The 54,788-nt window shown below is 66.6% G+C and carries 57 protein-coding genes (2 of these 57 cut by a window edge); 25 read left to right on the top strand and 32 right to left on the bottom strand.

What is annotated here, in order from left to right; translation table 11 throughout:
* From IAG39_RS24820 to rpiB, 4 genes are all read right to left on the bottom strand, one after another.
* Positions 1–816, bottom strand: the 5' portion of a protein-coding gene (locus IAG39_RS24820) for a type IV toxin-antitoxin system AbiEi family antitoxin (RefSeq protein WP_223283225.1). It extends 249 nt beyond the left edge of the window; only the first 816 of its 1,065 coding nucleotides appear in the window; it begins with the start codon at positions 814–816; the stop codon falls past the left edge of the window.
* A 175-nt stretch (positions 817–991) separates the two neighbouring features.
* Positions 992–1,459 carry a hypothetical protein gene (locus IAG39_RS24815; RefSeq protein WP_118931788.1) on the bottom strand — a complete coding sequence of 156 codons (468 nt, stop codon included), beginning with the start codon at positions 1,457–1,459 and terminating at the stop codon, positions 992–994.
* A 14-nt stretch (positions 1,460–1,473) separates the two neighbouring features.
* Entirely contained in the window at positions 1,474–2,349 is an 876-nt protein-coding gene (locus IAG39_RS24810; RefSeq protein WP_118931789.1) for a leucine-rich repeat domain-containing protein, read from the bottom strand.
* A 27-nt stretch (positions 2,350–2,376) separates the two neighbouring features.
* Positions 2,377–2,805 (bottom strand): ribose 5-phosphate isomerase B, encoded by a 429-nt coding sequence (gene rpiB, locus IAG39_RS24805; RefSeq protein WP_118931790.1) that lies wholly within the window; start codon positions 2,803–2,805, stop codon positions 2,377–2,379.
* Between the two features lie 136 nt (positions 2,806–2,941).
* On the opposite strand from rpiB, the gene IAG39_RS24800 reads away from it, so the two are divergent.
* From IAG39_RS24800 to IAG39_RS24785, 4 genes are all read left to right on the top strand, one after another.
* Positions 2,942–3,523, top strand: a complete 582-nt coding sequence (locus IAG39_RS24800) for a CGNR zinc finger domain-containing protein (protein WP_118931791.1) — start codon at positions 2,942–2,944, stop codon at positions 3,521–3,523.
* A 191-nt stretch (positions 3,524–3,714) separates the two neighbouring features.
* Positions 3,715–4,587: an alpha/beta fold hydrolase gene (locus IAG39_RS24795; RefSeq protein ID WP_118931792.1), complete on the top strand. Its 873-nt coding sequence runs from the start codon at positions 3,715–3,717 to the stop codon at positions 4,585–4,587.
* A 132-nt stretch (positions 4,588–4,719) separates the two neighbouring features.
* Positions 4,720–5,661 (top strand): sensor domain-containing diguanylate cyclase, encoded by a 942-nt coding sequence (locus IAG39_RS24790; RefSeq protein WP_059375169.1) that lies wholly within the window; start codon positions 4,720–4,722, stop codon positions 5,659–5,661.
* Positions 5,662–5,741: 80 nt separating this feature from the next.
* Positions 5,742–6,185, top strand: a complete 444-nt coding sequence (locus IAG39_RS24785) for a DUF695 domain-containing protein (protein ID WP_118931793.1) — start codon at positions 5,742–5,744, stop codon at positions 6,183–6,185.
* A gap of 31 nt (positions 6,186–6,216) precedes the next feature.
* Here the strand turns inward: IAG39_RS24785 and IAG39_RS24780 are convergent, their stop codons facing one another.
* Positions 6,217–7,077 carry a DMT family transporter gene (locus IAG39_RS24780; RefSeq protein ID WP_118931794.1) on the bottom strand — a complete coding sequence of 287 codons (861 nt, stop codon included), beginning with the start codon at positions 7,075–7,077 and terminating at the stop codon, positions 6,217–6,219.
* 118 nt (positions 7,078–7,195) lie between these two features.
* On the opposite strand from IAG39_RS24780, the gene IAG39_RS24775 reads away from it, so the two are divergent.
* Positions 7,196–8,581, top strand: coding sequence for a PLP-dependent aminotransferase family protein (locus IAG39_RS24775; RefSeq protein ID WP_118931795.1), 1,386 nt, complete (start codon positions 7,196–7,198; stop codon positions 8,579–8,581).
* Between the two features lie 88 nt (positions 8,582–8,669).
* Here IAG39_RS24775 and IAG39_RS24770 read toward each other — a convergent pair whose 3' ends face one another.
* Positions 8,670–8,993 carry a hypothetical protein gene (locus IAG39_RS24770; RefSeq protein WP_059375158.1) on the bottom strand — a complete coding sequence of 108 codons (324 nt, stop codon included), beginning with the start codon at positions 8,991–8,993 and terminating at the stop codon, positions 8,670–8,672.
* 542 nt (positions 8,994–9,535) lie between these two features.
* Between IAG39_RS24770 and IAG39_RS24765 the strand changes: the two genes are divergently transcribed.
* Together IAG39_RS24765 and IAG39_RS24760 are read left to right on the top strand one after the other, a co-directional pair.
* A complete protein-coding gene (locus tag IAG39_RS24765; RefSeq protein WP_118931796.1) occupies positions 9,536–10,591 on the top strand; it encodes a hypothetical protein in 1,056 nt (351 codons plus the stop codon).
* A gap of 67 nt (positions 10,592–10,658) precedes the next feature.
* The gene (locus IAG39_RS24760) at positions 10,659–11,087 is read left to right on the top strand and encodes a VOC family protein (RefSeq protein ID WP_059375152.1); all 429 of its coding nucleotides are present in this window, start codon (positions 10,659–10,661) and stop codon (positions 11,085–11,087) included.
* Between the two features lie 19 nt (positions 11,088–11,106).
* On the opposite strand, the gene IAG39_RS24755 is transcribed toward IAG39_RS24760, so the two are convergent.
* From IAG39_RS24755 to IAG39_RS24715, 9 genes are all read right to left on the bottom strand, one after another.
* Positions 11,107–11,811: an ABC transporter ATP-binding protein gene (locus IAG39_RS24755; protein ID WP_059375149.1), complete on the bottom strand. Its 705-nt coding sequence runs from the start codon at positions 11,809–11,811 to the stop codon at positions 11,107–11,109.
* Positions 11,811–12,527 carry an ABC transporter ATP-binding protein gene (locus tag IAG39_RS24750; RefSeq protein WP_059375147.1) on the bottom strand — a complete coding sequence of 239 codons (717 nt, stop codon included), beginning with the start codon at positions 12,525–12,527 and terminating at the stop codon, positions 11,811–11,813. Before IAG39_RS24750 ends, IAG39_RS24755 begins: the two co-directional genes overlap by 1 nt.
* Positions 12,524–13,537: a branched-chain amino acid ABC transporter permease gene (locus IAG39_RS24745; protein WP_059375144.1), complete on the bottom strand. Its 1,014-nt coding sequence runs from the start codon at positions 13,535–13,537 to the stop codon at positions 12,524–12,526. The genes IAG39_RS24750 and IAG39_RS24745 overlap by 4 nt, the downstream gene beginning before the upstream one ends.
* A complete protein-coding gene (locus IAG39_RS24740) occupies positions 13,537–14,418 on the bottom strand; it encodes a branched-chain amino acid ABC transporter permease (RefSeq protein WP_059375141.1) in 882 nt (293 codons plus the stop codon). Before IAG39_RS24740 ends, IAG39_RS24745 begins: the two co-directional genes overlap by 1 nt.
* A 69-nt stretch (positions 14,419–14,487) precedes the next feature.
* Positions 14,488–15,747 carry an ABC transporter substrate-binding protein gene (locus IAG39_RS24735; protein ID WP_059375137.1) on the bottom strand — a complete coding sequence of 420 codons (1,260 nt, stop codon included), beginning with the start codon at positions 15,745–15,747 and terminating at the stop codon, positions 14,488–14,490.
* Positions 15,748–15,796: 49 nt separating this feature from the next.
* Positions 15,797–17,026 carry a serine hydrolase domain-containing protein gene (locus IAG39_RS24730; RefSeq protein WP_118931799.1) on the bottom strand — a complete coding sequence of 410 codons (1,230 nt, stop codon included), beginning with the start codon at positions 17,024–17,026 and terminating at the stop codon, positions 15,797–15,799.
* 1 nt (position 17,027) lies between these two features.
* Positions 17,028–17,957 (bottom strand): phytanoyl-CoA dioxygenase family protein, encoded by a 930-nt coding sequence (locus IAG39_RS24725; protein ID WP_059375132.1) that lies wholly within the window; start codon positions 17,955–17,957, stop codon positions 17,028–17,030.
* Between the two features lie 22 nt (positions 17,958–17,979).
* The gene (locus tag IAG39_RS24720) at positions 17,980–19,512 is read right to left on the bottom strand and encodes a class I adenylate-forming enzyme family protein (protein ID WP_165867784.1); all 1,533 of its coding nucleotides are present in this window, start codon (positions 19,510–19,512) and stop codon (positions 17,980–17,982) included.
* Positions 19,509–20,357 carry a phytanoyl-CoA dioxygenase family protein gene (locus tag IAG39_RS24715; protein WP_118931801.1) on the bottom strand — a complete coding sequence of 283 codons (849 nt, stop codon included), beginning with the start codon at positions 20,355–20,357 and terminating at the stop codon, positions 19,509–19,511. The genes IAG39_RS24720 and IAG39_RS24715 overlap by 4 nt, the downstream gene beginning before the upstream one ends.
* 164 nt (positions 20,358–20,521) lie before the next feature.
* On the opposite strand from IAG39_RS24715, the gene IAG39_RS24710 reads away from it, so the two are divergent.
* The gene (locus IAG39_RS24710) at positions 20,522–21,487 is read left to right on the top strand and encodes a helix-turn-helix domain-containing protein (protein ID WP_059375126.1); all 966 of its coding nucleotides are present in this window, start codon (positions 20,522–20,524) and stop codon (positions 21,485–21,487) included.
* Between the two features lie 7 nt (positions 21,488–21,494).
* On the opposite strand, the gene IAG39_RS24705 is transcribed toward IAG39_RS24710, so the two are convergent.
* The 5 genes from IAG39_RS24705 to IAG39_RS24685 all read right to left on the bottom strand — a co-directional run bounded on the left by IAG39_RS24705 (position 21,495) and on the right by IAG39_RS24685 (position 26,699).
* Positions 21,495–21,815 (bottom strand): DUF4148 domain-containing protein, encoded by a 321-nt coding sequence (locus tag IAG39_RS24705; protein ID WP_059375125.1) that lies wholly within the window; start codon positions 21,813–21,815, stop codon positions 21,495–21,497.
* A 299-nt stretch (positions 21,816–22,114) separates the two neighbouring features.
* Positions 22,115–23,200 carry a helix-turn-helix transcriptional regulator gene (locus IAG39_RS24700; RefSeq protein WP_118931802.1) on the bottom strand — a complete coding sequence of 362 codons (1,086 nt, stop codon included), beginning with the start codon at positions 23,198–23,200 and terminating at the stop codon, positions 22,115–22,117.
* 284 nt (positions 23,201–23,484) lie between these two features.
* Complete coding sequence (locus IAG39_RS24695; protein ID WP_118931803.1) at positions 23,485–24,576, bottom strand: ABC transporter substrate-binding protein; 1,092 nt, start codon at positions 24,574–24,576, stop codon at positions 23,485–23,487.
* The gene (locus IAG39_RS24690; RefSeq protein WP_223283226.1) at positions 24,566–26,035 is read right to left on the bottom strand and encodes a sensor histidine kinase; all 1,470 of its coding nucleotides are present in this window, start codon (positions 26,033–26,035) and stop codon (positions 24,566–24,568) included. The genes IAG39_RS24695 and IAG39_RS24690 overlap by 11 nt, the downstream gene beginning before the upstream one ends.
* Positions 25,992–26,699 carry a response regulator transcription factor gene (locus tag IAG39_RS24685; RefSeq protein WP_118931804.1) on the bottom strand — a complete coding sequence of 236 codons (708 nt, stop codon included), beginning with the start codon at positions 26,697–26,699 and terminating at the stop codon, positions 25,992–25,994. Before IAG39_RS24685 ends, IAG39_RS24690 begins: the two co-directional genes overlap by 44 nt.
* Before the next feature lie 245 nt (positions 26,700–26,944).
* Between IAG39_RS24685 and IAG39_RS24680 the strand changes: the two genes are divergently transcribed.
* On the top strand, positions 26,945–28,285 hold the full coding sequence (locus tag IAG39_RS24680) for a CitMHS family transporter (protein ID WP_059375112.1): 1,341 nt from the start codon (positions 26,945–26,947) through the stop codon (positions 28,283–28,285).
* Between the two features lie 38 nt (positions 28,286–28,323).
* Entirely contained in the window at positions 28,324–29,064 is a 741-nt protein-coding gene (locus IAG39_RS24675; protein WP_054450373.1) for an SDR family oxidoreductase, read from the top strand.
* Between the two features lie 27 nt (positions 29,065–29,091).
* Here IAG39_RS24675 and IAG39_RS24670 read toward each other — a convergent pair whose 3' ends face one another.
* From IAG39_RS24670 to IAG39_RS24655, 4 genes are all read right to left on the bottom strand, one after another.
* Positions 29,092–29,451 carry a helix-turn-helix domain-containing protein gene (locus IAG39_RS24670; protein ID WP_059375110.1) on the bottom strand — a complete coding sequence of 120 codons (360 nt, stop codon included), beginning with the start codon at positions 29,449–29,451 and terminating at the stop codon, positions 29,092–29,094.
* A 20-nt stretch (positions 29,452–29,471) separates the two neighbouring features.
* Positions 29,472–29,726, bottom strand: a complete 255-nt coding sequence (locus tag IAG39_RS24665; RefSeq protein ID WP_059375107.1) for a type II toxin-antitoxin system RelE family toxin — start codon at positions 29,724–29,726, stop codon at positions 29,472–29,474.
* Between the two features lie 164 nt (positions 29,727–29,890).
* The gene (locus IAG39_RS24660; protein ID WP_118931805.1) at positions 29,891–30,856 is read right to left on the bottom strand and encodes a tripartite tricarboxylate transporter substrate binding protein; all 966 of its coding nucleotides are present in this window, start codon (positions 30,854–30,856) and stop codon (positions 29,891–29,893) included.
* 41 nt (positions 30,857–30,897) lie between these two features.
* Positions 30,898–32,229 carry an arylsulfatase gene (locus IAG39_RS24655; protein ID WP_118931806.1) on the bottom strand — a complete coding sequence of 444 codons (1,332 nt, stop codon included), beginning with the start codon at positions 32,227–32,229 and terminating at the stop codon, positions 30,898–30,900.
* Positions 32,230–32,337: 108 nt separating this feature from the next.
* On the opposite strand from IAG39_RS24655, the gene IAG39_RS24650 reads away from it, so the two are divergent.
* Positions 32,338–33,222 carry a LysR family transcriptional regulator gene (locus IAG39_RS24650; protein WP_223283227.1) on the top strand — a complete coding sequence of 295 codons (885 nt, stop codon included), beginning with the start codon at positions 32,338–32,340 and terminating at the stop codon, positions 33,220–33,222.
* 30 nt (positions 33,223–33,252) lie between these two features.
* Here IAG39_RS24650 and IAG39_RS24645 read toward each other — a convergent pair whose 3' ends face one another.
* The 6 genes from IAG39_RS24645 to IAG39_RS24620 all read right to left on the bottom strand — a co-directional run bounded on the left by IAG39_RS24645 (position 33,253) and on the right by IAG39_RS24620 (position 38,322).
* Positions 33,253–33,852, bottom strand: coding sequence for a LysE family translocator (locus IAG39_RS24645; protein ID WP_118931807.1), 600 nt, complete (start codon positions 33,850–33,852; stop codon positions 33,253–33,255).
* A 96-nt stretch (positions 33,853–33,948) separates the two neighbouring features.
* Positions 33,949–34,743 (bottom strand): SDR family NAD(P)-dependent oxidoreductase, encoded by a 795-nt coding sequence (locus IAG39_RS24640; RefSeq protein WP_118931808.1) that lies wholly within the window; start codon positions 34,741–34,743, stop codon positions 33,949–33,951.
* Positions 34,743–35,537, bottom strand: coding sequence for an ABC transporter permease (locus IAG39_RS24635; RefSeq protein WP_059375092.1), 795 nt, complete (start codon positions 35,535–35,537; stop codon positions 34,743–34,745). The genes IAG39_RS24640 and IAG39_RS24635 overlap by 1 nt, the downstream gene beginning before the upstream one ends.
* Positions 35,525–36,334, bottom strand: coding sequence for an ABC transporter permease (locus tag IAG39_RS24630; RefSeq protein ID WP_059375089.1), 810 nt, complete (start codon positions 36,332–36,334; stop codon positions 35,525–35,527). The genes IAG39_RS24635 and IAG39_RS24630 overlap by 13 nt, the downstream gene beginning before the upstream one ends.
* A complete protein-coding gene (locus IAG39_RS24625) occupies positions 36,327–37,250 on the bottom strand; it encodes an NAD(P)-dependent oxidoreductase (RefSeq protein WP_118931809.1) in 924 nt (307 codons plus the stop codon). The genes IAG39_RS24630 and IAG39_RS24625 overlap by 8 nt, the downstream gene beginning before the upstream one ends.
* A gap of 19 nt (positions 37,251–37,269) precedes the next feature.
* The gene (locus IAG39_RS24620) at positions 37,270–38,322 is read right to left on the bottom strand and encodes a substrate-binding domain-containing protein (protein ID WP_118931810.1); all 1,053 of its coding nucleotides are present in this window, start codon (positions 38,320–38,322) and stop codon (positions 37,270–37,272) included.
* A gap of 222 nt (positions 38,323–38,544) precedes the next feature.
* On the opposite strand from IAG39_RS24620, the gene IAG39_RS24615 reads away from it, so the two are divergent.
* The 11 genes from IAG39_RS24615 (at position 38,545) to IAG39_RS24565 (ending at position 50,572) form a co-directional block, all read left to right on the top strand.
* On the top strand, positions 38,545–39,597 hold the full coding sequence (locus tag IAG39_RS24615) for an ABC transporter substrate-binding protein (RefSeq protein ID WP_059375080.1): 1,053 nt from the start codon (positions 38,545–38,547) through the stop codon (positions 39,595–39,597).
* Between the two features lie 30 nt (positions 39,598–39,627).
* Positions 39,628–40,941, top strand: a complete 1,314-nt coding sequence (hisD, locus tag IAG39_RS24610) for a histidinol dehydrogenase (RefSeq protein WP_118931811.1) — start codon at positions 39,628–39,630, stop codon at positions 40,939–40,941.
* 7 nt (positions 40,942–40,948) lie between these two features.
* Positions 40,949–41,722 carry an SDR family NAD(P)-dependent oxidoreductase gene (locus IAG39_RS24605; protein ID WP_059375074.1) on the top strand — a complete coding sequence of 258 codons (774 nt, stop codon included), beginning with the start codon at positions 40,949–40,951 and terminating at the stop codon, positions 41,720–41,722.
* 24 nt (positions 41,723–41,746) lie between these two features.
* A complete protein-coding gene (locus tag IAG39_RS24600; RefSeq protein ID WP_118931812.1) occupies positions 41,747–42,736 on the top strand; it encodes an alcohol dehydrogenase catalytic domain-containing protein in 990 nt (329 codons plus the stop codon).
* 1 nt (position 42,737) lies between these two features.
* Positions 42,738–43,628, top strand: a complete 891-nt coding sequence (locus IAG39_RS24595; RefSeq protein ID WP_223283228.1) for an ABC transporter permease — start codon at positions 42,738–42,740, stop codon at positions 43,626–43,628.
* Positions 43,616–44,434 carry an ABC transporter permease gene (locus tag IAG39_RS24590; protein WP_118931813.1) on the top strand — a complete coding sequence of 273 codons (819 nt, stop codon included), beginning with the start codon at positions 43,616–43,618 and terminating at the stop codon, positions 44,432–44,434. Before IAG39_RS24595 ends, IAG39_RS24590 begins: the two co-directional genes overlap by 13 nt.
* Before the next feature lie 69 nt (positions 44,435–44,503).
* Complete coding sequence (locus tag IAG39_RS24585; protein ID WP_118931814.1) at positions 44,504–45,586, top strand: ABC transporter substrate-binding protein; 1,083 nt, start codon at positions 44,504–44,506, stop codon at positions 45,584–45,586.
* Between the two features lie 36 nt (positions 45,587–45,622).
* A complete protein-coding gene (locus tag IAG39_RS24580; protein ID WP_054450398.1) occupies positions 45,623–46,441 on the top strand; it encodes an ABC transporter ATP-binding protein in 819 nt (272 codons plus the stop codon).
* Positions 46,442–46,453: 12 nt separating this feature from the next.
* The gene (locus IAG39_RS24575; RefSeq protein WP_118931815.1) at positions 46,454–48,682 is read left to right on the top strand and encodes a thiamine pyrophosphate-dependent enzyme; all 2,229 of its coding nucleotides are present in this window, start codon (positions 46,454–46,456) and stop codon (positions 48,680–48,682) included.
* Between the two features lie 23 nt (positions 48,683–48,705).
* A complete protein-coding gene (locus IAG39_RS24570; RefSeq protein WP_059375061.1) occupies positions 48,706–49,158 on the top strand; it encodes a VOC family protein in 453 nt (150 codons plus the stop codon).
* A gap of 58 nt (positions 49,159–49,216) precedes the next feature.
* On the top strand, positions 49,217–50,572 hold the full coding sequence (locus IAG39_RS24565; protein WP_187523934.1) for an alpha/beta fold hydrolase: 1,356 nt from the start codon (positions 49,217–49,219) through the stop codon (positions 50,570–50,572).
* 48 nt (positions 50,573–50,620) lie between these two features.
* On the opposite strand, the gene norR is transcribed toward IAG39_RS24565, so the two are convergent.
* The gene (norR, locus tag IAG39_RS24560) at positions 50,621–52,144 is read right to left on the bottom strand and encodes a nitric oxide reductase transcriptional regulator NorR (protein ID WP_118931900.1); all 1,524 of its coding nucleotides are present in this window, start codon (positions 52,142–52,144) and stop codon (positions 50,621–50,623) included.
* Positions 52,145–52,296: 152 nt separating this feature from the next.
* Between norR and ytfE the strand changes: the two genes are divergently transcribed.
* Positions 52,297–52,977 carry an iron-sulfur cluster repair protein YtfE gene (gene ytfE, locus IAG39_RS24555; RefSeq protein WP_059375052.1) on the top strand — a complete coding sequence of 227 codons (681 nt, stop codon included), beginning with the start codon at positions 52,297–52,299 and terminating at the stop codon, positions 52,975–52,977.
* Between the two features lie 25 nt (positions 52,978–53,002).
* Here the strand turns inward: ytfE and IAG39_RS24550 are convergent, their stop codons facing one another.
* Positions 53,003–53,311: a DUF1272 domain-containing protein gene (locus tag IAG39_RS24550; protein ID WP_059375050.1), complete on the bottom strand. Its 309-nt coding sequence runs from the start codon at positions 53,309–53,311 to the stop codon at positions 53,003–53,005.
* 172 nt (positions 53,312–53,483) lie between these two features.
* On the opposite strand from IAG39_RS24550, the gene IAG39_RS24545 reads away from it, so the two are divergent.
* Together IAG39_RS24545 and IAG39_RS24540 are read left to right on the top strand one after the other, a co-directional pair.
* Positions 53,484–54,401 carry a DUF808 domain-containing protein gene (locus IAG39_RS24545; protein WP_118931899.1) on the top strand — a complete coding sequence of 306 codons (918 nt, stop codon included), beginning with the start codon at positions 53,484–53,486 and terminating at the stop codon, positions 54,399–54,401.
* A 202-nt stretch (positions 54,402–54,603) separates the two neighbouring features.
* Positions 54,604–54,788, top strand: partial view of an alpha/beta hydrolase gene (locus IAG39_RS24540; protein WP_118931907.1) — the 5' portion only. 685 nt of this gene lie beyond the right edge of the window; only the first 185 of its 870 coding nucleotides appear in the window; it begins with the start codon at positions 54,604–54,606; the stop codon falls past the right edge of the window.

The following is a 54,788-nucleotide window of genomic DNA, read 5'->3' as shown; positions in this document are numbered from 1 at the left end:
ATAGTGTGTGCCAGTCCGTAGGAACGGCGCCAGCCAGCGGGCTGCAGTGAACGAAGCACGTGCGACCTGGCCTGGCGCGCCGGGAGGCCCGTCGTGCAGCGCCGCATCGAACGCCGTACCGTGCAAAGTGGTATAGAAAGTCAGCCGTTGACCGGCCGGAGATTCGTAGGCCTCACGCCAGGCGTCTACCAGCGCATCGGGCCTGGATAGGAGCATTCCCTCAGGGCTCAGCTTGGCCCATTCGCGATCCAGCAGGTTATTGCGCACATTGCTGACGTGCCCCAGGCTGATGTCAGCGGCTTGCGCCAGTTCGGCAACCCGCCAAGCGCGAGAGGACTCGCGCAGCATGACTTTGAGTGCCTGGACTGATTTCGGCTTGAACAGCGACCGCAGTCCTCGCCGTTCTATCACCGGCTTCTTGGCTACTTGCCGTGAGATAAAGATGGTAGCGAAGGCTAGCCTGGCGTTCCCTTCGAAATCGAGGTGCGCGACGCCGAACTCCCGGCACAACTCCTGAACCTGTGGTGACAGATAAGGCGCGATCAAGATGGGCGTAACGTGATCGGACTGCCGCGCCACGTATTCACGCAACGAAAGTACGGCCAAGCGCGCGTGCCGCGGTTGTCCGCTGGGCAGTACCGCCGCGACCAGCTTGTGCCGGTTGCCGAATGTCGTCAGTTGGGCGGCGAGCTCGATTGCTGAGCTTGGATTCCGCGGGGCGAGCGTGATCTCCAGGCTCTCGACCGCGGGTATTTCCTCCAACAGCGATCGGAGGGCACTCGCAGCTTGATCATCGATTTTCACTGGATTTGGCATTTTCATCGCCTGCTAAAAATAGCATTTCCAGTGAAAGTGTCAATGGTGGTTTCACTGAAATATTAATTTTCAGCGTAGGTTGAAATAAGCGAAATCAATGAAACGCGGTCCGCGTTCTACGGTTCGCCCTTGCTTCGACTTGTAGGGTGTAGTGTTGGCCGGTCGGGGCAGCCCATCAGCCCAATAGCGCAGCCGCCTCGCCATCCGCAAGCATCTGCTCGAACAGGTCGCCAAGACTGCTGGCCACCTCGCTGACTGCCTCGAACTCCGGCTCGACGCCATGCACGACCCGCCCCGAGATCCGGTCGATCGCGAGAAATTCATAATCGCCGTCCACGCTCATGAAGATCGGCACATGGCGCGCCCAGAAGGCCTCGACGGCGTGCCGGTCGGCGTCGCTGATGGCGGCTTCGAGGCTGATGTCGCGAAAGGTGTCCCGCCCAAAGGCGCTGTCGGCGGTTCCGGCATAGTCGGCCGCGCTCAGGAACCAGCGCGTGTCGTCCGCGCTGCTCAGCTGCGTGTACAAGGACAGGAACGCCGCGTGTTCCGAGGAGTCAGCCGGTGTAGCTACGGGCGCCGCGCGGTGTACCGTCCAGCCGCGCGCGGCAAGCAAGCTCAGGAAACGTTCGTGCAAGTTGCTCATCAGGCTTGTCTTGGTTATCGCGTTGCCGCGATGTGCGCGCGCCGCAAGCGCGCGTTCAAGGTTTGCGCCAACTCGCCCAATCCCACATCGCCGCAGCCGACCAGCGTCAGCTCCTGCAATCGGGTCAGCGTGTCCAGCACGCCGATGTCCGCAATCCGCTTGCAGTACTGAATGTCCAGCCGTTCCAGGCTTGCAAGGGCGCTGATCGGACCTATCTTCTCCAGCGCACCCAGGTTCTTCAGGCGCAAGGAGCGCAATCCTGTCAGTTGCTCGATGCCGGACAGCGTCTTCAAGCCACGGCCCGCCAGCAAGCCCAGCGCCAACAGCGGCAGTCCCGCGATGCGATCGAATACCGACGAATCGAACGGCACGTTCCAAAGGTTCAGCTCCTTGAGCGGCAGGCTCAAGGCGCGGTCCAGCAGCATGCCGCGCCGGTCCGGAACCATGGACAAGGAAATCAATGCCGGAAAGTCTTCCGGCTCGAACCGCAACGTTGCGTCTACTGTCAGCGCCTCCAGCCTGGGCAGCGGGCCGGCTTTCCAGGTGTACGTGCCGGGTTCGGGATGGATGGAAAGATGGCGCAGGCTGGCTGGGAGCATGTCTGCGCGCAATCCGGTCAGAACGCTGCCCGCGACCGCGCCTGGGCCGATGGACAGGTGCGCCAGCGCCGGCAGCCGGGCGAGGAGTTCGGGCAGCTCGTGCAGCGGGTCGCCCTGAGGCGCCCATAGATGCACGTCTTCGATCGAGGCCAGGACGGCCTCTTGCGGCGGGGCATCGTAGAGCACGATGCGTTCATCCGCGCCTGCGAATTGCGAGCGCTGGCGGCTGTGCATGAAGCGCCAGGTCTGGTCGCGGGCTGGCCGCGGGATCGAAAATGGGATGATGGACATGTGGCGTTCCGGCAGGCCGTTAGGAGCTCAGCCCGCCTCGCTCAGCATGTCGATGCGGCGCTGATGACGCGAGCCATCGAAGGGCGTGTCAAGGAAAGCGCTGACGCATTCGCGCGCCACCTCGATTCCTATGATTCTGCTTCCAAGCGCCAACACGTTCGCATCATTGTGCTGACGGCTCAGGCGCGCCATGGTGGCATTCGTGCACAAGGCGGCTCTTGCGGCGGGGAAACGATTGACGGCAATCGAAATGCCTATGCCCGAGCCGCAAATCACGACGCCCTTCCGGACCTTTCCGTCCGTGATTGCCCGCCCCATGGCAAAGCCAAAAGCGGGGTAGTCGACCGAGTCTTCGCTGTGGGTTCCGAGGTCAAGCCAATCCACGTTTTCGAAGGCCTTCTTCAGCTTTTCCTTGAGCTCGTAGCCGGCGTGGTCGGAGGCAATGGCGATTTGCATGCTTTCTCTCTCATGTGGGGACTCGGGATTGCCGAGCGCGATTGTAGTCCGCGAAAGCGTGACGCCGCGCGCCGCACGATTCTTCCGTAACTTGATAGTCGCAAACTAAGTGGTTACATTCAAGACGGAGAACGTTATGACCGCCACTACCCCCACGCCCGAATTCCGCCTGCTGGGCGATCATGCGGCGTTAGACCTGATCAACACCGTCGAGCAGTCCGACGACGGCCCTCGCGACCGCCTGCAATCGGACGACGATGTGCGGTCCTGGCTGGACGCCTTGGGCTTTGCGCCCGCCCAGCGCAAGACGCCCAAGGGCCTGCTCGAATCCGCGCGGACATTGCGCGAGACGGTGCGTGCGTTGGTTGCCCAGAGAAAGGCCGGATTGCCGCTCAAGCTCAGCGCGCTCAACCGGGCGCTCGCCGCCGGCGGCAGCCATCTCGAGGTTGCCGTGGTGGCGGGCGCGCCCAGCCTGGCCCGTCGGTACGAAGCGGCCACGCCTGACCAATGGCTGCTTCCCGCCGCGGAGGCGGCCGCGGACTTGCTCGTGCACGGGGACTTCGAGCTGGTGCGCAAATGCGAAAGCCCGCTCTGTTCCCTCTGGTTCTACGACCGCACGCGATCTCATCGCCGCAGGTGGTGCAGCATGTCGCTTTGCGGCAACCGCCACAAGGTGGCGGCCTTTCGCCAGAGGGAAGCCCAGGACGCGGCTTCCTGAGCGCTTGCTTGCCCATTCATCCGGCCGCCCTGGCCGGATTTTTTTTGAACGAACCGCTCCGTGTCATAGCTTTGAACTATTTAGGTAACCGTTAAATATTAGTTTGACGGGTTACTTAAAAGGCGCAAGAATGGCTCGCACAGCCTGCCGGAATTCGGCTGCTGATCCAGTTCCTGACTACGGAGACCGTCATGTCCAGTACCCCTGAAAGCCGGATCCAAACGCGTCGCGTGCAAGCCGACGGCCTGAATTTTTTCTATCGCGCAGCGGGCAATCCCGATGCGCCCGTGCTGCTGCTACTGCACGGTTTTCCCAGTTCCTCGCATCAATTCCGCAACCTGATCCCGATTCTGGCCACGCGCTTTCAAGTGATCGCGCCGGACCTGCCCGGCTTCGGTTTCACGGAAGTGCCCGAGGAGCGCGGTTACCGCTACACGTTTGACGACCTGGCCGCGTCGCTCGGCGCATTCGTCGATGCGCTGGGCCTCAAGCGCTATGCGATGTATGTTTTCGACTATGGCGCGCCCGTCGGGCTGCGCCTGGCGCTAGCCCACCCCGAGCGGGTCACCGGCCTGGTTTCGCAGAACGGCAATGCCTATCTCGAAGGCCTGGGCGATGCCTGGGCGCCGGTTCGCGCTTATTGGGCGGAGCCAACCGCCGCCAACCGCCAGGTCATTGCGGATGCCGTGCTGAACCTAGAGGGTACGAAGTGGCAGTACGTGCATGGCGTAGCCAATCCGGACGACGTGGCTCCGGAAAGCTACACGCTCGATGCCGCCTTGCTCGAGCGGCCGGGCAACAAGGAAATCCAGCTCGATCTGTTCCTGGACTACGCCAACAACCTGAAGCGGTATCCGGATTTCCAGGCCTTTTTCCGCGCGGCGAAGATCCCGACGCTGGCGATCTGGGGGCGCCACGATCCGTTCTTCATTCCGCCTGGCGCCGAGGCGTTCAAGCGGGACAATCCGGACGCGCAGGTCGAGCTGCTGGATACCGGGCATTTTGCGCTCGAGACCCATGCGGAGTACATCGGGAGCCGGATTATCGAGGTGTTGGCGCCTTGAGGGATCCTGGAATCGGCCGCCGAACGCGGCCGATTCATGGCGCGCTTCTTTTGGCGCTCACCGAGCACCCCGCCGCAGCTGATGGATTCAGGCTACAGTGACCCGTTCATTTGGATCGAGGATGGATAGGGTATGTCGAGCGAAAGCCCGCTTCTTGATGACAACGCGGTGTATAGGACCTTGCTTGAGTCGACCAAGGCAATTCCCTGGAAGATCGATTGGGCCACGAAGCAGTTCGCCTATATCGGCCCGCAGATTGAAACGTTGTTGGGCTGGAAGGCCGACAGCTGGGTGAGCGTGGAGGACTGGGCCATGCGCATGCACCCGGAGGATCGGGACTATGTGGTGAATTTTTGCGTCACCCAATCCCAGGCCGGCGTCGACCATGAGGCGGACTACCGGGCGCTGACCAAGGAAAACGGCTACGTGTGGATCCGCGACGTTGTGCACGTGGTGCGCAACGACAGGGGCGAGGTCGAAGCGCTGATCGGTTTCATGTTCGACATCACCGAACGCAAGAAGACCGAGGAAAAGCTGCTGACCTTGCAGAAGGAGCTGGAGGCGCTGTCCTTCAAGGACGGTTTGACGAACATTGCCAACCGGCGTCGCTTCGATAGTGGTTTCGAATTGGAGTGGGAGCGCGCGCGCAGCGAACGTCAGCCGCTGTCCATGCTGTTGTTCGACGTTGATTTCTTCAAGCAGTACAACGATCTGTATGGCCACACCCAGGGCGACCAATGTCTGGTGGATATCGCCCAGACCCTGAGTCTGGCGCTGGATGGGCCTCGCGATCTGGTTGCGCGCTACGGGGGCGAAGAGTTTGTCGTGCTGCTGCCGGAAGCCGACGCCGAGGTGGCGCGAAAAGTCGCTGAGCGCTGCCAGCGCTTGCTCCAGAAAAAGGCTATCGTGCACGCGCTGTCACCGCATGGCAGGCGCGTCACCGTCAGCATTGGCGCCGGAACGGTGGTGCCAGACGGGAAGATAGACCGCGCTGGCTTCATCGAAGCCGTCGACCAGCAGCTATATGCGGCCAAGAAAAATGGGCGGGACCGCATTGAGCATATGCAGTTGTAGCGCTGGGTCGCGCGCGCAAGGTTTTCTCAGTAACAAGCGCTGAACCTCCCGGGTTCGGCGTCTACACAGGAATTGATTTAATGAGCAGTATTTTTCCAGGCGATCTGTGGGCAGTGGGTGAAGCGCAGATCGAGGGCTTGACGGTCATCGTTCGTTTTCGCACCGGGCTGCCATCGGCGCCTGACCGTCAGATCAATGAAAACCTGGTCATCATCTCGTGGCCGTACCAGGGCATCGAGTCCGGCATGCCCAGTGACGAAGACAAGCAGAGCCACAATAGCTTTGAAGAGGCTATCGAAAAAGGCTTTGAGAACTCCGATATCGGGGTGCAGGTGGCTTGCCTGACCGGGAATCACCACAAAGAATGGCGTTACTACACGCGGGACGTCGAAGCCTTTCTGGATGCGTTCAATGCATGCCTGGCGGGGCATCCGGTCTATCCCATACAACTGCGCATGTACAAGGATCCCGATTGGAATGCCTTGGCGGAATTGCAGCCCCAGGGTTCAGACCAGCTTCATTGATAGGGCTTGGGTGGCGCTTGCGCGCCACGTGCTACGCATACCGCTTGGCGCCCGCCACGCAAATCACCGCCGCCAGCGTCACGACCAGCATCGTCCAGCTGACCTGCTCATGCAGCAGCACGGCAGCCAATCCCAGCCCCATGAACGGCTGGAACAGCTGCAACTGCCCCACCGCCGCAATCCCGCCCTGCGCCAGCCCGCGGTACCAGAACACGAACCCGATGAGCATGCTGAACAGCGACACGTAGGCGAGACCTATCCACGCCGGCGCGCCAACGTGTTCGAACGTGGCCGGCATGGTCAGTAGCGCGATGGGCAGCATGAGGGGCAGGGACAGTACCAGCGCCCAGCTGATGACCTGCCAGCCGCCCAGCTTGCGGGAGAGCTTGGCGCCTTCGGCGTAGCCCAGGCCGCAGACGATGATGGAGGCGAGCATGAGCAGGTCGCCGGTGGGCGAGGCTTGCAGGCCGCCCCAGGCGGCGTAGCCCGCGACGCAGGCGGCGCCGACGATGGAGAACATCCAGAACGGCGGTCGCGGGCGTTCGCCGCCGCGTATCACTGCGAAGATCGCGGTGCTGAGCGGCAGCAGTCCCAGGAAGACGATGGAGTGGGCCGAGGTGACGTGCTGCAGGGCCAGCGCCGTCAGCAGGGGGAAGCCGACCACCACGCCCAGCGCGGTCAGCGCCAGGGAGGGGAGGTCGGACAGGGACGGCCGGCGTTGGCGCAGCAGCATCAGCAGGGCCAGGCCCAAAAGGCCCGCGATGGCGGCTCGCGCGCAGGTCAGGAAAATGGGATCCAGGTCCGCCACGGCGACCCGGGTTGCGGGCAAGGAGCCCGCGAAGATCACCACACCGATAAAACCGTTCACCCAGCCGCTGGTGGCCTTTTGCATCTGAAGCTCCTTGATAGCGGGCTTCAGTACAGCACGGCAGTTGTCCTCAGTCCACGCACAATCCAGTACAATTTCAAGGAACTGTTGTGTATAAAAAGCCAGTACGGCGGAGATTTCCATGGCGCGTGGCGGCACCCTAATCAAGCAGGTCATGGGCGAGATCCAGGGGCGGATTGCGGCGCGCACGGCCTTGCCTGGCGCCCGGCTGCCTTCGGTAAGAGTGCAGGCCAAGACGCTGGACGTGTCGGTGTCCACGGTGGTGGAAGCCTACGAGCGGCTGGCGGCCGAGGGCGTGCTGGTGTCGCGTCCCGGCTCCGGCTTTTATGTGGCCGGGCAGGTGGCACCGCTGACGCTGACCGAGATGGGACCAAAGCTGGACCGGGAGGTCGATCCGCTGTGGGTTTCGCGCCAGTCGCTGGCGGCGGACGCGGACAGCTTGCGGCCGGGTTGCGGATGGCTGCCGGTCAGCTGGATGTATGAAGACGGGTTGCGGCGCGCCATGCGCGGCATGGCGCGGGCCGAAACCGCGGAACTGACCGAGTATGGAACGCCGTTGGGCCATGCGCCTTTGAGGCAGTTATTGGCGCGGCGCATGGCGGGCATGGGGATAGAGGCCGGGCCCGAGCAGATCATGCTGACCGATTCGGGAACGCAGTCCATCGACCTGATCCTGCGCTTCCTGCTGGAGCCTGGGGACACGGTGCTGGTGGACGATCCCTGCTATTTCAACTTCCATGCGCTGCTGAAGGCGCATCGCGTCAAGGCGGTGGGAGTGCCGTACACGCCGAACGGGCCGGACCTCGGAGCGTTCGAAGCGGCGCTGCGCGAGCATTCCCCGCGGCTCTACATCACGAACTCCGGCATACACAATCCGACGGGGGCGACCTTGTCGCCCCTGGTTGCGCACCGTCTGTTGAAGCTGGCGGACGATTCCGAGCTGGTGATCGTCGAAGACGATATCTTCGCGGATTTCGAGAACACGCCCGCGCCGCGGCTGGCCGCGTTCGATGGGCTGTCGCGGGTCATACATATCGGCAGCTTCTCGAAGACGGTGTCGGCGTCGGTGCGCTGCGGCTACATCGCGGTGCAGTCCGACTGGGTGGAAAGCCTGACCGACCTGAAAGTCGCCACGACTTTTGGCAGCAGCCGGCTGGCGGCCGACGTCATTTTCAGAACCTTGACGGGCAGCGGCTACCGTCGGCATATGGAGTTGACCCGGCTGCGTCTGGCGCAGCAGATGGACAAGACCGCCGCCAAGCTGCAGAAGCTTGGCATCAAGCCCTGGTTGACGCCCCGGGCGGGCATGTTTCTGTGGTGCCGCCTGCCCGAAGGCAAGGACGCGGCTACCGTGGCCCGCCTGTGCCTGAAGGAAGGGGTGTTGGTGGCGCCGGGGAATGCGTTCAGCCAGTCGCTGGCAGCTGGGGATTTCCTGCGGTTCAACGTTGCGCAGTCCACGGACGAGCGGATATTCACGGTGCTGGCCAAGGCCTTGAACGCCGCTTGATGCGTCCTGTCTATCCCGGTTTGCCGCGCGCCACGGGGGGCTACGCAATCCAGCGGCGCGCGGGCCGCCGGATCGTGCGTACTTGCGACTACAAGTAGGCGAGGGTGATGATGTAGCCCTGGGCATCTTTCTGCCCGGTCTGTCGCGCCTTGAGGGACACGGGTTGCACGTCGACCTGCACGCGGCTGGCGTTTACCCCGTAGCGGTAGGCCGGCTTGCCGGCGGCGCGGGCGCGTTCAGCGTCGCATTCCACGCGCACGGCGACCCGTTTGGGTTGAATCTGCGGCGTGCATGATGCCGCCTCGACGATGGCCCCGTGGAAATAGATGGTTCCATCCGCGGCGTGGGCGGCGGGCAGGACACTGGACGCACACAGCAAAAGCAGGGAAAGGCGATATTGGAGCTTGGACATGACAGCAACTCCTTGCGACTGGAAACGGAGGGGATGGCTATGTCTGTCTTCACTTCTTTAACGGCAGCCGGCGGCGAAAGTTAATCGCAATCCGTTTTCGGGCCGTGTTCGCTTGGGCGAGCCCATGTATGGCTTGCTGCTGCAGCGCGGGCGCGTCCGTCCGCAGGGCGATATGCGGCCGTGGCGGAACGTTCGCGGCTGGACTGCGTCTTGTGAGGAGAGGGGCGGCTCGCTACGCGAATGCCGGGAGGATTATGGGCGGCATCGTGGGCTCCTTTGATCGCGCCTTGCGGAGCGCGGTGATGGTCAGGGACCAGGAACGGACTGTCGGCCAAGATGAAATGCGTGATTTCATTGTCGCAGGTCGCGGGGAAAAATCAATACCTGGCGCTCGATGCACATGCGATCACTATCTTCCGGATTCTGGCGACGGGGTGTTTCGCCCCGTCTTGAAAGCTTGCTGCAGACGCGTCCGGCGCAGCTTCAGTAAACTCCGGGCTGCCGCGCGGCGTCCACCGCCGCTTTCATGTTCGCTCATCTCCATGACTGCTTCCGACACGACATTCGCCGCCGCGCTTCGTACTCCCGTCACCACCGCCGACGATCTGGACCCGCTGGATCAGTTCTTCCAGCGCCCCGAGGTCAGCGCCTTTCTTGCCAGGGCCCGCGAACCTGGGCAGGCCGACGCCAGTCTGCGGACCTGTGCCGATCTGCTGCCGACGCTGCATCCCGGTCGCGCCGCCGCGTTGGCCTTGATGTGCGGCTCGCTGGTGGAGGACGGCGCCGATCCGGCGGTGCTCTTTGCCGTCCTGCAAGACTTGCTGCGGCAGTGGCTGCGCACCCTGAGTCCGTATTGCGCGCAGGAGGTCGAGGATGACGACGATGAGGTGGAGGAGACCGACCGACAGGCCTGGCAGGACGCCAGGTCGCGCATGGCCGACGTACCCGAAGACCGGCGCTGGGAGGTGGAGGCCTTGCACCAGGCGGCGGACCTACTGGTGCTGCCGATGATGACCATGGTCCTGCGCGATCGCCGCAATCACGCCGCCCTGGTGTCCGACGCGGAATTGATGGCGCTGCTGCATCCCATGGCCACCAGCAACGACAGCCTGCCCTTCGAGAATCTGCATTATCTGTGGCTGGCCTCGCAGCTGGGTTACGAGGATGAACTGGTGGTGCTGCTGCCGGCTTCCATGACGGGTTTCATTGCCAGGGCGCATGCCGTGAACAACAACTTCCACGCATTCACGTTGCTGCAGATCATCATCGGCGAGCATGCGCAGGCGCTGGGCGTGAAGCGCGAGATCGCGCCGCGCGAACCGGATCAGGACGGCGATACCGCTGATTTCCAATGGCTGCAGGCCGACGCCTATGCCAATGGCGCGCTGATCGACGCCATGCGCTACGCGTGGGGCGAGGCGGCGCTGCGCCACAACGCCTCACGCCGCGGCAGACGCGTGCTGATCGCGCTGGAAACGGACGAAGGCATGAAACGCAATTGGTCCGGGTTCAACGGCGCCATGCACGAGGCGCAGCAGCCGTCCATGACATTCACGCGCTATCTCACGCGTGACGAGGTGGCTTCGTACCTGGCTTGAGCCGGCGCGGACGGGGCCGCATGCCGAAAGGTATAGTCAAAGGCTCCCCATCCAACAGGAGCGCCACATGCAGACCAATGAAATCCATCGCGGCCGGCTGATCGACCACATCCAGCTGGTGGTGCGGGACCTGGCGGCCAGCCAGCGGTTTTATCAAGCGGTTTTCGATGCGTTGAAGGTACCGATGGGCGGCACGGGCGACGGCTATTTCTGGGCCGACGAACTGTTCGTGTCCACGCCCGACAGCAAGGCCGCGGCGGGGCAACTGACCGGACGCCATCATCTTGCGTTCCAGGCGCAGGATCAGGCCATGGTCGATGCCTTCTACAAGGCGGCGCTGGCCCATGGCGGCAAGGACAACGGCGCGCCGGGTTTCCGGGACTACCACCCGGGGTATTACGGCGCCTTCGTGCTGGATCCGGATGGCAACAACATCGAGGCCGTGTTCCACGGCGAGGCGCGGCGCAGCGCGCCCTCGGTCAAAGTGACGTTCTGAGCCGCGCGCCGTCCCGTGGTCACACCCCCAGGTAGGCGCGGCGCAGCCCTTCATCGGCCAGGAGCTCGGCGCCGGGCCCTGACATGACGATCTCGCCGTGTTCCAGCACATAGCCGCGCGCGGCCATGCTGAGCGAGCGGTGCACGTCCTGCTCCACCAGCAGAATGGTGATGCCGCGCGCGTTGATGAGCGGCAGCTTGTCGAAGATGTCCTTGACCATGATGGGTGCCAGTCCGATGGACGGCTCGTCCAGCAGCAGGAGCTTGGGCGAGGTCATCAGCGCGCGGCCGATGGCCAGCATCTGCTGCTCGCCGCCGCTGAACGAGCGGGCGAGCTGGCGGCGGCGTTCTCGCAGACGCGGGAACAACTGGTAGACCCAGTCCAGGTTGTCGCGGCTGCGGCGCTTGTCGCGCAACACGTCGGCGCCGACCAGCAGATTGTCCTCGACGTCCATGTGGCCGAACAGGCGGCGGCCTTCCATGACCTGGGCCATGCCCAGGCGGGCCACCAGGTGCGCGGGCAGGCCGCTGATGCGCTCGCCCAGGAAGCGGACCTCGCCGGCCAGCGCGGGCAGGGAGCCCATGACGGTGCGGATCAGCGTGCTCTTGCCGGCGCCGTTGGCGCCAACCAGGCTGACGATCTCGCCTTCGCCCACGTGCAGGTCCACGCCGCGCAGCACCTGTACGTCGCCGTAGCCGGCGTCCAATTGGCGGATTTCGAGCATCAGGCGGCCTCCCCGAGATAGGCGCGCACCACCTGTGGATCGCGGGCGACCTGCTGCGGCAGGCCGTCGGCGATCTTGCGCCCCTGCTGGATGACGACGATGCGGTCGGATAGTTGCATGATGGCTTTCATATTGTGTTCGATCACCAGGACGCTGATGCCGTCGCCGCGCAACGACAGGATCAGCGCCACCATTTCCTCGGTCTCCACCGGCGTCAGGCCCGCCATCACTTCGTCCAGCAGTAGCAGACGAGGCTGGGTAGCCAGGGCCTTTGCGACTTCCAGGCGCTTGCGGCCAGACAGGGTGAGGGTGCGTGCGATTTGGTGCTCGCGTCCGGCCAGGCCGACGCGGGCCAGCACGGCTTGGGCGATTTCCTCGGCCTGGGCTGGCGCGCGGTGGCGCAGGAAGGCGCCGATCATGGCGTTCTCCAGCACCGTCATGTCGCCGAATGGCTTTACGATCTGGAACGTGCGTGCGAGTCCAGCGGCGCAGATGCGCGCCGGGTCCTGGCCGTTGATGCGGGCGCCGTTGAAGCGGATGTCGCCGCTGCTGGGCGGCACGAAGCCGGAGGCCATGGCGAACAGCGTGGTCTTGCCGGCGCCGTTGGGACCGATCAGGCCGACGATCTCGTCGGCGCCGACGGCGAAGCTGACCTCGTCGGAGGCTCGTACGCCGCCGAAATTGCGGCTGACATTATGGAATTCGAGCAGGTTCATCGCGTGCTTCCCATTGCGGGGCCGGCCGCCTTGGCAGGCGCGCCGGCGGCGCGCACAGGCGCTTTGGCGCGGCGGGACAGTATCGCCATCAGTCCTCGCGGCTCCCAGCGGATAACGATCATCAGCAAGAGGCCATACAGCATCATGTCGGCTCCCACCATGCCCCCGGTCAGCGAGCGCGCCAGTTCTTCGCCAGGCAACAACAGCAGCGCGCCCAGCACCGGCCCCCAGAGCGTGCCGCGTCCGCCGATGATGCAGACCACGGCAATGACGACGCTGAGATTGGCGCCGAACACCTTGTCCGGGCTGATGTAGAGCACGAACTGTGCATAGAAGGTGCCGCCCAGTGCCGTCATGGCCGCGCTCAGCATGGCCGCGGTGAGCTTGTAGCGGCGCACGGGCACGCCCAGCGCCATTGCCGCGTCCTGGTCGTTGCGCACGGCCGTCAGGCAGTAGCCGAAACGGCTGCGCAGCACGTGGCGGTTGATCAGCAACGCGGCGATGGTAAAGGCCAGCGCCACAATGTAGTAATAGGCCTTGCCGGTATGCTGGAAGTACAGCGGCGCGTCGCGCAGCAAAGTAACCTCCATGCCGCGCGGCCCGCCCAGCAGGGTATCGGCGTTTTCCACCAGGGTCTTGAGCACCATGCATGAGGCGATCGTGGCCAGCGCGAAGTAGGCGCCGCGCAATTGCAGGCAGGACAACCCCACGATCAGCGCCGCTCCCATGGCCACGGCGGCGCCGGCCCACATGCCTAGCCAGGGGCTGATGCCCAGGTTCACGAACAGCCAGGTCGAGGTATAGGCGCCCAGCCCGAAGTACGCGGCATGGCCCAGCGAGAGCTGGCCGGCAATGCCGCCCAGGATGTTCCACGACAGCGCCAGATAGGCGTACAGCAGCGTCATGGCGCCTACCGACAGCAGGTATTGGTTGCCGCTGGCCAGCGGCAGCAGCGCCAACAGGCCCAGCGCGGCGATGCCGGCGGCCGAAGTCTTTGTGGTCTTGGCCATTATTCGTTCTCCACGCCGAACAGCCCGCTGGGCCGGAAATACATGGTGGCGAGAAACAGCAGGAAGATGAGCGCCTCGGCGTAAGTGATGGGAATCAGCTGGCTGCCGACCGATTCCAGCACGCCGACCAGGATGCCGCCCCAGAACGCGCCGGCCACCGAACCGATGCCGCCCAGCACGACGATGACGAAGGCGCGCAGGCCGAAGATGTCGCCGACGAAGGGGTTGACCGGATAGAGCGGCAGCAGCAGCGCACCGGCCGCGCCCAGCACCAGCAGGCCGATGGCGAACGACAGCCGGTAGACGCGGGCGCTGTCTATGCCCAACACGCTGGCGGCTTCGCGGTCCTGACCGGTGGCGCGGATGGCGCGGCCGGTGCGCGTGTGACGCAGGAACAGCACCAGGGCTGCCGTGATCAGGCAGGCGAAGAACAGGCCGGCGATCTGCGGATAGGTAAAGATCAGGTCGCCGGGCATCCAGACCTCGTTGGCCCAGGGCGCGTCGATGGTGCGGCTGTCGGGACCGGCCAGCGCCAGAAAGGCGTTGTCCAGGAAGATCCACAGGCCGGTGGTGAAGATCAGCACGCCGATCGGCTCGCGCGAGTTTTCCTTGCGGTAGATGCCGTCGAGCAGCCAGCGCTGGCAGGCATAGCCGACGACGAACAGCGCCGCCGCCGTGAGCGGCATGGCGGCCAGCGGGTGCAGGCCGAAATGGCTGGTGAGCGCGAAGCAGACGTACATGGACATCATCAGAAAGGCGCCGTGGGCGAAATTGATGATCTTCATGACGCCGAACTGCAGGCTGAGGCCTAGCGCGATCAGGCCGTAGACGGCACCGCTGGCGATACCGCCCAACAGCGCCTGGAGTAGGGTATTGGTCAAGGGGAAGCTCCTAGCGATAACGGGGCGCCAGCGCCACGCGCGGGGCGTGGCGCGGCGGCGCCGGGTCGGTCAGGGCTGGGCGGCGGGCCAGACCATCTTGTAGGACTTGGAAGCCAGGTTTTCCGGCCACACGGTGCGGTACTGGCCGTCGGGCGTGATCTGCTGCATGACGTAGCGCTTCTCGGGGTTCTGGCCCTTGGCGTCGATCACGATGTCATAGCCCACCAGCTTGTTCAGGTCAGTGCCTTGCATCCTGGTCTGGGCCAGGGCGTCGCGGATGGCCTCGGGATCGGCGCGGCCGGCGCGCTCCAGCGCGTCCTTGATGACCCAGACCGCGGCGTAGGCGCTGACCGACAGTTCGTTGGGATCGACCTTGTAGGCGGCGACGAAATCGTCCCAGAACTTCTGGGCGAACGGCGTGGTGATGGACGACTCGTAGCCGGCCCAGCCGTTGGTGGTGTAGACATTGCCGGCGATTTCCTTGCCGACCAGCGGAATGAAGGTGCTGTCGATCTGGCCGGCCGCGCTGCCGACGTAGGTCGAGCCGACCCGCATTTGCGCCAGCAGCTTGTGCAGTTGCACCGCGTCGGCGCCATAGGAGGTTACGGTGACGACATCAGGCTTCTTGCCCTTGATCTTCAGCACCAGCGGACGCAGGTCGGGCGAGTTGGGCGGGTATCCCTCGTCCAGCACCAGATCGATGCCGGCTGCCTTGAACTTGGCGCGCAGCGTGTTGGCCATGTCCTGGCCCCAATCGGTGTTCTCATAGACCATGGCGACGGTCTTGGCTGGCTTGCCGGTGGTCTTGCCCGCGTATTGAATGAAGTCGGCCATGCTCTCGGCATTGCCCGAGGCCGGGATCTGCGTGGGACGGAATACGTACTTGAAGCCGCGCTCGGTGATGTCGGCCTTGGCAGCCAGGTCCACTACCCACGGCACCCGATTCTTTTCCGCGACGGCCGTGGCGGGGAAGGTCACGCCGCTTTGGAACGCGCCCAGCAGCACCGGGGTCTTCTCGCGGGTAATCAGGCGTTCGACCTCGGTCATGGCGACCTTGGCGTCGCCCCGGGTGTCCACTTCGACCAGTTGCAATTGCGCCCCGCCCAGCGCCTTGATGCCGCCGGCGTCGTTGATGTGCTTGACGGCCAGATGCGTGGCGCGCGACATATCCTTGCCGATGGAGGCTGTGGCGCTGCCCGATAGCGGAATCAGATAGCCGATCTTCACCGGGTCGGCGGCCATGGCGGCGCCGTGGACCAGCAGGGTGGCGCCGGCGGCGGCGAAGAGATGCCGCAGGACGGAGGGGCGATAGGGAAAGCTCGTGCTCATGAGAATTTGTCTCCAGTATTTTTTGTGATTAGTGTGTGCCGCGTTGGCGTCAGTCTGGCGGCCCCGCGCCCAGAGCCGCGTGCGTCGCGCGCACCAGGCGGTGCGCGCGTTCATCGAGCAGCACGGTGCGGCCCATGCGGTTCATGGTGTAGGCAAAGGAAAGCCGGCGCTGCGGCCAGGCGAAAGCCAACGATCCGCCGGCGCCCGTGTGGCCGTAGGCCTCGCTGCCGAAGCAGGCGCTGTCCAGGCCCTGTGCACGGTTGTCCATCTGGCGCATGAAGCCGCTGGCGTAGCGCGTAGGCACGCGCAGGCAGGCGTCGTCGTCCGTGCGCGCCGACAGGGCGGCGGCCGCAGCCAGCGTGTCCTCGCGCAGCAGGCGCACGCCGCCGCGCGCGCCGCCCAGCGCCAGCGTGCCGTACAGGCGGGCCAGACTGCGCGCATTGCCGATTCCGCCCGCCGCGCACAGCCCGGCTGCACGGCCCGCGCGGCTGTTGAAGCCGGAAGGGCGCCAGCCGCCGGTATTCTTGGCGTATAGCGCGGTGGGGCTTGCGGGCTCATCCTTCAGTGACTGTTCGAAGGGACTGAACGGCGCTTGCGGCGCCGGCGGCGGCACGATGGGCGCTACCCGCGCTTCCTCGGTTGCCGGCAGGCCTATCCAGAAGTCCAGGTCCAGCGGCTGCGCGATATGGCGGCGGAAAAACTCGCCCGGCATGCTGCCGCCCAGCCTGCGCACCAGTTCGCCGACCAGCCAGCCGTAGGTCAGGCCGTGGTAAGCCACCCGTTCGCCCGGGATCCAGAAAGGCGCGGCGGCGGCCAGCCGGCCAGCCATGCCTTCCCAGTCGAAGGCGGCGTCCGCGGGCAAGGGTTCACGCAGCGCGGGCAAGCCTGCGGTGTGGTTGAGCAGCATGCGCGGGGTGGTGCCGGCCTTGCCCGCTGCGGCGTATTCGGGCCAGTAGCGGATGACAGGCGCGTCCAGGTCCAGTTCGCCGGCTTCGGCCAGCATGTGGGCGCAGAGCGCCGTGGCGGGCTTGGTGTTGGAGAACACGATACAGACGGTGTCGCGTTGCCAGGGCCGGCTGTGGTCCGTGTCGGCCCATCCGGCCCACAGGTCGACCACCGGATTGCCGTCGACCTCGATGGCGACGGACGCGCCCAGCTCGCCGCCGTCCTGGAAGTTGCGCGCGAACGCGGCGCGTACCGGTTCGAAGGCGGGATCGCAGTAGCCGTGGATGGCCGGGGGCGCGGTTGCTGGCGCCTGGGGCGAGGTCGCGGCGCCCATGTCAGCGCGTCAACGGCGCGCGTGCGCCGTAGCCCAGCAGATAGCGCGCATCGTGGGACAACGCGGCCGCGACGCCTGCGGGCAGGGTGCTGGTGAAGTCGGCGAAGCCGCGCAGCCAGGACACGTTGTAGTTGCAGAGTATGGCGCGGCGCTCGCGGTCGGTATGGTTCGGGCCGGAGCGGTGCCAGGTATTGGACAGCCAGATGGCGACCGAGCCGGCGGGCGCGGTCAGCGTGACCTCGCCGTCCAGCGGGCCGCTGCCCCAGGGCGGCGACTTGCGCAGCTTGTGGCTGCGCGGCATGACGCGCGTGGCGCCGTTGTCGGCGGTGAAGTCGTCCAGCATCCAGACGTTCTGCAGCGTCAGCGGAAACTCCGGCAGCGGCTCGGCGATCTGGCCCAGCGGCGCGTCCACGTGCCAGGCGCCGCCGCCCGTGCCGGGGCCGATGCTGGTGGCCTGGAAGTCGTGCAGGTTGCAGTCCTGGCCCATTACGCTGCGCACCATCGGCAGCACCACCGGGTGCTCGATCAGCGGGATCATGTCGGGCGCCTTGTTCAGCAGGTTCCAGACGCGTTGCGACTTGTCGTCGTCGAACAGGGTGGGCAAGTGCAGGAAGTTCTTCGACACTTTGTTGATGGGTACCGGCCAGCGCGTGTTTTCGTTGTCGCGGCGGTACTGGTGCACGCGCGCCACCATGCGCTGCGCTTCCATGTCGCTCACCGTGTAGTGGCGCTTATAGTAGGCCAGGATGTCGTCATCGTCTTCGTGCCGTTCGTCGTCCAGCGGGAACGGATCGGCGCGTTCGGCGGCCATCAGGCTGGCGACGCGCTCGCGCGCCTGTTCCAGTTGCGCGGCGTCCAGCACGTTTTCAATGACGGCGTAACCTTCTTCGGCGAGCTGGCGTTGCAGCGCCTGCAGATCGAGTTGCTTCATGTTCCTCCCCTTGTGTTGAATGTCACTGCGAAATCGGACCGGGCGCGGCCACGGGGGCCAGTGCGCCGCGTGCGAGCTTGCCGATGCTGGTGCGCGGCAGGGCTTCCGCCGCGCCTATGCGGCGCGGCACTTTGTAGCCGGCCAGATGTGCGGCGCAATGGGCTTGCAGGGCGTCGGGGTCCAGGCGCTGGCCCGGCGCGGGCGTGACCCATGCGTGCACCACCTGTCCCAGCCGCTCGTCGGCCACGCCGAAGGCGGCGGCTTCGCCGACCTCGGGGCGCGACAGCAGCACCTGCTCCACTTCCAGCGGATAGACCTTGAAACCACCCACGTTGATGCAGTCGTGCCGCCTGCCTTGCAGGTGGAGATAGCCTTCGTCATCCAGGACCGCGACGTCGCCGGTGTAGAACCAGCCCGCGCGCAGCGCCTGCGCGGGCTGGCGGTAACCGGCCATCACGTGCGGACCGCGCACGCGGATCTCGCCGGGCTGGCCGGGCGGCAGAGGCCGGTCGCCATGGTCCAGATCCACCACCTGCAGCTCGCCGCCCGGAACCGGCAGACCCACGGAACCTGGCTTGCACGGGCGGTGCATGGGGTTGAACGCCAGGCAAGGGCCGGCTTCGCTCATGCCGTAGCCTTCGTAGATGGGACACCCCGCGCGCTGCTCGAAGCGCGCCAGGGTTTCGCGCGGCAGCGGCGCCGCGCCGGAGAAGCAGGCGCGCAGGCTGGCCATGCGTTCCGGACTGAGAGCGGGGTTCAGCAGCAAGTCGTGGAAGATGGCAGGCGCGCCCGGCAGCAGCGTGACGCGATGGGCGGCGATGGCGTCTATCGTGCGGGCGGCATCGAAGCGCCGCATCACCACCAGTTCGCCCCGGGCATGCAGGCTGAGGTAGAGCGACATGGCGACCGCCGACACGTGGAATAGCGGCATTACGCAGAGCACTACCTCCGATTCGCGCCGCGTCGGCAGCCAGGCTTCGCGCTGCGCGATGTTGTAGGCGATCTGCCGGTGCAGGATGTTCACACCCTTGGGGCGTCCGGTGGTGCCGCCGGTGTATTGCAGCGTGGCCAGGTCTTCGTGCCGGGGCAGGTCTTCGGGCAGGGCGCAGGCCTGCGGCAGCATCTCCAGCAGGCCGGCGCCGTTGCCTATACGGAGTATGGCGCCGGCATCCAGGCCGGGACACAGGGCGTGCAGGTCCAGCTTTACGCTGTCGTCGTGCAGCAGCATGCAAGGCGCGGCGTCGTGCAGCATGTAGGCCAGTTCGCGTTCGCGGTAGCCGGGATTCAACGGTACGGCCTGCGCGCGCAGCGCGTGCACGGCAAAGGTGGCGACGGCCAGGTCCAGCGAGTTCTGCATCAGCAGCGCCACCCGGTCGCCGGGCCGCACGCGCTCGCCCAGGCGGCGCGCCAATGCGCCGGCCAGGCCGGCGTATTGCGCGTAGTTCAGGCGTACGCCTTCGAAGAACAGCGCGGGCAGATCGGGCGTTTCGCGGGCGGCGTCGCGCAGCAGATGGATCACCGAGTCCGGGACGGCGGGCAGGGCGGGGGAGTTCATGTCTTGCGCTCGGCGGCCTTGCGGGCGGCCTTGGCGTCGCTGGCCTGCCATACCGTGGGCCGGCCTGCCCCGCCCAACAGGGTAATGGGGTCGGCGTTGTCGATGTGGCCGTACTGCCCCTTGTAGATGCTGTAGCCGCACAATTCCTGCAGGCGGCGCGGAAAGCTTCGCGCCACCTCGGCCGGAATGCCGAGTTGCAGGTTTTCCTGTTGCCGCATCCAGCCGGCGCAGTAGTAGCACGACAGGGCGTAGCGGCGCGCATTGCTGTTGTTGGCGCCGCCCTTGTGCCACAGTGCGCTGTCGAACAGCATGACGCTGCCTGCCTTCATGGTGGCTTGCACCGTGTCTATATCCTGCGCGCCATAGGGCGGCGACGAATCGTAGCGATGACTGCCCGGCACGATGTGGGTGGCGCCGTTCTCGGCCGTGAAATCGCTCAAGGCCCAGATGGCGTTGACCGCCAGCGGCGGGCGCGGGCGCGGCAAGGCCAGCTGCTGAGTGTCTTCGTGCAACGGCTGGGCGCCTTGTCCTGGCGCCAGCGTCAGCGAGCACAGCGACGACAGCAGCAGCTCACGGTCCAGCAGGCGTTCGGCCAGGCCCAGCACGTCGGGCTGCAGCGGCACGTCCCAGAAGCGCGGATCGTAGACCAGCAGGTTGTTGATGCGCACCGTCTTGCGGCCTTCGAACGAGGTCTGGGCATAACCGAGGTTGTGCTCGGCCTCGATCCGGATCAGGGCTTCCTGCAGCTGGCTGACCTGCTCGGGCGGGATGATCCCGGGCAGCACCACGAAGCCGTCGCGTTCAAAGGCTGCGATCCGCTCGTCGAGCGGTTCGGGCGTGGACATCTCTTGTCTCCTGATGGGGCCTGGATCTGCGTCCGGCGGTATAGGTCTGTGCGTATAATCGGCCGGTAGTCTTCGCCCTGCCAGCGCGTAGCGTCCACGGCAGTGGCGCAAAGCGTCCATCCCCTAGAAGATGGCGGCCCCATCGGCATGATCCGGTACTCAAGATGAGCGCGCAGGCCTACCACCACACCACCGATGTCATAGCGCCGCAGGATCAGTTCGCGTATTGGCGCGATGCGATCTGCGATGCCTACGTGCCGCTCGAACCCGAGCGCGACGCCGCGCGCAGCTTTCGCGGCCAGATCGACGGCCTGTTGCTGCCGGATCTGCACGGCTCGACCATTACTGCCCAGTCCCATGTGGTCAGGCTGTCCGCAGCCGGTCTCTCGGCCCGCACGCAATCTCCGTTCTTCGCCAATTTGCTGTGTGCGGGCGAGGCTCTGGTCTCGCAGGACGGAAGCGCCATGCGCGCGCAGGCCGGCGACGTTTATGTGGTGGATTGCGCGTCGCCCTGGGAAGTCGACTTCCGCACCGATTTCCGCATGTTCTGCATCGAAATCCCGGAAGGCCTCCTGCGGCCGCAACTGGGCCGCCGCGGACGGCTGGCCACGCCGGTGCTGGACGGAAGTTCAGGGGCGGGGCGGGTGCTGGCCAGCTACATGCGCCTGGTCAGCGAATTGCCGGCAAACGAGTTGCAGCAGGTGCAGGCGCTGATGGTCAGGCATTGCAGCGAACTGCTGTCGCGGACCCAGCTCGAAGGGGCGGATGCCGGCGCGCAGATCGCCGAACGGGTGCGCCATGAAGTCCTGGACCGCATTCTGGCGCTGGTGCAGCGCCGTCTGGCCGACCCTGGCCTGACGCCGGTCTCGGCCAGCGAGGAGCTCGGCATCTCCCGCAGCTATCTGTTCAAGATCATGGCCGAGCATGGTTTGAGCTTTAGCGCCCACGTGCGGCAGTGCCGGCTGGAGAAATGCCGCCAGGCCATCGAAACCCAGCCTGGCCGCTCCATCGCGGACATCGCCGCCAGCTGGGGATTCGAGGAAGTTTCCACATTCAATCGGGCGTACCGCGCGCACTATGGCCGCTCGCCAGGCAGCGAGCGCGGCGGTGCGCCCTCGCGGGCAGGATAGCGGCGCATCACCACTTGCTCTGGCCCTGCGGCTGCTGCATCTGTGGGGAGTTTGCCGGCCTGACCGTGTCCACATACTTCCTGTAGGCGGCGACGTATTCGGGGCTGTTGATGTCCGGGGTGCTGTCGCTGTCCCAGTTTCTTTCAACGCCGGATTGCTTCCAGGCTGCCAGGTCGCGTTCGACCTGATCGCGGCTGAGTTGGACGTCCGACGGGGGCGCAGCGGTGGTGGGGGCGACGGCCGTTTGCGCGACGGCGGGGCCGGAGAGCAGGGCGCAGGCCGCCAGGACGACGGGGATCATGGCGCGGACGGTTAGGGCAGTTTTCATGAAATGCTCCTGATGACGTGAGTGACCGCAGCATTGGAAACCGGTGTCCATGGGGGCTTGCGGCAATGCAGCCCGGGGCAGGGACAGCTGCGCTACCGGATTGGCGCATTGGTATTTTTCTTGGGCAGGCCGGCCCGGCCCGCGGCGCGCGCGGACACGCACCTGGCGCCTTTGCGCTGCCAGGTTTACGACTCGGGCCGGAGAGGACGTCCGGGCCTCATGCCTTCGTGCTCATCGTAGGACGGTGCGAGTAGGCGCCACATACTCAATATTGGGTACGTCGTGCCGGCGGCGCACGCTCACAGCAGCGAGGCGAGCCTGACCAGTTCGGACTGGCGGTTGCATTCCATTTTGTTGAGCAGGGATGCGACCTGTTTACGCACGGTCAGCACCGAGGCATGGCGCAGCGTGGCGACTTCCTCCACGCTATGTCCCATCGCAAGTCCGGCCAGCACCGCGGCTTCCGCGTGCGTGATGGCGAACACGGCTTCCAGCCTGTCGACGTCGGGTTGGGCGAAGGCGCTCTTTCTGCGCATGCGCACCAGCAGCATGCGGTTGCCGATCAGGCTCAGCGCTTGCGGGGCCGCGCTGATGTCGATCCAGGTCAATTCGCCCCATCCGGCGGCGGCCGCCAGCGATCGCGCCTTCCCGTCGCGCGCGACCGCCTGGCAATACGCGTCGAACAAGGCCTGTATCTTGGCGTCGGGATGGCGCAGCTTGCCGCCGCGCACGTTCCAGCCGTGGCCGTCGTCCAGATAGCGCGTGGCCAGGGCAGACTTCATGTTCACCATCGCGTCGCGGCTGACCAGCAGCACGGCCTCGCCCACATCCGAGAGCGCGCTATCGATGGCTGTCCAGCCGATGGCGAGCATCTTTTCGCGCTGGGCCAACCGGTTCTTCAGCAGGCGGAAGTACTGGGCGATGTCGCCGGACTGGAGCCGTTCGCTGGCCTTGTCGTCCACGGTCGAGCGTTGAAAGGCGATGGCGGCGCGCAGCTTGGCGCTGGATTCGATCACCAGGCACAGGACTTGCGCCATGCGGTGCTTGAGCATGAAGTCCGTGTAGAACTCGGAACGCTGCAGCTGCTTGTGGCCGCACATGCTGGCGGTATCCAGCCAAGTGCCGACGGGCAGCAGCCGCGAGTCCTGTTCGACGATATCGCAGCTGTAGTAGTGGTTGCGGTAGTCCGTGGCGGCGGCTTCGGGAAAGCTCACGGTGGACAGGTCCAGCAGCTTGTGACGGGCATCGAAGACGATCAAGGTGCTGCTGTCCGCGCCCACCATGTCGCGGGCGGTCAGCAGGATGTCGCGCCAGGGCGGATCGGGATCCGCCAGACGGTCCAGGGCTTCGATCGCGCGCCGGACGGCAATCTGGTGTTCAGCCATTTCGTGCCTCCAACTCTGGTTCAGACGCAAACGCTGTCACGCATCACAGATCGTTGTAGAGGTGGCTCCGGCCAGATCGGGGGAGCGCTGCGCGGCCATGGTTTGCCGGCGTGGGGGAGGTTGGCCTGCCTGGATTGTCGGCGGCGCTGCCACAAGGAAATTATCCTCGCAAAATCCCGGGGCGGATGAAAAAAATAGGCGCTTCGTCCGGACAAGAGGGGCCGGATCCGGAGGTGGTATCGACGTACCGGGGCATTCTTACCAGTATGCGCCGGTAGGCGGCGTCAGGGTTGCGCGCCGCCGCCGCCGGGCGGACGGATCGCCGCGCGCCACAGATCCAGGAAATGCCGCTTCTTGAGCGCATCCAGATACACCAGCAGCCCTACGCCCAGTCCAACCGGCCGCACGCCCGCTTCCGGGTTGGCCGAAGCGCCCACCGGCCGCATGCCCGATTGCCGTGCGACCATTTCCTGGCCCCGCGGCGACAGCAGATAATCCAGGAACATCGCGCCCAGATCCGCCCGCGGCGCCTGCTTGGGGATGATGGCGGAACGCGACAGCATCAGCGTGTAGTCCTGCGGATAGACGATGGCCAGCGGCGCGCCCTGGTCGATGCGATGCCGGGTATAGGACTCCAGCAGGTTGTAGGCCAGCGTTATCTCGCCGCGTTCGAGCTTGTCCAGCGCGTCTTCGGTGGACGCATGCACGGCGACGCGGTTGCGGCCCAGTTCGGCCAGCAGCGCGCCGGCCATGCTGTCCAGCCGCGTGTCCTGCGTGGCCGCCAGGTAGCCGATGCCGCTGCCCTCGACATCGTAGGTGGAGATGGCGCCGGCCAGGGGCTGGTCCGGCGCCTGCAGCAGGGACAGCAGCTCGCGCCGGGTGCGCGGCGCCCGCGCGGGCGCGAGCTTGCGGGTGTTGTAGACCATGACGATGGGATCGGTGCCGATGCTGAAGACCTCGTCGCGCCAGTTGGCCCAGGCCGGCAGGGCGCGGGTCTCCGGCGAGATGTGGGGTTGCGCGTAGCCGTCGTTGACCAGCTTGGTCTGCAGGTCCATGGCGCTGCTGATGACGATGTCGGGCCCGGACCGGGTGGTGGCCGCCGGCGTGGCGCGGGAGACCGTCCCGGCATACAGCTCCTGCGTGGACAGCTCGGTGTACTCCAGGCGCAGGCCGGGGTTGAACCTGCTGAAGTCTTCCAGCACGCCGCGGAACACCTGCACGCTGTTGGAGGCATGCACGACCAATACGTTCCTGCTGTCGGCGGGTCCCAGCGTCAGGCCGCCGGCGCTGGTTTCCGCGGCGTTGCCGGCAGCAAAGGGCAGCAGCGCGGCCAGCGCCGCCAGCAGGCGCAGGGGTTTCAGGAGATCAAGCTTCATGGGGTCGGGGCGGCAGCGTGACCACGGCGTCCAGGCCGCCGCCCACGCGGTTGCTCAGGGCCAGCCGGCCCTGATGGATGTCGACCACGCGCTTGATGATGGACAGGCCCAGCCCGGCGCCGGGCGCGCGCGGGTTGGGGCCGCGCACGAAGCGCTCGAAGGCGGCGTTGGCCAGCGCCGGGGGAATGCCTGGACCCTGGTCGGATACGGATATGCGCCAGCCTGCGTCCTGCGGCTCCAGCCGCACGTCGATGTGGCCCTCTTCCGTGGCGCCGTGGCGCAGGGCGTTGTCGATGAGGTTCTTGAAGGCTTCGCGCAGCATCAGGCTGTCGCCCAGCACGGTGGGGGGACTGCCGGGCGCCGTAACGGGCAGATGCAGGCGCACATCGGGTTGGGGATCGGCTTGCGGGACCGTGTCATACACCGCCTGGCGCAGCAGCTCGGCCAGGTCCACCGGCTGGAACTGGCGCACGTTGCTGCGGTGGATGACGCTGGCGTCGCTCAGCAGCTGGTTCACCAGGCGCGAGAGTTTCTCGGCGTTGCGCAGCACGGCCAGCAGGCTGCGACGTTGTTCGGCGGGGTCCTCCTCGTCCAACGCCACTTCCATCTGCGCGTGCAGCGCGGCCAGCGGCGTGCGCAGCTGATGGGCGGCCTCGGCGATGAAGAGGCGCAGGGTGTCGAGGTTTTCCGACAGGCGCGCCATGAAGCCGTCAAGCGAGTGCACCAGCGTGTCGAGTTCCTCGGGCACGGGAGCGGCGATGGGATGCAGGTCCGACGCGTTGCGGACAGCCAGTTCGCGTTCGATGCGGCGGATGGGCGACAGCGACCGCAGCAGGCCCCAGTAGGCCAGCGCAAGCGCCGCGGCGGTAAAGCCGATCAGCGCCAGCGTGCCTTGCCACAAGATGCCCGCCGCCAGCGCGTTGCGCGCTTCGCGGGTCTGCGCGACCTGGATGAGGGCGGTCTCGGCATTGCGGGGACCGGCGATCTTGCGTTCCATCCAGGCGATGCGCACCGGTTCGCCCTGGTAGCTGGCGTCGTACAGCCGGGGCGAATAAGCAGAGCCGTCGTTGCCGCGTCCGGGCGGCGCGGGCAGATCCGCGTAGCCGGAAATCAGCGCGCCGCCGGCGTCGCCGACGCGATAGAACACGCGGTCGCGCGGCGCCTGTTCCAGCAGCGCCAGCGAGGCGTAGGGCATATCCATGCGCCACTCGCCCTGCACCAGCTGCAGGCTGTCGGCGATGGACAGCACCGAGGCACGCAGCAACTGGTCGTAGGTGGTGTCGGCAGTCTGATTGGCGTAGCCGCGCACCAGCAGGTAGAGCGTGGCCAGGGCGGCGACGAACAGCGCCAGCAGCATGGCCAGCAGGCGGCGCTTGATCGAGATGCGGCCCTGCGCGGCGGCGGGCCTGGCGGATTCACTCCCGGCCGGGGCCGGACGCGGCGGAGCTGTCGTGGTCATCGGTGGCGGTCAGGAGGTAGCCGGTGCCGCGCTGCGTTTCGATGCGCAGCGGCGAACCTTCGAGCTTGCGGCGCAGCCGGGCGATATAGACCTCGATGGCGTTGGGCGCGGCGTCGTCGTCGAACGCGAACAGCTTGTTGGCGATTTCGGTCTTGCTGACGGCGCGGTTCATGCCGGCCAGCAGGATTTCCAGCAGGCTGTATTCACGCTTGGGCAGTTCGATGCGCTGGCCGGCCAGCGTGACCTGGCGCGCGGCGCTGTCGATGACGAGTTCGCCAAAGCGCAGCACGCCGGCGGCCTGGGCGCTGGGACGGCGCAGCAGGGCGCGGCAACGGGCTTCCAGTTCGCGGAAATCGAAGGGCTTGGCCAGGTAGTCGTCGGCGCCGGTATCCAGGGCGTGGACGCGGTCTTCGATGTCGATGCGGGCGGTCAGCGCCAGCACGGGCGTCTTGCTGCCGCGGTCGCGCAGGCGGTGCAGGATGTCGAAGCCCGACATGCGGGGCAGGCCGATGTCCAGGATGACGAGGTCGAAGGTTTCGTATTGCAGCACGCCGTCAGCGCTGAGGCCGTCGTTCTGGCAGTCGACCGCATGGCCGAGACGGCGCAGCCGGCGCACGAGTGCGTCGGCCAGGTCCGCGTCGTCTTCGATCACCAATATGCGCATAGGGGCGATTGTCGCATGAGGGGGATGTGGACCCCCACGCCGCACTCGCTGCGCTCGCTTGCTGCCCCCCGAGGGGGCGCCTTCCGCCTTGGGGCGGCCCGGCGGCGGAAGGGATGGACCCCACACCGCACTCGCGTTCAAAAAAACGACAGGTTGCCGACAGCTTTTATTTCTAGTCTTGCGGTCGCGCTTCCCCAGCCGGAGGCGCGCTTGCACATAACAACGACTAGCCGGAGATAACCCTCATGCTTCTGACCCTGCTTGGCTTCGGCATGGTGATCACGTTCATGACGCTGATCATGACCAAGCGCCTGTCGCCGTTGGTGGCGCTGATCCTTGTCCCCATTATTTTCGCCCTGCTGGGCGGGTTCGGCTCCGGCATCGACAAGATGATGCTGGACGGCATCCGCAAGATTGCGCCCACCGGCGTGATGCTGATGTTCGCCATTCTCTACTTCGGGGTCATGATCGACGCCGGCCTGTTCGACCCCATCGTCGGCCGCATCCTGCGCGCGGTGAAGGGCGATCCGCTGAAGATCGTGGTGGGCACGACCGTGCTGGCGCTGGTGATCTCGCTGGACGGCGACGGTTCGACCACCTACATGATCGTGGTGGCGTCGATGCTGCCGCTGTATCGCCGCCTGAAGATGAACGCGCTGTCCATGACCTGTCTGGCGATGCTGGCCAGCGGCGTCATGAACCTCACGCCCTGGGGCGGCCCGACGGCGCGCGCCGCAAGCGCCTTGCACGTGGACGCGGGCGACATCTTCGTGCCGCTGGTGCCGGTGATGGGCGTGGCCATCGTCGCCATCCTGATCCTGGCGTTCTGCCTGGGCCTGCGCGAACGCCGCCGCCTGGGCGTGCTGTCGCTGCCGGACGGCGCTTCGCTGCACGCCGGCTATGACGAGGACGGCCCCAAGAACCTGCCCGAAATCGAGGTCGACCAAGACCTGCGCCGCCCCAAGCTGCTGTGGGTGAACGCCGGATTGACGCTGGCGCTGATGGTGAGCCTGGTGATGGGCGTGCTGCCGCTGCCGGTGCTGTTCATGATCGCCTTCGCCATTGCGCTGGTCATCAACTATCCGGACCTGGCCGAACAGCGCCGCCGCGTTGCGCAGCACGCGGGCAATGTGCTGTCGGTGGTGTCGCTGATTTTCGCGGCCGGGATCTTCACCGGCATCCTGTCTGGCACGGGCATGGTCGAGGCCATGTCGCGCAGCCTGCTGGCGGTGATCCCGGACGCCATGGGTCCGTACCTGGCGGGCATTACCGCGCTGGTGAGCCTGCCCTTTACCTTCTTCATGTCCAACGACGCCTTCTACTTCGGCGTGCTGCCGATCCTGAGCGAAGCGGCCCAGGGTTACGGCATTTCGCCGGTCGAGATGGCGCGCGCCTCGTTGATCGGCCAGCCCGTGCACCTGCTGAGCCCGCTGGTGCCGTCGACCTACCTGCTGGTCGGCCTGGCCGGCGTGGACTTCGGCGACCACCAGCGCTATTCGCTCAAGTGGGCCACGATGGTCTGCCTGGTGATGCTGGCCGCGGCGCTGGCGTTCGGCCTGTTCCCGCTGGTCGGCCAGATGGGCTGAGCGGCGGCGCGATACCGTCTTTTCAAAAGGGGAAGTACATGGCTTTGCGCATTGCTTACGTCACCAGCGGTATGGGCCACACCGGCACCGCGATCTGCCAGGCGCTGCACAACGCGGGACATCGCGTGGTGGCAGGCTGCGGGCCGCGCTCCTCGCGCAAGGACCACTGGCTGAAGGAACAGAAATCCCTGGGCTACGATTTCGTCGCCTCCGAGGGCGACGCCACCGATTGGGCCTCGACCGAGGCGGCCTTCGCCAAGGTGCGGCGCGAGGTCGGCGAGATCGACGTGCTGGTGAACAATGCCGGCGCCATGCTGGACATGCGCTTTCGCCAGATGAGCCAGGCGGACTGGTCGGCGGTGCTGCGCAGCAATCTGGACACGCTGTTCAACACCACCAAGCAGGTCGTCGACAGCATGGCCGACCGCGGCTGGGGCCGCATCATCAACATCGGCTCCGTGGCCGCGGAGAAAGGCCAGATCGGACAGATCAACTACGCCACCGCCAAGGGCGCCGTGATCGGCTTCACCCGTTCGCTGGCGCAGGAAGTCGCGGCGCGCGGCGTGACCGTCAACCTGGCGTCGCCGGGCTTCATCGCCGACGACACCGTGAAGGCCTTTCCGCCGGCCCTGCTGGACCGTATCGTCGAAAGCGTGCCGGTGGGCCGGCTGGGTACTGCCAAGGATCTGGCGGGGCTGTGCGCCTGGCTGGCGTCGGATGAGGCGGCGTTCGTGACGGGGGCTAACTATGCGATCAATGGCGGCGTGTATATGAGTTGAGGGCAGGGCTGCTAGGCCGCCTTGCGTTTACACGTCGATCTGGTCGAAATGCACCCCCAAGGCGGTCGCGAGGCGCTCACGGGTGCTGCGCCTGGGGTTCGCATTCGCGGATTCCATTGCCGCATAGCTGGGCTGACGTATGCCCAGGCGCGCCGCCATGTCGACTTGGGTTATCCCCAGATATTCGCGCCAGGCGCGCACGATGCTCCAGCCGTTGCTGGTCATGAGCGTGACGACCTCATGTGGAATCGTACCGTCTGCGGGAATGCGCGGCGGCCGGCGGGCAATGGCTGCCGGTGCACCCGTCAAGGCGAGATACTCCGAATAGGGCAAGACAACGAATGCGGGCTTGCCGTCCGATTCAAGTATGGTGGGATGCAGGCGCATGGGGCGTTTTTGTGCTCAGCTCAATAGGTATGGTCGTCGCGCCGTTTCACTTCCTGGATCTCGATGATACGGACGACCGCGGCAACGTCGAATAGCACCCGATACTGGCCTATACGTAGACGAAACCCAAACTGGTGATTGGTCAGTGCTTTGACATTGCGCGACGCGGGAAACAGCTCCAGTTCAGCGACCTCCTCAACGATTCGACTTCGATCGACGGGAGAGATTTTCCTTAACTGCTTGACCGCTGTTTTGGTCCAGTTGATCGAGAACATTCGGCGTTCGCATACGGTTATAGCTTAAGCTATATAGCTTTTCAAGCCTTCCCATTGCTTTGCAAGAAGAAATGATCAGGCGCCCTCCACCTTCTAAGATTTTTGAGGAGGGCCGATCAAGATCTTGACGTTACTTCAGGACGAACTCCGATTTATTGCTGTACTCAATTCGCCAGCTTCACCGCCCCGCTGTCGATCAGCTTCTGCCACTTGGCGCTATCCGCCTGGATGAACGACTGCAATTCATCCCGCGAGCCGCCGCCGGCGATCATGCCGGCGTTGTCCAGGGCGGCCTTGAACTCCGGCGTGGCCACGGCGGCGCGCAGCGCGGCGTTGACCTGATCGAGCTGCGCGGCCGGGATGTCCTTGCTGGCCGCGACCGAGAACCATTGGGTGGCGGCATAGCCTTTGAAGCCGGACTCTTCCACCGTGGGCACGCCGGGCAGGCTGTCCAGGCGGTAGGGCGTGGTGACGGCGTAGGCTTTCAGCGTGCCGGCCTTGATCTGCGGCATGACCGGGGCCGAGCCCAGGATCGCCAGGGGGATCTGGCCACCGGCCACGTCGGCCACCGCCTGGCCGCCGCCCTTGTAGGGCACGTGCACGATACGGGTGCCGGCGTACTGGTTGAGCAGTTCGCCCGCCAGGTTCTGCGAGGTGCCGTTGCCTGAGCTGCCGTAGCTCCAGGCCTCGGGCCGCTGGCGGGCGTCCGCCAGCACGTCCTGCAAGGATGCCCGAGCGTCCTTGGCGGGGCCGACGATGACCATGGGACCCTGAGCCATCAGGATGACGGGCGCCAGCTCGCGGCCGATCTCGGGCTGGGGCGTGGGGTAGATCAGCGGGCCGGGCACGGTCAGCAAGTAACCGTCGCTGGCCTTGCTGCGTGCCACCAGCTGCAGGGCGATGGCGCCCGCCGCGCCGGGGCGGTTTTCCACGATGACGTTCAGGCCGCTGCGCCGCGCCAGTTCCTGGGCGGCGATGCGGGTCAGCACGTCGGCGGTGCCGCCCGGCACGAAGCCGATCACCCAGGTGATCTGCTTGCCAGGCCATTCCAGCTTGGTGTCTGCCGCGCTGGCGGTGGCGGTTAGCGCGGCGCCCAGCAGCAGCGCGCAGCAGCGGATAGCGAATTTCATGTTTTCCCCTTTGTGTTTTTTTGCCCGGACCGCCGCGCGTCTCAGCTTGGGTCCGGCTTGCCGGGCGGCGTATTCGGATGCGCGGCGCAAGACTGGTTGAAGGACTGCACCATTTTCAGGATCGGACCCAGCACCCAGGTGTTGAAGATGAGGATGTCGCTTTCTTCCTTGGGGTCCTGCTTCAGGTTGAACAGGTACGGCGACTCCAGTTTGCCCTTGCCTTCGTTGACCTCGGGCTCCCAGTAGAAGTGCAGCTTCCAGTCGCGCCATTTGACCGCGCGCAGGTCGTTCTTGATGTAGAACAGGAAGCCCTCGCGCGGCGAGGCGGGGCTGGCGCCGGTGAAAAAGTCGGTCTGGTCTATGCCGTCGATGGGCCGGTCTTTCGGAATGGACGCGCCGCCGATGCGCGACAGCGTGGTGTACAGGTCGGTGACGTGGACGATCTCGTTGGAGACCTGGCCGGGCTGGACCCGGCCGGGCCAGCGGATCATGAAGGGCACGCGCAGGCTGCCTTCCATGGCGGTGTGGTAGGTACCGGTCCAGGGGCCGGCGGTGCCGCGGTAGGGCTTGCGGAATTCCGGACCGTTGTCGCTGCAGAAAATGAACACGGTGTCGTCGCGCAGATTCAGCTCGTCCACCGCCTGCACGATCTGGCCGACGCGGTGGTCCATTTCCACCATGGAGTCGGCGAAGTCGCCGGCGCCGGTGCGGCCCGCGAAGTCCGGGTGCGGCAGGGTGGGGAAGTGCAGGTGCACCAGCGGCAGGTATAGGAAGAAGGGGCGGCTCGCCTCGGCATGCTTGCGCATGAAGCCGATGGACCGGTCGACCAGTTCGGCGTCGATGCCGCGGCGCGTCTCCAGGTCGTAGACCTTGACGTTTTCCGAAGGCGAGCCGGCCTGGCCCTGCATGATGTGCGGGATGTCGGCGACCGAGGGGTCGAAGCCGATGGACGAGGTGAACTGGCTTTCATCCGTGGTGCGCGGGATGCCGTACCACTCGTCGAAGCCGCGGTCGGACGGATAGCGGCCGGGGATGTCGCCCAGGTGCCATTTGCCGTAGTGCGCGGTGGCGTAGCCCTGGCCCGACAGTTGCTGGGCCAGCGTGATTTCATCGCGCGCCAGGCCTTGCGGCAGGCCGGGAGGCACCGATTGCAAACAACCGGTGCGGATGGGATGCCGGCCGCTCATGAGCGCCGAGCGCGTAGGCACGCAGTCGCTTTCCACGTTGAAGTTCTGCAGCAGCAGCCCTTCCGAGGCCAGCCGGTCGATGTTGGGGGTGGGCGCGCCGCGCAGCGCGCCGCCGCCGTAGCAGCCCAATTCGCCCCATCCCAGGTTGTCGGCCACGATCAATACGATATTGGGCTGCTTGTCCACGCGCTGCGTCTCCTGTCTGCGGGTTTATCCAGGGATTCTAGGAGCGCGGGCCCGGCTTAATATTCCTGAAGCTGAGTCTATGCATAACTGTTGATTATGAATCTGTCCTTGCGTGACATCGAGTATTTCCTGGCCGTGGTGGAACACGGCAACCTGGACCGCGCCGCAGCCGCCTGCGGCGTCAGTCAGCCGGCGCTGTCCAAGTCTTTGCAGCGGCTGGAAGCCGACACGGGACTGGCGCTGCTGGACCGCGGCGGGCGCGGCTTGCGCCTGACCTCGGCGGGCCTGGCGTTTCGCGAGCATGCGCAGCGGCTGTGGGCGGAATACCGTGACGCCGTGCGCAACGCGATGGAGCTGCGCCTGGGCGAGGCCGGACTGCTGCGCATTGGCGCCACCGGCGCTACCGTGGACAGCGTGGTGATGCCGGCGTTGCGCCGCCTGCTGCCGCGCCGGCCCGCGCTGCGGGTGCAGTTGACGCAAGGCCAGTCGGACGATCTCAACGAGCAGGTGGCGGGCGGCAAGCTGGACCTTGCGGTGACGCCGATCTACGCCGACGTGCCGGGTTCGCTGCACCAGGAATCGATCCGCGAGGACGGCCTGTGCGTGGCCGCCAGCCGCAAGCATCCGCTGGCGTCGCGGCGCAAGCTGGCGTTGCGCGACCTGGAAGGCCAACGCTGGATCCTGCCCATGCAGGGATCGGTGGCGCGTCAGGCGCTGCAGGCCCGCTATGCCGAGGCGGGCCTGGCGCAGCCCGCGGCGGCGCTGGAAGTCCAGCATTTCTCGGGCGGCGCGCTGGCCTTGCTGGCAGGCTCGGACTTGTTGGCGCTGATGCCGCACAGCGCGCTGGCGCCGGACATTGCGGAGTTGCCGGTGGCGCTGGGCCGTCCTTTGCGGCGCAGCATGGCACTGGTCACGCGCCACGGCGCCACCTGGTCGCCGCTGATGCAGGAGTTCCGCGCCGTGGTGCTGGAGGCCGCGGGCCAAGATGCCTAGCGCTCCGACTCCCTCCGCCCGCGCGCGGCGCTAGCGGAACGCTGTCCAGGCCAGGGTCAGCGAGAACAATCCCAGGATGACGGAAGCCCCGCGCTGCGCCCGCGCCGGATCGATCCAGCGTGTTTTCGCGCCACCCAGCGACGCGCCGAACGCCACCCAGGCCAGGCCTATCGGCACCAGCAGTGCGGTGAACAGCGCCATGGCTGCAAGGTAGGCGGGCAGGCTCCAGAACGCCGCCGGCGGAAAAACCGCGCTGGCAAAGAGGATGCCCTTGGGATTGAGCAGGGTGGCCGTGAACAGCGTGCGCATGCCGATGACCTGCCGAGCCACCGTCGGCACGGCGCGGGCGGCGCGCCACATGCGCACGGCCAGGCAGGCGATGTAGATGCTGCTGGCGGCGCGCACGCAAGCCGGCAGCCACGGCAAGGATTTCGCCGCCTGCTCAAGAAAGCGGCCCCAGAGCGAGATCGACACGACGTAGCCGGCCAGCTCGGCCATCGTCAGCCGCGCCGCGCGCGTGAAACCCAGGCGCAGGCCGGCTGCGGCCAGCAAGGTATTGGTCGGGCCTGGCATGGCCAGGATGACGGTGACTCCGACGGCGAATACTCCTGCGGTGGCAAGGCTAAGCATGGACGAAACAGGCGGCGTTGAACATGACGGCGGGTAGTGTAGCGGCGCGCGCCCTGCCAAGGGAAACGCCGGGCGGACCCGGGCCGCTCCCAACGCTCAGGCAGTTCGCGGCAAGCCCCCGTAGGGCGCCCACCCTGATCCGGCGATGACGCCGCCGTCGCAAGGGATGGTGGCGCCGGTGATGACCGCGGCCGCGGGCGACAGCAGGAAGAACACGACGTCTGCTATCTCGCGCGGCTGCATCAGGCGGCCTAGCGGCGTGGCGTTCAGGATCGGCGTCATGTCCCGCTCCCCCTGCCGCTCCTTGGGTTTCAGGAAGGGCGTGTCGGTCCAGCCGGGCGCGATGGCGTTGACGCGCAAGCCGCGGCGCGCCCAGTGCACCGCGAGGGCTTCGGTCAGATTGACCACGGCGGCCTTGGCCGGACCGTAGGCCAGCACCGGGCCGGGGCGGAACGACAGCACGGACGCCACGTTGACGACCGCCCCGCGTCCGCGTTCGGCCATCGCGCTGCCGAATACGCGGCAGGCGATATAGGTGCCTTTCAGATGGGAATCCACCACACGGGCCCAGGCCTCCACCGGATAGTCTTCGATGGCGGTTGGAACCTGGGCGATACCGGCGCAGTTCACCAGTCCGTTGACCGCGGGCAAAAGGGCGGCAAGCCGTTCCTGAGTGGCCCGCAGTCCGGCCTCGTCCAGCACGTCGCCCGGGGCGGCCACCGCGCGCGGTCCCAGTTCCCGCGCCAGCGTGTGCGCGGCTTCCTGGTTGAGGTCCAGGATCGCGGCGTAGCCGCCTGCCTCGATCACGCGCCTGCATACCGCCGCGCCGATGCCGCTGGCGCCGCCCGTGACGATGACCGACAGGGTCGAGTCCGATATTGCGTGGTCCATCAGCGTCCCCAGCGCGCCTTCAGGCGCTGTTCAAACATGCGCAGCGCAACGTCGATGCAGATGCCGACGATGCCGATGGCGATCATGCCGGCCATGACGATATTGGTGGCGACGTTGAGCTGCCCCTGGACCATCATGTAGCCGATGCCGTTGCCCACCACGATCAGTTCCGCGCCCACCAGCGATTGCCAGCCGATGCCGGCGCTGACGCGCAGGCCGGCCAGGATGGACGGCAACGAGGCCGGCAGCAGCACTTCGGCCACGATGCGCGGGCCGCTGGCGCCCAGCGTGCGCGAGGCTTCCAGCAGCCGCGTGTCGACGAACTTGGCGCCGCGATAGGCGCTGATCAGGCAGGGCGGAAAGGCGCCGGCGAAGATGATCAGGGTGGGGCCGCCGATGCCGGTGCCGAACCACAGGCCGGCGAACGGCACCCAGGCGATGGGCGCCACGAAGCGCAACGCATCGAAGAACGGACTGACCACGTCGTCCAGCCAGCGGTACCAGCCCATCAGCAGGCCCAGCGGTATGCCTACCGCCGCGGCCAGCAGGAAGCCGCAGGCGAAGCGGTAGAGGCTGGCGCCCAGGTGCGTCCAGAGCGTGGCGCCGGAATAGGGTTCGCTGCTGTACTGCGCGATGGTCTGCAGCACGGTCAGCGGGCCAGGCAGGTAATTGGGCGGGAAAACGCCTGCCACGCTCAGCAGGTGCCAGGCCAGGAAGAAGCCGGCCAGCCCCAGGCAGGACAAGCCGAAGGTGAAGGCGGGCGGGTCGCCCGAGGTGCGTGTCAGCGTAGCCATGGCAAGGCCCTCTTTTCGATCCATTCCAGTCCGCGCGTCATCACCGCGCCCAGCAGGCCCACCCAGACCATGGCGTACAGGATCATGCCGGGCCGGATGTCCAGCGCCGCGGTGTCCAGCACCTTGCCCAGGCCGATGAAGGCGCCGATGAGTTCCGCCGCCACCAGCGTCATCCACGCGGTCTGCAGCGACAGCCGCAGGCCGGTGAAGATCATGGGCATGGAACCGGGTATCAGGACCTCGCGCAGCATGCGGACCGGATTGCCCGCGCCGTGCACGCGCGCGGCCTCGATCAGCGTGGGGTCGATGTTGCGCACGCCTGCATAGGTGTTGATGACGGCAGGCGTGAAAGAAGACACCCAGATCAGGAAGATCTTCGCCGGATCCCCCAGGCCCAGCCAAAGGATGGCCAGCGGAATCCAGGCCAGCGGCGGTATCGGACGCAGCAGCGAGAATACCGGCCCGACCAGGGCGTCGATGCGCTTGCTGAAACCCATCAGCAGGCCCAGCGGGACGCCGGTGCCGATCGCGACCAGAAATCCCAGGAACACCAGGCGCAGGCTGTGGCCGATGTGCTGGAACAGCGTGCCGCCGGCGTAGCCCGAATCGCGCGAGAGCTGCACCGCGGCCTGCCAGGTGGTGAGCGGGGTGGGAAAGCGCGCGCCATTGACCAGGCCCAGCGCCGACACGATCCACCAGGCGGCAAAGGCGATGGCGACGGCGGCCACGCCCACGGTGACGCGGCGGCGTGATGCGCGCGGCCGCCGCGCGGGCAGGGTTGCGATGTGCTCACTCATGGCCGGACCCCGCGGCCTCGCGGTCCAGGTGGGCCACGTCTTCGAGCAGCAGCAGCATGGCGGTGCAGTCCTGCTCCTGCCGTCCCCACGACTTGGCAAGCGCGAACATCTCGCGGGCGTAGCCGCCCAGGCCCAGCGGCGCGCCCACCGAGGCCGCCAGGTTCATGGCCAGGTTGATGTCCTTGTAGCCCATGCGCATGGGGAAGTCGGGGCTGATGTCGCCCGCCAGTACCTTGCCGGGGAAATTGGTCAGGAGCTGCCCGCGCCCCGCAGTGGTGTTGGACAGCACCTTGACGACGGTGGCGCGGTCCAGTCCGAGCTTGGCGGCGAACATCAGCGCTTCGCCCGTCAGCACCATGCCAACCATGGACATGTAGTTGTTGACCAGCTTGAGCCGGATGCCCGAACCGAAAGCGCCCACATGCACGATTTCGTTGGCCATGGCGGCGAAGATGGGCGCGGCCTGGACGAAGTCGGCCTGCGCGCCGCCGGCCATGATCAAGGCCTTGCCCTGCGCCGCCTCGCGCGGCGTGCGGCCCACGGGCGCATCCATGCAACGCAGGCCCAGGGCCGCGAGATCGGCGGCGATGCGGTCGGTCTCGACCGCGTCGCCGGTGCTCATTTCGATGACCAGGGCGCCCGGATTCAAGCCCGCCGCCGCGCCATCGGCGCCGAACAAGGCGTCGCGGACCTGGGCCGAGGTGGGCAGCATGGTGATCGCCACGTCGCAGCCGCGCGCGGCGTCCAAGGGCGTGGCGGCCCGCCGGAAGCCGGTGTCGGCCAGGCGCTCCATGGCTGCGGGAACGACGTCGTAGCCTGAAACTGCATACCCCTGCGCGGCCAGGTTGCGCAGCATCGCGCTCCCCATGACGCCCAGGCCCAGGAATGCAATGCGGGGTGATTCGATGTGTTCCATGGGGCTTGCTCCGTTGTGGTCAGCGGCCTAGCCGCGCACTGGCGCTGTTGCGCGGCGGCGCGGTAGTGTCGCGGACGATCAATTCCAGTTCGATGCAGACATTCTCGGGCGGCGTGTTGGCGTCGGCTGCCAGCAGAATGTTGGCGGCGCGCTGGCCCAGCTCGAAGGCCGGCACGTTCAGGGTGGTGATGCCGGGCCGGCAATGAGCGGCCATTTCGATGTTGTCGAAGCCCGTGATCGAGATCTGCTCGGGCACGCGCAGGTTTTGCCACAGGCATTCCTGCAGCGCGCCATAGGCCAGGATGTCGTTGCCGCACATGACCGCGGTGGGCGGCTCGGGCAGGCGCAGCAGGGTGGCCATGGCGCGGCGGGCTTCGGGCACGGTGTAGGGCTTTTCGATGACGTACTGCGGCGGCAGTTCGATACCGCGGCGCGTCAGGGCGCGTGTGAAGCCGGCCACGCGGTCGGCGGCGCGGTCGTTGTCCTTGGATATGCCGGCAATCACGCCGAGGCGGCGGTGGCCGATGTCCAGCAGGTAGTCGGCGATGCGTTGCGCCGCCGCGGCGTTGTCCCAGCCCACCATGGGCCAGGGATCGGCGGCGTCGTAATGGCAGGTGGTGACGAAGGGGATGCCCTTGGAGTGCAGCAGTTCGTAGAGTTCCGGGTCGCGGCTGCGGCCGACCAGCATCATGGCGTCCACGCCGCGCTCGATCAGCGCGCGCACTTCGCCCGCTTCGCGCGCCGGGCTGTAGTTGGTGCTGGCCAGCAGCAGCTGATAGCCGTGTTCGTGGATCGCCTGCTGCATGCCGTCGACCAGCTTGGCGAACAGGGCGCTGTCCACCGTGGGGATGATGGCGCCCATGGTCCGGGTCTTGCGGGAAGCGAGCGAACGGGCTGCGCCGTGCGGTACGTAGCCAGCCTCGGCCAGCAGGGCCATGGCGCGCGCGCGCAGGTCGGGCCGCACTTTTTCCGGGTGGTTCAACACCCGCGACAACGTTGCCGACGAGATGCCGCCAGCGACGGCGATGGACTTCAGGGTGTCCCCGGATAGGGGCGCGGATTTTCGCTTCATTTTTTGAAAGCGCTTTCAGAAATTTGATGGTGTGAATATACAGTTATTGAAACGCTACGGTCTATCTCTAGGGTTTTCTCGGGGTTGAACGGGATTCTTGCGCGCTTATTCTTTGTATGCGCTTTCAAAAAACCGAGCCCGGACGCAGATCCGGGCCTGCTATCCGGGGAATGTCGCGGCAGCTCGCGCATGCAGACCGGAATCCACTATCGGAGACTAAGCATGTCGAGAATCCCCCGCATCCTGGGTCTGTGCCTGGCGCCGCTGGGCGCCTTGTTGTTGAGCCCGTCCGTGTCGGCCCAGACGCCGACTCCCATCAAGGTCAGCTACCAGATTGCCTATTGGGCGCTACCGATCTACATCGCCACGGAAAAGAACTGGTGGGCGGAAGCCGGCCTGAAGCCGGAGTTCGTGGTGTATCCGGCGGGGGCGCAGCAGATTGCCGGCGCCGCGTCCAAGTCCTGGGACGTGGGCGGAACGGGATCTCCGCCCGCGGTGCTGGGCGCGCAGCGCTATGGCATCGTGACGCTCGGCGTCACCAATGACGAATCGACCGCCAACGGCGTGATGGCGCGCAAGGAAAACGCCGCCGCCGTGCGCAGCAACGCGGCCAAGGAAGTGAAGGGCAAGCAGATCCTCCTCAGTCCGAACTCGACGGGCGAATACGCCACCATGGCCTGCCTGAAGAAATGGGGCATGCAGCGCAGCGACGTCAGCGTGGTGACGCTGGCCCCGGCGCAACTGGTGTCCGCCTACACCGGAGGTAACGGCATGCTGGCCGGCACCTGGGCGCCCAATTTCTACACGCTCAACGAACAGATAGGCGCGGAAGTCGTGTGCAGCGGCAAGGACGCGGGCGTGATGATTCCAGGCGCGCTGGTGGCGCGCGGCGAATTCGCCCAGCAGAATCCGGACGCGGTCGCCAAGTTCCTGGCGGTATACCTGCGGGCCGTCAGCTTCGAAAAGAACAACAAGGCGGAAGCCATGGGCTACCTGCGCAAGCTGTTCCAGGCCAACGGCATCAAGCTCAACGACGGCTACCTGGGGCAGGAGCTGGAACGGCCGATCTTCACGCTGGATGAACAGCTCAAGCTGATGTCGCGCAGCGGCGGCAAGTCCACACTGGATAACGCCTACGAGGCCCTGTCTGGCTACTTGAAGAGCGTGGGCACGCTCACCGAGGTGCCGGATCCCAAGGCCTACATCACGGACGACTACATGAAGCGAGTCGACCAGACGCCGGCGCTCAAGACCTTCGCCAACAAGACCAACTGAGCTTCATCCATTCTTCCGCGAGGCCATACCATGGCAGTAAGCAAGCTCAAATCCGCGTCCAGGCAGCCCCAGGGCAATGAGGCCGCCGCGCGCGAGGTCGCAGCCGAGATGCTGGCGAACATCAAGTCGGGCGGCGAGGCCGCGGTGCGCGACTACGCCCGGCGGCTGGATAAATGGGAGGGGGAAATTCTGGTCGGCCCCGCAGAGATGGAGCGGCGCACCGCGTCCATTCCCGACGGCATCAAGCGCGACATCGAGTTCGCCGCCGGCCAGGTGCGCAAGTTCGCGCAGGCGCAGATGGCTTCGGTGCGCGAGTTCGAATTGGAGCTCGCGCCCGGCCTGGTCGCGGGCCAACGCCTGATACCGGTCAATGTGGCGGGCTGCTATGTGCCTACCGGGCGCTACGCCCACATCGCCTCGGCCTACATGAGCATCGCCACGGCCAAGGCGGCGGGCGTGCCCATGGTCATCGCCTGCTCCACGCCCTACCGCGGCGAGGGCATACATCCGCAGGTGCTGTACGCCATGCAGGTGGCGGGCGTGGACGCCGTGATGACGTTGGGGGGCGTGCAAGCGATCGCCGCCATGGCCTACGGCCTGTTCACCGGCAAGCCGGCCGACATCATCGTCGGACCGGGCAACAAGTTCGTGGCCGAGGCCAAGCGCATGCTGTTCGGCAGCGTGGGCATCGACGTATTCGCCGGGCCTTCGGAGGTCTGCATCATCGCCGACGCGACGGCGGACCCGGCGATTGTGGCCTCGGACCTGGTCGGGCAGGCCGAGCATGGGCACGAATCGCCGGCCTGGCTGATCGCCACCGACCGCAAGTTGGCCGAAGCCGTGCTCAAGCGGGTGCCCGAACTGATCGCGTCCCTGCCGCCTACCGCAAGGGACGCGGCCGGCGCCGCCTGGCGCGACTACGGCGAGGTGGTGCTGTGCGATACGCGCGATGAGGCGGTCGAGGTCTCCGACCGCTATGCCAGCGAACACCTGGAGGTCCATTGCGAGGACCTGGACTGGTGGTTCCGGCATCTGACCTGCTATGGCTCGCTGTTCCTGGGCGAGGAAACCACGGTGGCGTTCGGCGACAAGGCCAGCGGCACCAACCACATCCTGCCCACCAAGGGCGCGGCGCGCTATTCGGGCGGCCTTTCGGTGCACAAGTTCATCAAGACCGTCACCTGGCAGCGCATGACGCGCCAGGCCAGCCGCGACACCGCCCAGGTGACGGCGCGGATCTCGCGCCTGGAAGGCATGGAGGCGCACGCGCGCACAGCGGACGACCGCCTGGCCAAGTACTTTCCCAAAGAGTCCTTCGAACTTGGCGAACCGGTGCGGGAGTGAAGCCATCATGCAGAACGACATGTTCCGCCTGTTCGACCTGGACGGCCGAGTTGCGCTGGTAAGCGGCGGCAGTTCCGGCATAGGCAAGGCCATCGGCCTGGCGCTGGCGCGGGCCGGCGCCAGCGTGGTGCTGGTGGCGCGGCGCGAGCAGGAGCTGGCTTGCGCCGCGGGTGAATTCGAAGCGCAAGGCCTGCGGGCGCGCGCCTTGTCCTGCGATCTGGCTGACCGCGATGCGTTGCGCGGCTTTGCCGCCCGCGCGGCCCAACCGTTCGGCGCGCCCGACATCCTGGTAAATGCCTCGGGCATCAACGTGCGCAAGCCCTTCGAGGACACGGCCGACGAGGACTGGGACCGCTCGCTGGCGATCAACCTGACCGCGCCGTTCCTGCTGACCCGCGCGCTGGCGCCGGCCATGCGCGAACGCGGCTGGGGCCGCATCGTCAATATCACCTCGCTGCAGTGCGTGCGCGCCTTTCCCGACAGCGCGCCCTATGGCGCGTCCAAGGGCGGCCTGATGCAGCTGACCCGCGCCATCGCCGAGTACTGGTCGCGCCACGGAATTACCTGCAACGCGATCGCGCCGGGCTTCTTCGAGACGCCGCTGACCGCGCCCGTGATGAGCGACCCGGCCCGGGTGCAGGCCCTGGCGGCCAGCACCATGATCGGTCGCAACGGCCGGCTGGAGGACCTGTACGGCGCGGCCGTGTTCCTGGCGAGCGAGGCGTCGGCCTACATCACCGGGCAGACCCTGTTCATAGACGGCGGCTTTTCGGCTCGCTGATCGGCATCTCCGTGGAGTCCCGCCATGAAAGCCCTTGTCTATACCGCGCCCGGCCAGCTGACTTACCGCGATGAACCCGACCCCGCGCCAGCGGACGGTGATGCGCTGCTGCGCATCGAGGCCGTGGGCATCTGCGGCTCGGACATGCACGCCTACCATGGACATGATCCGCGCCGCAGTCCGCCGCTGATCCTGGGCCACGAGTTCGTCGGCACGCTGGTGGGCGGCAGCCGCGCGGGCCAGCGGGTCACTGGCAATCCGCTGATCCACTGCGGCCAGTGCGATTTCTGCGTGCAGGGCCGCAACAATCTTTGCCGCAACCGCGGCATGGTGGGCATGACGCGTCCCGGCGCGTTCGCCGAGTTCATGGCCATACCGGAGCGTTGCCTGATACCCGTGCCGCAGGACATGCCGGCCGCCGCGGCCGCGCTGACCGAGCCCGCGGCCACGGCCTTGCACGGCTTGGCGCTGGCGCAGCGGGCGCTGTTCCGGCCGCTGGCCGAAGCCCGCGCGCTGGTCGTGGGCGGCGGCGCCATCGGCCTCCTGACGGCGCTGCTGCTGCGCAGCCAGGGCTGCCGCGTCAGCCTGGCAGAGACCAATCCGTTGCGGCGCGCCTCGGCGCAGCGGCATGCGGGCTGCATGGCCTTCGATCCGCGCGAGGCTGCGCCCGAACCGGGCGCGTACGAATTGGTGGTGGACGCGGTGGGCGGCAAGCTTACGCGCGCCGCGGCGCTGGCCGCGGTGCAGCCAGGCGGCGTCATGCTGCACATCGGCCTGCAGGACTGGGCCAGCGAGATCGACATGCGGCGCCTGACGCTGGACGAGATCACCCTCATTGGCGCCTATACGTACACCAGCGCCGACCTGCGCGCGACAGTAGAGGGGCTGCATCGCGGCGCTTTCGGCGACCTGTCCTGGATCGAGGAGCGTGAGCTGGGTGCGGGTGCGCGGGCTTTCTCCGACCTCGATGGCGGACGCGCGGCGTCGGCAAAGATCGTGCTGAGGACGCATTGACATGGCCCGCCATCCTCTTTCCCCGCCCGCCGTCGGCGGCGTTCCGGCCGCCCTGGCCCTGCTCGACCGGAGCGCCGCCATGACCGTCGCCAGGCCACCCGCCCCTCCGCCCGCGCCGGTGCGCCGGCGCCTGTCCCTGCGCTGGCTGGTCAGCGGCGCGTCGGTCACGGCGCTGTTCCTGGCCTGGTACCTGGCCACGGGGCCGTTGGAGTTGTTGAGCCCGGTACAGCTGCCGTCGCCCGCCGACGCCTGGGACGCCCTGCTGGAGATCGCTGGGGAAGGCTATGCCGACGGTACGTTGTTGCAGCACATCGCGGCCAGCTCCGGACTGGTGCTGTACGGGTTTGCAGCGGCGGCGTTGACGGGGGTGCCGCTGGGCATCCTGATGGGGCAGAACCGGCTGGTCGAGGCCTACGTCAATCCGGTGTTCCAGATTGTCCGGCCGATCGCGCCCATCGCCTGGATTCCGCTGACCATCCTGTGGTTCGGGCTGGGCACCAGCGCCAAGGTCTTCGTCATCTGGCTGGCAGCCTTCGCGCCGACCGTGATCAATACCTACACCGGCGTGCGCAACATCGACGACACGCTGCTCCAGGCGGCGCGCGTCAATGGCGCGGCGGGCCGCCTGATGCTGCTGGAAGTCATTGTTCCAGGCGCGCTGCCCGCCATCTTCACGGGCCTGAGGACCTCGCTGCAGGCCTGCTGGATGGTGCTGGTGGCGGCCGAGCTGGTTGGCTCTTTCGTCGGCCTGGGCCATGTGCTGATCATCGCCACCCGCGACCTGAACTCGGGAATGATCGTGGTGGCCATGGCCGCCGTGGCCAGCATGGGCATGCTGATGTCGGCCCTGCTGGCGCAGGTCGAACGCAAGGTGATGCCATGGAAAGCCTGAGCCGCGCCGGCCCGTCCCGCGCGCGCGCCCTCGTGTCGCGCCGCGTGCTGGAACGCTGGCTGATGCCGGCGCTGGGCATCGCCACCCTGTTCGGCAGTTGGGCATTGCTGTCCGGGCTGGGCCTGGTGTCCCCGGCCTTCCTGCCTGGACCGTTGACGGTGCTGCGCAGCATGGCCGAGCACACGCACGAACCTTATGCGGGCTCGGTGCTGCAGATGCATCTGCTGGCCAGCCTGGAGAAATTCCTGATCAGCTTCTCCATCGCGGTCCTGCTTGGTGTCCCGCTGGGCTTGTTCATGGGGCGTTTCAAGGCGCTGGATTGGGCGGTGGCGCCGGTGTTCGAAGCCTTCCGCTTCATTCCCCCGATCGCCTGGGTGCCGTTCGCGATCTTCTGGTTCGGCACCGGATTCCTGTCGCCCACGCTGGTGATATTCGCCGGCGCCTTCGCGCCCTGTGTACTGAACGCCTATCGCGGCGCCAGGCAGATCGACCGCGCCTTGATCGAGGCCGGCCAGATGCTGGGGGCGGGGCGCTGGACGACGCTGACGGAAATCCTGCTGCCGGCCGCATTGGCGCACATCGTCGCTGGCATCCGCGTCGGCGCGGGGTTCGGCTGGCAGTCCTTGATCGGCGCGGAACTGATCGTGGGTTCGACCGGGCTGGGCTACATGATCGTGCAGGGCGGCAGCAATCTGGAGCCCGCCATCGTGATCAGCGGAATGATCACCATCGGCCTGATAGGCGCAGGCATCGACTACGGCATGCGCGCCTTGCAGCGCAGGGTGCAGCGCGACTGGTCGCGCTGACCCCGGGAACAAAGGAGGGAGTACAGGCAGGCAGTGCAGGCAGCGTCATTTCATACTGGAGAGAGACAGATGAAACACTACAAAGGCCTCAAGGCCTTGGCAGCGCTCGTGATCGGGTGCTGGCTGGGGGGACCCGGACAGGCGGCGGCCCAGGCCGCGCCGGCGGGCGAGGAACTGTTCACCATCCGCATCGGTCAGCAGCCGCAGCGGTGGGCGCTGGAGTGGTACATCGCCAGCGAGAAGGGGTGGTGGAAGGAGGTGGGCCTGAAGCCTGAGATCTCGACCTTCGCTTCCGGCGCGGTCGAAATCGCGGCGGGCGCGTCCGGATCATGGGACGTGGGCGGGGCGGGCAATATTCCGTCGCTGCTGGGCGCGTCGAAGTATGGCTTGCAGACCATAGGCATCGCCGACGGCGAGGCCGCCATCATTACGCTGATGGCCACCAAGGACCGGGCGGACGAGTATCTCAAGAACCCGGCGCTGCTCAAGGGCAAGACCATTCCCGTCACCAGCAACTCCACGGGCCAATGGGGCGCCACGGAATGCCTGTCGCAGAAGTTCGGCCTCAAGCCCGACGACTACCGTTTCGTGAACCTGTCGCCGCCCGACATCAATGCCGCGGTAATGAGCGGCAAGTACGACATTTCCTCGGTGTGGGCTCCCAATACCTACATCCTGGAAGAGGCCATAGGCGCAAAGGTGATCTGCACCGGCGCCGAGCTGAAGATGCCTATCCACAGCTACCTGTTCACGACGCCGGACTTCGCCAAGAAACATCCCGACAAGGTCGCCCGCTTCCTGGCGGTCTACCTGCGCGCGGTGGCCTGGCAGCGCGCGCATCCCGAGGAGGCCCAGGCGTATCTGAAGGCCTTCTTCGGCAGCGTGGGCGTGAAGTTCCCCGACAAGTACCTGGCGCAGGAATTGCGCGACCGTCCGGCTTTCGACCTGGCGGAGCAGACCAAGTTGTTTGCGCCGGGCCCGGGCGGCTCCTCGGAGATCGTGGGCTGGTGGAACAGCGTGGGGGAATTCATGGTGTCCGTGGGCGTGGTCAAGAAGATCCCCGATCCCAAGACCATGGTCACGGGCAAGTATCTGCAGATGATCCAGGACGATCCCAAGCTCAGGGCCTTCGTCGCCGATGTCGCCAGGTAAGCCGGCGGCCGCGGTTCTCAACAAAGGAACGCAAGCATGAGTCAGATTACTTTCGAACGGGTGCAGCGCACGTTCAGCCGGGGTGGGGAAAGCTTCCTGGCCCTGGATGACGTGAGTTTCGAGGTGGGCGAGAGGGAGTTCGTTTCGATCGTCGGGCCGTCCGGCTGCGGCAAGACCACGCTGATGCGCATGGCGGCCGGCCTGGAGTTTCCCTCGGCCGGCAGCGTGCGGGTGGGTGGCAAGGAAGTCGAGGAACCGGGACCGGACCGCGCCGTCGTGTTCCAGCAGTTTGCACTGTTTCCCTGGAAGACCGTGACCGAGAACATTGGCTTCGGCTTGAAGTGCAAGGGCGCCTCGCGCGAGGCGCGGGCGCGGACCGTGGCGCGCTACATCGAACTGATGGGCCTGGCGGGCTACGAGCAGGCCTATCCGCACCAGCTGTCCGGCGGGATGCAGCAGCGCGTGGCCATCGCCCGCAGCTACGCGCTGGATCCCGACGTGCTGCTGATGGACGAGCCCTTCGGTGCGCTGGACGCCCAGACCCGCGTGGTGATGCAGGAAGAACTGGTCAAGCTGTCCCGCCTCAATCCGCGCACCGTGCTGTTCATTACCCACAGCGTGGAAGAAGCGGTGTATCTGTCCGACCGCGTGGTGGTGCTGACCGGCCGCCCGGGACAGATCAAGGAAATCATCAACGTGGCCGACGTGCGCAAGCGCGAGGACTGGGACAGCATGGAGCGGATCGAGGACGTGATGGACATGGAGGCATTCGTGCACCTGCGCACGCACATCTGGAAGTTGCTGCGCGCGCAGGAAACCGAACCGCTGGATGCCGCCCTGGCCGCGGCTCACTGAAGGGAAGCGTAGATGAAGCACATCAATGAAGGCGCGGCGCCTGCCGCGAAACCCTCGCGGCTTGCCGCCCTGCACACCGACACGCCATGGTGGCGGCTTACCGCCACCGCCGCGGATGCGGGGGCCATCGCGCCGCGCGAGATGGTCCGCATGCTGGAGCAGTTGATACTGATCCGGCGCTTCGAAGAGAAGCTGCTGAAGCTGAGCGTGGCCGGCATCCTGCATGGTCCGGCGCATTCCAGCATCGGCCAGGACGGCGCCGCCGTGGGCGCCATGTCGGTGCTGGAGTCGGCCGACAAGATCAACGGCACCCACCGCATGCACCACCAGTTTCTTGCCAAGGCGCTGAACCACGCCACACCGGCGGACTATTCGCCGTTGGACTCGGAAACGCTGGATTCGCACCGCGAGGTGGTCTACCGGACTTATGCCGAGATCCTGGGCCTGACGCCGGGTTATTGCGGCGGCCGCGGCGGTTCCATGCATCTGCGCTATCCCGAGGCCGGCATCTATGGATCCAACGCCATCGTGGGCGGCAATCCGTCGCATGCGGTGGGTTACGCCTTTGCCGACAAGCTGCGCGGGCGCGATCATGTGTCGGTGGCCTTCTTCGGCGACGGCGCCATGCAGAGCGGGGCGGCTTACGAGGCCATGAACCTTGCGGCGCTCTACAACGCTCCCACCATTTTCTTCGTGGAAAACAACCTGTACGCCGTGTCCACCCACGTGTCGGAACAGACGCGCGAAACCCGCTTGTCGGCGCGCGGCCTGTCCCTGGGCGTGCCGGCGATCGAGTTCGACGGCATGGACGTGGTGGCTGCGCGCCTGGCCATGCAGGAAGCTCGGGCCATCATCCGCCGCGACGGCGGGCCGGTGCTGCTGGAAGCGCAGACCTACCGCTACCTGCACCAGTCGGGCGCGCTCAAGGGCAGCGCGTTCCGCTACCGCGACAAGGACGAGGAAGAGGCTTGGGGCGCGCGCGATCCCATGTCGATGTTTCCCGCGCAGCTGAAATCGCTGGGCCTGATCGACGATGCCGGCATCGCCCGCCTGGAGCGCCGCGCGGACGAATTGATAGACGGCGCGCTGGGGCGGCTGCTGGAGCATTACGGCGACGAGGCGGCGCAACGCATCCGGCCGGAACTGTGGCCGGACCCGGCCAGCGTGGACAGCGGTATCCGCGGCAACCTGGGCGAACTCGCGGGCCAACGCGCCATCGAGCTGGAGGAGCAGACGCCAGCGAGCCTGGCGGACGCCAAGTTCCAGGACGTGATTTCGCGCGCCATGCTGCTGAACATGCAGCGCGACGACGGCATCTTCATCCTGGGCGAGGATGTGCATCGCCTGAAAGGCGGCACGGCCGGCGCTACCAAGGACATAGGCGATCACTTTCCGGAACGCCTCATCGGCACGCCCATCTGCGAGAACGGTTTCACTGGCCTGGCCTTGGGCGCGGCGTTGAACGGCATGCGGCCCGTGGTGGAGATCATGTATCCCGACTTCGCGCTGGTGGCCGCGGACCAGCTGTTCAACCAGATCGCCAAGGTGCGCCACATGTTCGGCGGCAAGTTCGCGGTGCCGGTGCTGGTGCGCAGCCGGGTCACGGCGGGCACCGGCTATGGCTCGCAGCATTCCATGGACGCCAGCGGCCTGTTTGCCCAGTATCCAGGGTGGCGGATCCTGGCGCCATCGCGTCCCTATGACTATATCGGCCTGCTCAACGCCGCGCTGCGCTGCGACGATCCGGTCCTGATGGTGGAATACAACGACCTGTTCAAGACGGTAGGCAAGGTGCCCGCCGAGGACTGGGACTACATCGTGCCGATCGGCCGGGCCCGGGTCGCGCGCGAGGGCGCACGCTGCACCATCCTGACCTACGGCGTCATGGTCGAGGTCTGCTGCCAGGCGGCGGAACGTACGGGCATCGACGCCCAGGTGATAGACCTGCGCACGCTGGATCCGCTGGGCATCGATTGGGACACCATCGCGGCCGGCGTCAAGCGCACGCAGGCGCTGATGATCGTGGAGCAGACTACCCGCGGCACCTCGATCGGCTCGCGGGTGGCGAGCGAGGCGCAGTCAAGGCTGTTCGACTGGTTGGACCACGAGATCGTGCACGTTACGGGCGCCAATTCCTCGCCCGTGGTCTCCAAGGTGCTGGAGCGCGCCGCATTGGCGGACGCGCAGGCCGTGGAGATGGCCCTGAAATCCATGGACAGCCGCCGCGGCGGCGCCCGCTGAACCGGACGCCATTGGAGAGAAAAATGCTCAAGGACAAACTGCTAGCCACGCATCACACGGCCGTCTGCGTCAATGATTTCGAACGCGCGCGCAACTTCTATACCGGCTTTCTCGGCTTCGAGCTGGAGGGCGAGATGGACCACCGCAGCGAACCCGCGCTGGGCGAAGTGGTCGGCCTGCCGGGTGCGACCATACGCTGGGCCATGCTGCGCCATGGCGGACACCGGGTGGAACTGTTCAAGTACTACACGCCGGAAGGCGACAGGCAGCCCCGCCGCCAATGCGATTTCGGCTACAGCCACGTGGCCTTCGAAGTGGAGGACGTGGATGCCGTATACGAGCAGGCCACGCGCGCCGGCTATGAAAGCGTGTCCTCGCCGCGTGTCATGCGGCAAGGGCGCACCAAGGTGTTCTATCTGATGGAGCCGGAAGGCGCCATCACGGAGTTCATCCAGTTCATGAATCCGGCGGCCTGACGCTGCGCTGGCGCAACTCCGCTTGCCGGGGCGCGCATCGATCTTCGAAGGAACAAGCATGACGAGAACGCTGGATATGGTCGTCCCGCCGACAGGCGAGGCCCTGGACGCTGCCCGCCTGGTCGCCTGGATCGTGGCGCCTGGGCAGGCCTTCAAGACGGGCGACGTGCTGGTCGAAATCGAGACCGACAAATCCATCATCGAGGTGCCCGCGCACGACGACGGGGTCATGGTGGAACATCTGGTCGCGGTGGACGGCCTCGTCAACGCGGATACAGTGATCGCGCGGGTACAGATGGAAGGCGAGGCTGTGGCGGCGAGCGCGGGCGGCGCGGCGGCGCAATCCGCGGCAGCAAAGCCTGCGGATGCTGCGGCGGCCGTTGCCGCGGCGGCCGCTGCCGCGCGGACGCCGGCGGCCTCGCCGTCGTTGGCGCATCCTGTCGCGCAGCCTTCGGTAGACCGCAAGTTCGCCACCCCCGCCGCCCGCCGCGTCGCGGCCGAGCGCGGCATCGCACTGGACGCAGTGGCGGGGACCGGGCCCAACGGCCGCGTGACCGTGGCGGATGTCGGTCAGGCAAGCGCCAGCGGACAGGGCAGCATGCAGGCCCGCGGCGCGCCAGGAGAAAAGCGCGAGGCCTGGGCGTACACCCGCCACGGCGAAGTCCGGTTCACGGTGTGGGAAGGGGGGCGCCCGGGCAGCCAGACGGCGGTGTTGATCCACGGCATGTTCGGCGACCGCGACGCCTGGGCCAGCCTGGCGCATGCGCTCAGCCGCGCCGGACTGCGCGTGCTGGCGATGGACCTGCCTTGCCATGGTGCCACGCGTTCGCAGGCCACGCGCTTCGAACATATCGTCGATGCGGTGGCCGACACGGTGGCGTCCCAGTGCATCGGGCCCGTGAACCTGATCGGCCATTCTTTTGGCGCGGCGGTGGCGGCCCGGGCGGCATCCCGCCCCGGCATGGCCGTGGATAGCCTGGTCCTGATCGCGCCGGTCGGGCTGGGCACTGAAATCGACCAGAGCTTTCTGACGGGCATGACGCATGCCGGCACCAACGAGGCGGCGCAGCGCGAGCTGCAGAAGCTCACCGTCTCCGGCATGACGCCGTCGGGAAATTTCATCGACGCCTTGCGCCAGAGCACGCAGGCGCGGCGCGAGCCCCTGATCGAACTATGCCGGGAGGTGGGCTGGAACGGCGTGCAGCAACTGAGCATCGCAGCGGACCTGGCCAGCCTGCAGTGCCGCTGCACGTTGATCCACGGGCGGCGCGACGCCGTCATCCCCTGGCGCCACGCGCTGAATGCGCCAGCCAGGACCGCGCTGCATCTGCTGCCGGATGCCGGCCACATGCCGCAATGGGAGGCCGGCAAGCTGGTGGCGGATATCGTGCTCGGGGCGATGGCGCGGCCCTGATGGTATGGCGGTTGGGGCTTGGCGTTTGCCGGGACGGCCGGCGCGGAGTCAGCCCTTCAGCCCGATGCGCCGCGCCAGCTTGTGCAGATTGCTGGAGTCCACGCCCAGTGCGCGCGCGGCATGGGCCCAGTTGCCCTGGTGCGTTTCCAGCGCCCGGCGGATGGCCTGGCGCTGGCAGGCGTCCACGGCCTCGCGCAGCGTCTGGTCAGGACCGGCGGGCGCGTCGGCGTCCTCCTGAGGCGCGGCCAGCGGCATGTCGCCGTCGGACAGGTCCAGCAGCTTGGCGCCCAGCGTCACGATCTCGTTGCGCGTGGCGCCGTGGCTGACGGCCTTGATGGCGGCGCGGCTGATGACGTGCTCCAGTTCGCGCACGTTGCCGGGCCAGCGGTAGCGGCGCAGCATGTCCTCGGCCTCCGGCGACAGCCGCAGGCTGCGCAAACCCAGGCGCGCGCGGTTCAGTTCCAGGTAGCGGCCCGCCAGCAGCAGCACGTCGTTGCCGCGGTCGCGCAGCGGCGGAATGGGGATGGGATAGACCGATAGCCGGTGATAGAGGTCGGCGCGGAAATCACCGACCCGCACCAGGTCGCGCAGGCTGCGGTTGGTGGCGGCCAGGATGCGCACGTCGACGCGGCGCGGCCGGTCGTCGCCCAGGCGCTGGATTTCGCCGTTCTGCAAGGTGCGCAGCAGCTTGGCCTGCACCAGCAGCGGCAGTTCGCCCACTTCGTCCAGGAACAGCGTGCCGCCATTGGCGGCTTCGAAGCGGCCGGGCCGGTCGGCCACGGCGCCCGAGAAGGCGCCCTTGGCGTGGCCGAACAATTCGCTTTCGGCCAGCGATTCGGGCAGCGCGGCGCAGTTCACATGCACCAGTGGCTTGTCGCGGCGGCGCGAGAGGCGATGCACGCGATGCGCGAACAGTTCCTTGCCCACGCCGGTTTCGCCCAGCAGCAGGATGGGCAGCTCGGAATCCGCCACCACCTGGATTTCGTGCAGCAGGCGGCCGATGGCTGCGCTTTGCCCCAGGATCTCGCTGTTGTCGGCGACGGCGCTGTCGGCCGGTTCGGCGCCGCGCGCCACGCGCAGCGCGCGGATTTCGGCTTCCAGGCGCGTGGTGCGCAAAGCGGCTTCCAGCAGCACGATGTAGTCGCGCAGGTCGGACTGGGCCTCGGCGTCGAAGGTGCCGACTTCCAGGGCGTCCAGGGTCAACACGCCCCAGGGGCGGCCCTCGATGTGCAGGCTGGTGCCCATGCAGTCGTGCACCGGCAGCGGTTCCCCAGCCATGCCGTTGATCAGGCCGTCATAGGGATCGGGCAGGGTGCTGTCGTGGTGGAAACAGGTGACGCCGCGCCGCGCCAGGATGGCCGCCAACCGCGGATGCTGTTGCACGGCGAAACGGCGGCCCAGGGCGTCTTGCGTCAGGCCATCCACCGCGATGGGGCGTAGATGGTCTTCCTCCAGTTGCAGCAGCGCCACCGCGCCGCAGCGGAAGTGCGTGCGCAGGCTGGACACCAGCCGCTGCAGGCGGACGGCGGGGGGCAGGTCGGCGACCAGATCGGCGAGCAGGAGGTTTTGCATGGGGTGAATTTTACCGTTCGGGGTGGATAAAACCTCGACCTGCCAGGGTGATATTCACCCTTTAATTTGCAATTCATTGATAAATAGCAAGTTTTTCCTGGCACGGATTTCGCATTGCTTCCAGTACCCGTCACGAACTATGGAGAGACGCGATGAGCATGGTTGAGCAATCCCTGGGCCAATTGGCCCGCAGCATCCCCGGCGCCACGCAGGTGTTTCATGAGTACCAGCTGGACTTCTGCTGTGGCGGCAAGAAGAGCCTGGCCGAGGCGGCGGCCGAGCGTTCGTTGGACGCGGCGCAGATCGAGGCGCGCCTGATGGAGCTGGCGCGCAGCCCGTCCCACGAAACGGATTGGGGGCTGGCCTCGCCGGCCGAACTGGTCGACCATATCCTGGCGCGCTACCACGAGGTGCACCGCCAGCAATTGCCCGAGCTGATCCGGCTGGCGCTGAAGGTGGAGCAGGTGCACGCCGACAGCCCTGACTGCCCGACCGGCCTGGCCGATCACCTGCGCGTGATGCAGCAGGAGCTGGAAAGCCATATGCAGAAGGAAGAACAGGTGCTGTTCCCGATGCTGGCCCGCGGCCATGGCGCCATGGCCGGCATGCCCATCATGGTCATGCGCGCCGAGCACGACGACCACGGCGTGGCGCTGGAACGGCTGCTGGCGCTGACCCACGACATCACGCTGCCGCGCGCCGCATGCAACACGTGGCGGGCGCTGTACCTGGGATTGCGTACCTTCAAGGAAGACCTGATGGCGCACATCCACCTGGAAAACAACATCCTGTTCGAGAACGCGGCCAGCCCGGCGGCGCACGCGCACAGCTAGCGCCCGCGTTCGGGTGTTGCAGCCGCTAGCGGCGTTCCGGCGGAACGCCGTCCAGGCTGCGGCGCAAGGCGTCGTGCGCGGCCAGGTCGACCGGACGATGCTTGCGCTCGGTGCTGGCCGGGTACTTGCCCAGGAAGTTGCCGCCCTTGCGGTCGCTGGCGGGGCGGACCGGCCGGGGCGCGAAGCCGCCGCCGCAATTGGGGCAGACATTGCCCAGCAATCCTTCGGCGCAAGCGGCGCAGAAGGTGCATTCAAAACTGCATATGCGGGCGGCGGCGGAGTCTGGCGGCAGCGCCGCATCGCAGTGTTCGCAGCTGGGTCGCAAGGCAAGCATGTGGCCTCCTGGGGGCAATAGTCGGGTCCAGCCGCCAGGGTAGGCCGGGCTGCCCGGCCGCGCCATCGGGGTTACGGACAGAAAAGAAGTGAAAACGGCCAGGCGGGCGACGCTTGGCGGACGCCGGCCGCCTGTACACTCGAAAATCCTTTCGAGGCACAGGGGATTCTTGATGGCGGGAAGCAGCTTCTTCGCACTGTTTGACGATATCGCGACCATATTGGACGACGTGTCCGTCATGACCAAGGTCGCGGCCAAGAAAACGGCCGGGGTGCTGGGCGACGACCTGGCGTTGAACGCCCAGCAGGTTACGGGCGTGCCGGTCAACCGGGAACTGCCGGTCGTCTGGGCGGTGGCCAAGGGCTCCTTCATCAACAAGCTGATCCTGGTGCCGGCGGCGCTGCTGATCAGCGCCTTCGCGCCCTGGGCCGTGACGCCCCTGCTGATGGTGGGCGGGGCCTTTCTCTGCTACGAAGGCGTGGAGAAGCTGGCGCACAAGTTCCTGCCGCACGGCGATTCGGACGAAGGCAACCACGCCGCGCGCGCCCAGGCCCTGCAGGATGATACGGTCGACATGGTGGCCTTCGAGCGAGACAAGATCAAAGGCGCGATACGCACGGACTTCATCCTGTCGGCGGAAATCATCGTCATCAGCCTGGGGGCGGTGGCGGGCGCCGACTTTACCCGGCAGGTGCTGGTGCTGTCGGTCATCGCCATCGCGATGACGGTCGGGGTCTACGGCCTGGTGGCCGGCATCGTCAAGCTGGACGACCTGGGCCTATACCTGAGCCAGAAATCGTCCCAGGCGGTGGCCTGGCTGGGACGGCGCATCGTGGGCGCGGCGCCCTATCTGATGAAGACCCTTTCGGTGGTCGGCACCGCGGCCATGTTCATGGTGGGCGGCGCCATCCTGACGCACGGCATTGCGCCGGTGCAGGCTGCGGTCGACCAGGCCGCCGCCGCGGTGGGCGGGGGCGGGGTGGTGCAGGCGCTCACGGCCACCTTGCTCAATGCCTTGTTCGGCATCGTGGCCGGAGCCGTGGTGCTGGGGGCGGTCAGCCTCGCCAGGCGGCTGTTCAAGAAAGGCTGAGGCGGACTGGCGCCGGCCCGCTGAGCGGGGGCGCCGGCGCCATCCAGGGGAGCGCCGCGGCGCTCCCTTTTTACGTTCCTAGGGAATCCCCTGCCTTGTTGCGCCGGAATACGTGCGCCTAAAATTGGCGCCAATTTATGTGATCATTATTTCGACCACCGGCATAGACCATCGGCCCCGCGGCCATGGAAACGAGGAAATCATGCAGTCCAACGCAGCACCCGCCATCCAGCCCGACGCCGCCCGCGCGCGGGCCATGTACGACCTGGGCCACAGCACCGTCTTCGCCGCCCGCTCCGACCCGCGCTTTTCCTACTGCACCTATGTCCCGCCGCACATCGACAGCGCCAGGCATCCCATGCAGCTGGTGGTGATCATGCACGGCAC

It is taken from the genome of Achromobacter xylosoxidans (assembly GCF_014490035.1).
Taxonomy (GTDB): Bacteria; Pseudomonadota; Gammaproteobacteria; order Burkholderiales; family Burkholderiaceae_B; genus Achromobacter; species Achromobacter bronchisepticus_A.
This window is presented reverse-complemented; position numbering and strand designations above follow the sequence as displayed.

Coding starts and splice junctions, on each gene's coding strand:
- IAG39_RS24700 (WP_118931802.1), bottom strand. CDS start 23,200: ATGGCTGAACACCAGATTGCCGTCCGGCGCGCGATCGAAGCCCTGGAC.
- IAG39_RS24810 (WP_118931789.1), bottom strand. CDS start 2,349: ATGTCCATCATCCCATTTTCGATCCCGCGGCCAGCCCGCGACCAGACC.
- IAG39_RS24795 (WP_118931792.1), top strand. CDS start 3,715: ATGTCCAGTACCCCTGAAAGCCGGATCCAAACGCGTCGCGTGCAAGCC.
- norR (WP_118931900.1), bottom strand. CDS start 52,144: ATGCAAAACCTCCTGCTCGCCGATCTGGTCGCCGACCTGCCCCCCGCC.
- IAG39_RS24670 (WP_059375110.1), bottom strand. CDS start 29,451: ATGCGCCTGCATCCCACCATACTTGAATCGGACGGCAAGCCCGCATTC.
- IAG39_RS24640 (WP_118931808.1), bottom strand. CDS start 34,743: ATGGACCACGCAATATCGGACTCGACCCTGTCGGTCATCGTCACGGGC.
- IAG39_RS24780 (WP_118931794.1), bottom strand. CDS start 7,077: ATGCAAAAGGCCACCAGCGGCTGGGTGAACGGTTTTATCGGTGTGGTG.
- IAG39_RS24620 (WP_118931810.1), bottom strand. CDS start 38,322: ATGAAGCGAAAATCCGCGCCCCTATCCGGGGACACCCTGAAGTCCATC.
- hisD (WP_118931811.1), top strand. CDS start 39,628: ATGGCAGTAAGCAAGCTCAAATCCGCGTCCAGGCAGCCCCAGGGCAAT.
- IAG39_RS24615 (WP_059375080.1), top strand. CDS start 38,545: ATGTCGAGAATCCCCCGCATCCTGGGTCTGTGCCTGGCGCCGCTGGGC.
- IAG39_RS24770 (WP_059375158.1), bottom strand. CDS start 8,993: ATGTCCAAGCTCCAATATCGCCTTTCCCTGCTTTTGCTGTGTGCGTCC.
- IAG39_RS24600 (WP_118931812.1), top strand. CDS start 41,747: ATGAAAGCCCTTGTCTATACCGCGCCCGGCCAGCTGACTTACCGCGAT.
- IAG39_RS24590 (WP_118931813.1), top strand. CDS start 43,616: ATGGAAAGCCTGAGCCGCGCCGGCCCGTCCCGCGCGCGCGCCCTCGTG.
- rpiB (WP_118931790.1), bottom strand. CDS start 2,805: ATGCAAATCGCCATTGCCTCCGACCACGCCGGCTACGAGCTCAAGGAA.
- IAG39_RS24750 (WP_059375147.1), bottom strand. CDS start 12,527: ATGAACCTGCTCGAATTCCATAATGTCAGCCGCAATTTCGGCGGCGTA.
- IAG39_RS24735 (WP_059375137.1), bottom strand. CDS start 15,747: ATGAGCACGAGCTTTCCCTATCGCCCCTCCGTCCTGCGGCATCTCTTC.
- IAG39_RS24760 (WP_059375152.1), top strand. CDS start 10,659: ATGCAGACCAATGAAATCCATCGCGGCCGGCTGATCGACCACATCCAG.
- IAG39_RS24715 (WP_118931801.1), bottom strand. CDS start 20,357: ATGTCCACGCCCGAACCGCTCGACGAGCGGATCGCAGCCTTTGAACGC.
- IAG39_RS24685 (WP_118931804.1), bottom strand. CDS start 26,699: ATGCGCATATTGGTGATCGAAGACGACGCGGACCTGGCCGACGCACTC.
- IAG39_RS24645 (WP_118931807.1), bottom strand. CDS start 33,852: ATGCTTAGCCTTGCCACCGCAGGAGTATTCGCCGTCGGAGTCACCGTC.
- IAG39_RS24570 (WP_059375061.1), top strand. CDS start 48,706: ATGCTCAAGGACAAACTGCTAGCCACGCATCACACGGCCGTCTGCGTC.
- IAG39_RS24755 (WP_059375149.1), bottom strand. CDS start 11,811: ATGCTCGAAATCCGCCAATTGGACGCCGGCTACGGCGACGTACAGGTG.
- IAG39_RS24630 (WP_059375089.1), bottom strand. CDS start 36,334: ATGAGTGAGCACATCGCAACCCTGCCCGCGCGGCGGCCGCGCGCATCA.
- IAG39_RS24765 (WP_118931796.1), top strand. CDS start 9,536: ATGACTGCTTCCGACACGACATTCGCCGCCGCGCTTCGTACTCCCGTC.
- IAG39_RS24565 (WP_187523934.1), top strand. CDS start 49,217: ATGACGAGAACGCTGGATATGGTCGTCCCGCCGACAGGCGAGGCCCTG.
- IAG39_RS24660 (WP_118931805.1), bottom strand. CDS start 30,856: ATGAAATTCGCTATCCGCTGCTGCGCGCTGCTGCTGGGCGCCGCGCTA.
- IAG39_RS24710 (WP_059375126.1), top strand. CDS start 20,522: ATGAGCGCGCAGGCCTACCACCACACCACCGATGTCATAGCGCCGCAG.
- IAG39_RS24635 (WP_059375092.1), bottom strand. CDS start 35,537: ATGGCTACGCTGACACGCACCTCGGGCGACCCGCCCGCCTTCACCTTC.
- IAG39_RS24785 (WP_118931793.1), top strand. CDS start 5,742: ATGAGCAGTATTTTTCCAGGCGATCTGTGGGCAGTGGGTGAAGCGCAG.
- IAG39_RS24790 (WP_059375169.1), top strand. CDS start 4,720: ATGTCGAGCGAAAGCCCGCTTCTTGATGACAACGCGGTGTATAGGACC.
- IAG39_RS24800 (WP_118931791.1), top strand. CDS start 2,942: ATGACCGCCACTACCCCCACGCCCGAATTCCGCCTGCTGGGCGATCAT.
- IAG39_RS24720 (WP_165867784.1), bottom strand. CDS start 19,512: ATGAACTCCCCCGCCCTGCCCGCCGTCCCGGACTCGGTGATCCATCTG.
- IAG39_RS24575 (WP_118931815.1), top strand. CDS start 46,454: ATGAAGCACATCAATGAAGGCGCGGCGCCTGCCGCGAAACCCTCGCGG.
- IAG39_RS24580 (WP_054450398.1), top strand. CDS start 45,623: ATGAGTCAGATTACTTTCGAACGGGTGCAGCGCACGTTCAGCCGGGGT.
- IAG39_RS24605 (WP_059375074.1), top strand. CDS start 40,949: ATGCAGAACGACATGTTCCGCCTGTTCGACCTGGACGGCCGAGTTGCG.
- IAG39_RS24675 (WP_054450373.1), top strand. CDS start 28,324: ATGGCTTTGCGCATTGCTTACGTCACCAGCGGTATGGGCCACACCGGC.
- IAG39_RS24595 (WP_223283228.1), top strand. CDS start 42,738: ATGGCCCGCCATCCTCTTTCCCCGCCCGCCGTCGGCGGCGTTCCGGCC.
- IAG39_RS24730 (WP_118931799.1), bottom strand. CDS start 17,026: ATGGGCGCCGCGACCTCGCCCCAGGCGCCAGCAACCGCGCCCCCGGCC.
- IAG39_RS24775 (WP_118931795.1), top strand. CDS start 7,196: ATGGCGCGTGGCGGCACCCTAATCAAGCAGGTCATGGGCGAGATCCAG.
- IAG39_RS24585 (WP_118931814.1), top strand. CDS start 44,504: ATGAAACACTACAAAGGCCTCAAGGCCTTGGCAGCGCTCGTGATCGGG.
- IAG39_RS24545 (WP_118931899.1), top strand. CDS start 53,484: ATGGCGGGAAGCAGCTTCTTCGCACTGTTTGACGATATCGCGACCATA.
- IAG39_RS24695 (WP_118931803.1), bottom strand. CDS start 24,576: ATGAAGCTTGATCTCCTGAAACCCCTGCGCCTGCTGGCGGCGCTGGCC.
- IAG39_RS24725 (WP_059375132.1), bottom strand. CDS start 17,957: ATGAAGCAACTCGATCTGCAGGCGCTGCAACGCCAGCTCGCCGAAGAA.
- IAG39_RS24625 (WP_118931809.1), bottom strand. CDS start 37,250: ATGGAACACATCGAATCACCCCGCATTGCATTCCTGGGCCTGGGCGTC.
- IAG39_RS24680 (WP_059375112.1), top strand. CDS start 26,945: ATGCTTCTGACCCTGCTTGGCTTCGGCATGGTGATCACGTTCATGACG.
- IAG39_RS24665 (WP_059375107.1), bottom strand. CDS start 29,726: ATGTTCTCGATCAACTGGACCAAAACAGCGGTCAAGCAGTTAAGGAAA.
- IAG39_RS24815 (WP_118931788.1), bottom strand. CDS start 1,459: ATGAGCAACTTGCACGAACGTTTCCTGAGCTTGCTTGCCGCGCGCGGC.
- IAG39_RS24745 (WP_059375144.1), bottom strand. CDS start 13,537: ATGGCCAAGACCACAAAGACTTCGGCCGCCGGCATCGCCGCGCTGGGC.
- IAG39_RS24705 (WP_059375125.1), bottom strand. CDS start 21,815: ATGAAAACTGCCCTAACCGTCCGCGCCATGATCCCCGTCGTCCTGGCG.
- IAG39_RS24690 (WP_223283226.1), bottom strand. CDS start 26,035: ATGACCACGACAGCTCCGCCGCGTCCGGCCCCGGCCGGGAGTGAATCC.
- IAG39_RS24550 (WP_059375050.1), bottom strand. CDS start 53,311: ATGCTTGCCTTGCGACCCAGCTGCGAACACTGCGATGCGGCGCTGCCG.
- ytfE (WP_059375052.1), top strand. CDS start 52,297: ATGAGCATGGTTGAGCAATCCCTGGGCCAATTGGCCCGCAGCATCCCC.